Raw genomic sequence first — 50,014 nt, forward strand, 5'->3', positions numbered from 1 at the left:
CAACACAAGGAGCCTCCCATGAAAAACGCCATCACCTGGTTTGAAATCCCCAGCACCCGACTCGACAAAGCCCAGGCCTTTTACGAAGCCGTACTCGAGTGCAAGATGCGCCGCGAGCCCATGGGCCCGTCCGAAGGCGCGGTGTTTCCCTACGAGGCGGAGGAGGGCGTGGGTGGCGCGATCCTGGCCGGCCCCACAGCGCCAGCTCCGGCGTCCGGCGGCACCTTGATTTACCTCGATGCTTCGCCTTCGCTGGATGCCGCACTGGCGCGCGCCGTCAAGGCCGGCGGCAAGGTCGCCTTGCCGCGCCAGGCTCTGCCGCCCGGCCTGGGTTTTTTTGCGCACATCACCGACCTGGACGGCAACCGCGTTGGCGTGCACGCCCTGGCCTGAACCGCCATGGGCCGCAAGAACTGGATAGCCGTGGCGAGCGCCGAGCATGCGCGGCGCGGGTGCGGAACGCCGGGGGCTGGCTACATGCAGGTGTGCCATGGCAAATGTGGGCCGCTGAAAAAGGTGCTGGCGGGGGACCGCGTGGCTTATTACTCGCCCGCGCTGACCATGAGCGGCAAAGACAAATTCCAGCGCTTTGTTTCCATCGGCGTGGTGCAGGCCGGCGAGCCGTATGCCTTCGACATGGGCGGCGGCTTCGTGCCCTTCCGCCGCGACGTGACCTATGCGGCCGCGCGGGAGGTGTCCATATTGCCCTGGCTGGACGAGTTCGAGTTTGTGGAAAGCCGCCAGCACTGGGGCTACAAGTTTCGCTTCGGCCTGTTCGAGGTCAGCGACCACGACATGCGGCTGGTCGCGCGGGCCATGCGCGCGGACCTCGCGGCGCTGGACTTTGAGGCGGCTGGTGCAGCAGCTGCGCCTCTGCGCCCCATGGCACTGTTCCCGGACCTGTAGTTACCTAGTTACCAGATCAGCTCGCGATAGAACACCGTCGTGCCAACCAGGCCGCCGCGCGGCAACAGCGCGTAGCCGGGAATCACGCCCACGCGCTGCCAGCCCAGGCGTTGGTACAGGCGCTCGCCGCTATCGCCGGTCACGGTGTCCAGCACCAGCAAGGTCTTGCCACAGTCGCGCGCCATGCTTTCGGCGGTGCGCATCAAGGCCTCGCCCAGACCCTGGCGCCGGCAGCGGCGGTGCACCAGCATCTTGGCCAGGTCGGCGCGGTGCGGCTGGTTCTCGGGCTGTGCCAGGACCAGCTGCACCGTGCCGCAAATGCCTTGCGCATCCTCGGCGACCAGCAGCGCGCGCTCGCCCGCGGCAACGCCTTGCGCCACATCGCGCCAGAAGCCCGCGGCACGTTCGCGCGACAGCGGGTGCATAAAACTCACCGAGGCGTCGCTTTCAACGCAGTCGATCAGCACATCGACCAGTCCTGCAATCTGTTCGTCAGTGACGGCGGGAAGGCGCCGCAGCGACCAGGGTGTGGTGTTCATCATGGTGTTCAAGCCGCTTCGGTGGCGATCACCACCGCATAGCGCGCGGGCTTTCGCGTGGGATTGTGGAACATGGTGGGCCGGTCCAGCTGCATGGCCAGGCAGTCGCCCTCGCGCAGCGCGTGGCGCTCGTCGCCTATGGTGATGTCGATGGCACCTTCGAGCATCCACACCTGCTGGTGCACACGCGCATCGCGCACGCCAGTTTCAAACGCCACGCGCCCGCCCGGCGGGAAATGCACTTCGACGATCTGCATGGGCTGCGGCACGCCGGGCGGCGAGATGTTGCGCCGCAGGTAGCCCGAAGCCGGGTCCTGCCACTGCAGTTGCTCAGCGTGGCGCGCCACCGGGCTGGCGGGCGCCTGGGCGGCGGGCGCATCGAACAGCGAGGCCAGCATCACGCCCAGACCGGTGGCCAGCCGCTCCAGCACCACGGCGGTGGGGCTGCTTTCGCCGCGCTCTATCAGCGAAATCATGGAGCGGCTCACACCGCTTTTGGCGGCCAGCGCGTCAAGCGACAGGCTTTTGGCGGCGCGCAGCTCGCGCACGCGCTCGGCGATGCGCTGGTTCAGGCCGGAAGGGGCTTCTGTCATGGTGGAATTTATTTTCCATCATATTGGAAGTTGTGTCCAGTGCCTATGACGCTTGCCGCTCTGCGCCAGCCGCCGTTTTGCTAGCCTGCGCCGGATTTGCACGGAATGGCGAAGTCCACGTGGTAATGCTCGTCGTGGCGAACCCAGGGCTTGCCTTTCATGAAGTTCAGGTTCTGCTTCAGGTAGGGGCCGCGCGGCGTGGCGAACAGCCGGGGCAAAAACGGTGCGTCAAAGATGACCAAGGCAATGCCGACGCCACGCGCCTTCGCGGCCATGTGCAACTGGTACAGGTGCTCGGCGGTCGCGGGGAAGTCGATGACGTACTCGCCGTACCGGGCGTCGGCATTGAACTCAAGGTCATAGCCGAAGCGGTTGCCGATGCTGCTTGGTAGCGGCACGGACTTTCCCTGCGCGTCGCGGACTGGCACAAAGAAGTCCACGGACAGGCCGTTCTGATGCGTACGGTGCGGCCGGAAACGCCCGCCGGAAGGCCAGCCCGTTTCGCCATAGACATAGGTGGTCGATGGGCTGGTGGCGTGGAGCGCCGCGTAGGACGCGGTGATGACGTCCGCGACCTTGGCATGCACATGCGTGCGGCCTGCCGTGGCGGCCATCGCGCTGTACGCCGAGAAGTTGGGGCCGCTGGTCGGTAGCTTGACGCTGCCTTCGATGCGGCCCTTGCTGACCGTGCCGAAGCATTGGCTGTCGGCGGCAAGGGCTTGGACGGACATGGTCGCCAGCATTGCGGCGATCAGGCAAGCGAGCTTATGCATGGAAGATCGGTTACCAGGCCCCGCGACCATACGAAACAGCAAGCACTCCAAGAGTAAGTGAGCCGGCCACAAGGCCTCCCAGCGCCAGCCACTCAGCGGTGTTGAAATCCTTGAACGGAGGATCGAATGGGTTCAGGGCCTGCCACCACTTCTTCCCGAGCCGCCTGCGGTTCAGATAGAGCAGCAAATTTCCGCCGCCGACCCAGAGCACCGCTATTAGCGAGAGCAGGATCAGTTGACCGGGTGGCATGCTTGCCAGGACATCCTCAGCCGTCGGGATCGTGGATGGCGGTGCTGAGGCTTCCGGTATGAGCCCGGAAGCCTTGGCCAGGAGTAAGGTCAACAGCATAGGCGCCACAAAGAGCGCCATGTTCTTCCAATAGACCGACTGCGTCTGGGCTCGCACCATGCGGAACCATGCGATGGGCGCGATCATCAGGGTTGCCACGATTGCGACGCAAGCGAGAATTTGAAGAAGCAGTTGCATGGTGATCACGGGTTGCACTATAGCCGGGTGGGCGCTCCCCTATCATCTGCAAACCATGCGCCGCGCCGACCGCCTCTTCCACCTCGTCCAGCTGATTCGCGGCCGCCGCCTGAGCACCGCGGAATTCCTCGCCAAGCGGCTCGAGGTTTCCGAGCGCACGATTTACCGTGACGTGGCGGACCTGCAGCACCAGGGTGTGCCGATCGAGGGCGAGGCCGGCGTGGGTTATCGGCTGGGCGCTGGTTTTGATTTACCGCCACTGATGTTCACGCAAAAGGAAGCCAATGCGCTGGCCGCGTCGGTGCGCCTGGCGCAGGCCTGGCTGGACCCGGCCATGGCGGGTGATGCGGAGGCCGCCTGGAGCAAGATTTTTTCGGTGCTGCCGCCCGCGGCGCGCACGGCGGCCGAAGGTGTGCCGCTGTATGCGGTGGTGATCAATCCCGATGAGGCCACGCAGCGCCGCCTGCAGCTTTTGCGTGAGGCGATTCATGCGCACTGCAAGGTGGGCCTGCGCTACCTCGATGCGGCCGGGCGTGAAAGCCGGCGTGTGCTCTGGCCGCTGGGCTGTTTTTACTGGGGCAGCGTGTGGACGCTGGGCGCCTGGTGCGAAGCGCGGCAGGACTTCCGCAACTTTCGCGTGGACCGCATGGCCGCGATCGACGTGCTGGACGAGCGCATTGGCCATGAGGCCGGCCGTACGCTGGCGGATTATTTGCGCGCTGTCAAAGCCGGCCCCAAACCCCCTTGATGTGGGGCGCTGGCGGCTCAGGCCGCTAGCGCAGCCTCGATGTCCTTGGCCAGGTCTGCCGGCTTGTCGCTGGGCGCATAACGCCGTATGACTTTCCCGTCCTTGCCGACCAGGAACTTGGTGAAGTTCCATTTGATGGACCTGATGCCCAGCAGGCCGGGCGCCTCGGCCGACAGCCACTGATAAAGCGGGTGGGCGGCGGGGCCGTTGACGTCGATCTTGGACATCATGGGGAAACTCACGCCGTAGTTGACCTGGCAGAACTCGGCGATCTGGTCGTCGCTACCGGGGTCTTGCGAGAGAAACTGGTTGCTGGGAAAACCCAGGACCGCCAGGCCTTTGCCAGCATACTGTTTATACAGCTCTTCCAGTCCCGCGAACTGCGGGGTAAAACCGCATTTGCTGGCCGTGTTGACGATGAGCATGACTTTGCCTTTGAAGGCGCCCAGTGCAACATCCTTGCCCGTGATGTCTTTGGCCTGGAAGTCGTAAACCGTTTTTTCTGCGCCCATGGTGTGTCTCCTTGTGAATCGCTATCGGAAAGCGTGAGGATTGTTCCTTAGTGCGATTTTGCGCCATTCGAAGACGACGGTGCTGTCGCCGCCAGTACAGCAGCCAGCACGATCAGGCTGCCACCCAGCAGCACGCGAGGAGTCAGTTCGGCAGCGCCCATCGCAGCCGACGAGAGGCTCGCAAAGAGGATCTCGGTCAACATCACGATGGCGGTGGTGCCTGCCGCCAGCCGCGCCGCGCCGTACTGCAGGCCGGCGTTGCTGGCCATGAAGGCCAGCGCCAGCCCCAACACCACCGGGACGCCGGCCAGCGCCAGCGCCGGTGCGGGCACCAGGGCCTGCGACATACCCATCAGCGCCGCTGCTGCCGCCATCAGGCCGCTGCCGCCAAACATGGCCAGCATGCGTGACTCGCTGGGGGTGTGGTTGTATTTGCGCAGTACGGCGTTGGTCACCGCAAAACTGAAGCCGCCCATGATGGCCAGCCAGTCGGCGCCGCCTTGGGGGATGGGCCAGGGCGAGTCGGGCGACTTGAGCACGATCAACACGCCCGTCATGGCCAGCAAGAGGCGCAGCAGCGAGGCGGCCGAGGGCTTTTCACCCAGCATGACCCAGGCCACCAGCACCGACCAGGCCGGCATCAGGTAAAACAGCAGCACCACGCGCACCACGTCGCCTACCGTCACCGCCCAGTTGAAGCCGACATTGGTGAGTCCCGAAGCCGCAGCCAGGAACCACAGCTGGGGGTGCGCTACAAAACCACGCCAGGCGGTGGGGCGCAGCACCAGCAGACCGGTCACCACGACCGCGTAAACCAGCGCCGTGGTCCACAGGGGGTGCAGGCCATGACCCTGCAGTTGGCGCAGCGGCCACCAGGACACACCCCAGACAAGGGCGTTGAGGACCAGTGCGAGAACGGCTTTGGACGTGCCGCCTGGCACGGCGGCACGGTTTGCAGTGGCCGGCATCAGTGCGATTTATCGCTGCGGGCGATGCTCAGCAGGTGGTCCACCTGCTCTTTGTATTTGACGGTGTTGCGCTTGTGCCAGCGCTGGATCACCCACATGAAGCCTGCCACTACGACACCAAAGGCTGTGATGGCGCCAAAGGCCGACAGGCCCATGCCGGTGGAGAGGCTGTAGAAAGCCCCCAGGCTCAAAATGCAGGCCTGTTCGTTGAAGTTCTGCACGGCGATCGAGCGGCCCGCGCCCATCAGGTTGTGGCCGCGGTGCTGCAGCAGCGCGTTCATGGGCACTACCAGGAAGCCGCCCAGGCCACCCAGCAGGATCAGGAAAGGCGCGGCCACCCAAACATTGCCGATGAAGTTCATCAGGATGACCAGAAGGCCCATGGCAATGCCCAGCGGCATCACGCTGGTGGCCTGGTCCAGCCGCATGCGCATGGAGGCCAGCACGGCACCGACGGCGGTGCCGATGGCGACCACACCGACCAGGGAGGAGGCCTGCGTCGTGCTGTAACCCAGGGCGGCCGCGCTCCAGGCCAGCACGATATAGCGCAAATTACCCGATACGCCCCAAAACAGGGTGGTGGTTGCCAGGGAAATCTGGCCCAGCTTGTCGCGCCACAACGCCGAGTTGCAGTTCCAGAAATCGGGCAGCAGCTCGAGCTTGTTGCGCGGCATGGGCCGCATCTCCACGCCGGTGTCGGGAATGCGTGTATTGAACCAGGCCGCGATGATGTAAAGCAGGATCAGCACGGCAATTGCGGCTTCGGGGGCGGTGTCGATGCCGGTCGTGAAAACGGGAAAGTCAAACGAAAGCAATAGCGACGACACTGAATGGCCCACCAGCTGGCCGCCCAGCAAAACGCCGAGGATGATGGACGAAATCGTCAAGCCTTCGATCCAGCCGTTGGCTTTGACCAACTGCGAAGCCGGCAGGAGTTCGGTGAGGATGCCGTATTTGGCGGGGGAGTAAGCCGCCGCCCCGAGCCCGACAATGGCATAGGCCAGCAGCGGGTGGGAGCCAAACAGCATCATCAGGCAGCCGATCACCTTGATGGCGTTGCTGACGAACATGACATTGCCCTTGGGGCGCGCATCGGCAAAAGCCCCCACAAAAGGCGCTAACACCACGTAAAAGAGCGCAAACATGGGCACCAGCGCCGCCGGCTGCCATTTGGGCGCGCCGCTGGTTTTCAGCAGCTCCACGGCGGCCACAAACAGCGCGTTATCAGCCAGCGAGCTGAAAAACTGGGCCGCCATGATGGTGTAGAAACCGCGCTTCATTAAACTGTTGTGGTCACTGCATCAATGCATCAGCGGATCTGATGCGGCAAGATATGGGTGAATGTCTCCAGACGATTCCGGTTTATAGCATGGGGGGCGGTGTCAGAATGCAAAAGACCTCATCCAGAGGCCTTTCGTCCCGACGGGCCCGCCAGCCTGCCACGCTCCCGGAAAACAACTTACTGCGCCATGCCACGTCCCATTCTTGCCACCATTCATACCGCAGCGCTTGCCCACAATCTCGCGCGCGCCCGCGCTGCCGCGCCCGATGCGCGGGTCTGGGCCATCGTCAAGGCCAATGCCTATGGTCACGGCATCGAACGTGTTTTTGATGCGCTGCGCAGTGCCGACGGATTTGCGCTGCTGGACCTGGCTGAAGCGCAGCGCCTGCGCGCGCTGGACTGGCGCGGCCCCATCTTGCTGCTGGAAGGCTGCTTTGAGGCGCGGGATCTCGAGTTGTGCTCCCGCCTGGGCCTGTGGCATGCCATTCACTGCAACGAGCAGATCGACATGCTGGCTGCCCACAAGACGCAGCTGCCGCACCGTGTCTTCCTCAAGATGAATTCGGGCATGAACCGGCTGGGCTTTGCACCCGAACGCTACCGTGCGGCGTGGACGCGCCTGAATGCATTGCCCCAGGTCGAAGAGATCACGCTGATGACGCATTTTTCCGATGCAGACGGCCCGAAAGGTATCGCCGCGGCACTGAAGGCCTTCGACGCCGTCACGCACGACCTGCCGGGTGAGCGCACTCTCAGCAACAGCGCCGCCACCTTGCGGCACGGCGATGTGCTGGCCGGGCGCTCCGACTGGGTGCGGCCCGGTATCCTGATTTACGGCAGCGCGCCCGACTTCCCCGAGCACAGTGCTGCCGACTGGGATTTGCAGCCCACCATGACGCTGTCATCGAAAGTCATCGGCATCCAGGAACTCAAAGCCGGCGAGACCGTGGGTTACGGCTCCTGTTTCACGGCCGACGGCCCGCTGCGCATCGGCGTGGTGGCCTGCGGTTACGCAGACGGCTACCCGCGCCACTGCAGCACAGGCACGCCGGTGCTGGTGAACGGTGTGCGCACGCGCATGGTGGGGCGCGTCAGCATGGACATGATCACGGTGGACCTGACTCCCGTGCCCGGCGCGGGCATCGGCACCGAGGTAACGCTGTGGGGGCACGCCTCCAGTGGTGCGGTGCTGCCGATCGACGAAGTGGCGCACGCCGGCGGCACCGTCGGTTATGAGCTCATGTGTGCGGTGGCACAGCGTGTGCCGGCGGTGGTGGACTGAATCCATGTGACTGCCAACTTGTTCAGGAAAAAAGAACCATGGAAACATCAGAACTTGAATATGCCGGCTTCTGGATACGCCTCTGGGCATCGCTGATTGATACCGTGTTGTTCTGCGTGCTGATCTTCCCTCTGCTGACGGTCATCTACGGCACCGCTTACTGGAACAGTACAAAGCTGGTTCAGGGGCCGGCGGATTTCCTGATCTCATGGGTTGTCCCGGCTGTGGTGGTCGTGGGCTTCTGGATCGTGCGGCAGGCGACACCCGGGAAAATGGCGATTGCTGCACGCATCGTGGACGCCAGGACCGGCCTCAAGGCCACGGCAGGCCAGCTCGCCATCCGCTACATCGGTTATGTGCTGTCCACCATTCCCTTTTGCCTGGGCTTTTTCTGGGTGGCTTTCGACGCCCGCAAACAGGGCTGGCACGACAAGCTTGCCGGCACGGTTGTCGTGCGCAACAAGGCCGGCACTACCCAGCCTGTCGCGTTCAACGGCTGATACTCTCTCTTCTGCATCAACCCCGCCTGCTATCGTCAAAAGGTGCCCATGCCAATGGCTTCATCCATCACCGTGCGTTCCATAGCGCTGCAGGATTTCGAGGCCTGGTTGCCCCTTTGGCTGGGCTACAACCGCTTTTACGGCCGCTCCGGCCCCACGGCGCTGGCGGGCGAGGTCACCGCCATGACCTGGTCGCGCTTTTTTGATGTCTATGAACCGGTGCACGCGCTGGTCGCCGAATCGGGCGGCGAGCTTGTGGGCCTCACGCATTACCTGTTTCACCGCAGCACGACGCGTATCGTTCCCGTCTGCTACCTGCAGGATTTGTTCACGACCGAATCAGTGCGCGGCCGCGGTGTCGGCAAAGCCTTGATCGAGGCCGTCTATAAACAGGCCAGGGCCGCGGGCTGCGACCGGGTGTACTGGCAGACCCACGAAACCAATGCCACGGCCATGCGGCTGTACGACCAGGTGGCGGAGAAATCCGGTTTTGTGGTCTATGCCAAGGCGCTGTAGCCCGGCGGTTTTCGCGCCTTCGCGCCCGCCCACATGCTGTGTAGGTTTTGGCGGACGCCCGTCGTTGCCGTGACCGGCTAATTTTTAAGCAGGGCCGTTTGAAACCCACGCGCCGCCCGCTGTAATGCCATGCCGGTGAAGCCTTGCAGCCGTTCGGGATGCCGGCGTCAAGGAGTGTTCATGAGCCAGTCCGAGACCAAAAAAGAGCAGAACCTGCAGTCCATGCTCGAAACTTTTGCCAAAGCCTTTACCCACAGCGACGGCAAGACGGCCGCGACTTGCTGGGAAGTCCCCGCGCTGATCGTCGCGGACCAGGGCACCAAGGCCGTCGCCACGCTGCGGGAAGTGGAAGACTTCTACGGCGGCGCCGCCAAACAGTACAACGACATGGGCATCACCGACACGCGGCCCGAGGTCCAGTCCGTCACCTGGCTGACGGACAAGCTGGCGTCGGTGCATGTGCGCTGGCCCTACCTCGACGCCAAGGGCCAGGCGAGGCCGGAGTCGGAGGCCTCGACCTATGTCATTCGCGTCGGCGACGACGGCCGGCCGAGGATTAACGTCGTGGTGATGATGGGCTTCAAGAAGGCTTGAAGCCGCCGATCGGGTTTATTGCGGCGCGATCTTCGCCCCGGTGAGCTTTTCCTGTGCCTTCACCAGCGCCGGCACAAACTCTTTGCCGTGGCCCAGCGCGCTGGCCGTCACCAGGCTCTGGTGCACGGCTTCGCCGACCAGGGACGGCACTTTGACCATCTCGGCCAGGTGGGTGTAGTAGCGCAGGTCCTTGCGCGCGTTGTCGAGTTCGAACTTCAGGCCGGTGAAGTCGCCGCCCAGGGTCTTGGCCATGGCCTGGAACAAGCCCGAATTGACCGCGCCGGCCGACACCACGTCGACCAGCTTTTGCGGGCTTATGCCGGCCAGCGCGCCCACGGCGAAGGCTTCGGCCGTGGCCGTGCAGATGGCCTGGCCGATGAAGTTGTTGAGCAGCTTGACGACGTGGCCGGCGCTGGGGCCGCCGACATGGAAGATGTTTTCGCAATAGGCGGCCAGTACCGGGCGGATCTTGTCGAACACGGCCTGCTCTGCGCCCACCATGGTGTTGAGCTTGCCGAGCTCGGCCTCCACCGGCGTGCGCGCCAGCGGTGCGTCGACCAGCGTCGCACCGCGCTCGGCGCAGAGGGCGGCCAGGCGGCGTGTGGATTCGGGTTCGCTGGTGGAGGTGTCGATCACGATCAACCCGGCGCGCGCCTTTGACAGTACGCCATTGGCCCCGAGCAGGGTCTCCTCGACCTGCGGCGATCCCGTCACGCAAATGATCACCGCGTCGCACGCGCCCAATTCGGCGGGGTTGGCGGCCTGCTTCGCGCCGGCGGCCAGCAGGTCAGCCACGCGCTCCGTGTTGCGGTGTACGGTGAGACTCACGTCAAAGCCTTTGGCCTGCAGGTTGCGCGCAATGCCGTGTCCCATGAGGCCCGATGCGCCGATAACGCCGATGTGTTTCATGTTGTCTCCTGAAGAGTGGTTGAGAAAAATCCGGAAATCTATGGGTCAATAAAGACCCTTGACGCGCGCCTGCAACCGGGCCAGCCCGAGCAAAGCGTCGGTATAGGGTGTGGGCACCGCCGTCAGTTGCCCCAGCTCACGCACGGCCGTCACCAGCGCGTCCAGCTCGACCGGCTTGCCGGCTTCCACGTCCTGCAGCATGGATGTCTTGAAGGCGCCCAGCTTGCGCGTGATGACGTGGCGCTCTTCAGGGGTCTGGTTGATCGGGATGCCAATGCGCGCGCCGATTTCCTTGGCTTCGAGCATCACGCTATGGGTGAAGCCGGTCACCAGCTCATCGTCGAGGACGCGGTCCATGGTTGCACCGGTCAGCGCGCTGATCGGGTTGGCGGTCATGTTGCCCCAGAGCTTGAACCAGATGTCTTTCTGGATCTGCTCGGACACCGGCGCTTCAAAGCCGGCTTTCTCCAGCAAGGCCGCAAGCTGCTGCACCCGTGCGGTTTTTTCGCCGGAAGGCTCGCCGATGATGAGCTTGTTGCCGAAGTGATGGTGCACCTGGCCGGGCTCGTCGAGCGAACAGCTGGCATGCACCACGCAGCCGACGATGTGCTTTGCCGGAATGGCCTGCGCCAATTCGCCGCCGGGGTCCACTGAGGTCAACCGCGTGCCTTCAAGCGTCCCGCCGAAGCCCTGCAAGAACCACCAGGGCACGCCATTCATGGCGGTCAGGACCATCGTTTCAGGGCCAATCAGCGGCGCGATCCGGCGCACCACTTCGGGCAGCGAAGGCGCCTTGACGGCCAGCACCACCAGGTCCTGCACGCCGAGGTCGGCCGGCGCGGCGCTGGAGGCCACGGCTTGTGACGTGATCTTGCCGCCCTGGTTCAGCCGCAGCCCGTGCAGTTGCAGGGCATCGAGCGTGGCTCCGCGCGCCACCACGCTGACGTTGCAGCCGGCGTGCGCCAGTCCGTGGCCTATCCAGCCGCCAATGGCGCCAGCGCCGTAAATACAAACTTTCATCTGCCAATCGTTCTGTTCGAGGGAAATTGAGCTGTAGCCCAATGGAGATGGGCGCAAGCAGCTCCTGATTTAATAGCGCTTGGCAATGCCCCTGGGCTAGCCTTCGGGGGTAAAACCCACCGCTTTGACCAGCGGGCCCCACAACTCGGTGTCGGCCTTGAGCATGGCGGCCAGTTGTGCGGGCGAGGTCGGCGCCGCTTCCAGGTACGACACCGCCAGGCCGTCGATCACGTCCTGTGAGGCCAGCGCGGAGCGGATGCCGGCGTTCAGGCGCTGCACCACATCCTGCGGCGCTTTGGCGGGCAGGAAGAAGCCGAACCATTCGGTGAACGCCATGTCCTTGAAGCCTTGCTCCAGCAGCGTCGGCGTGTTGGGGGTAAAGCGACTACGCTTGGGGCCGCTGGTCGACAGCAGACGGCACTTGCCCGACGCGACATGCTGGGTGAACTCGCCGGTAGGGCCCGACACGGCGGCAATCTGGCCGCCCACCATGTCCAGCACGGCGGGCTGGGTGCCGCGAAAAGCCACGTGGCGCAAGTCCACGTTGCCGGCCCGGCCCAGCAGCGCGCCGATGAAGTGCGGCGACGAGCCGGCGGCCGGCGAGCCGAAGTTGGCCTGGCCCGGGTTGGCCTTGCACCAGGCAAGAAAGTCCGGCACATTTTTGACGCTGGCCGGCACCATGGGGCCGACGGCGAAGCCGTAGTCGAAGATCGCGCCGGCAGATACCGGGGTCAGGTCGGCGACCGGGTCGTACGGCAGTTTCTTGTAGGTGTGCGGGTAGATGCCCAGCATGGACATGGGCGTCAGCAGCAGCGTGGTGCCGTCGGGCGCGGCGGATTTGACGAACTGCACGGCGATTTGCCCGCCCGCGCCGGTCTTGTTCTCCACCACGGCGTTTTTGGCATAACCGGGATGCAGCTTGTCGGCGACGCGGCGCGACACGATGTCGGCGGTGCCGCCGGGCGCGAAGCCGACGATGACTTTGGTGCTTTCAAGGGCCTGGGCCCAGGCGCGCTGGCCGATGCCTGTGAGCAGTGCTGCAGCGCTGGATGACTGGATGAGCTGGCGGCGTGAAATGTTCATGGGGTGTCCTCGTGAAATCGGTGGGGCTGCTGCGGCGCCATGGCGGGCAAAAAAGCCATTGTTGAGCAAGATGCGATTTTGTGCAGGATCAGGCGGCATCCAGATGCGCGGCGAGGTTGTTGCGCTTGCCTTCATAGACGGGCGTGCCCTCTTCGATCTGCAGTGTCATGCCCACGGCGTGCTGCGCGAACACCGCATCCAGATGTGCGCTGGCGCTGGCCAGCACGGCGTCGCCGGCCCGCTTTTTCATGGCTTCGCTGCGGCCGGGGGTGATCAGGAGGTTCAGGTAGATAAAGGCGCGGTCGGGCCGTCCGTCCGCCACCGCAAAGTGCGGCGCCGGCCAGGCCATGACCCGCGTTCCGGCCACCGGGAAAAGCGGCACCACCCCGTCTTCCCCGCGCAGGGCCACCAGTGTGGCGGCCAGCGTGTGGCACAAGGCGTTCATGTCGGTGAGGCTATCCAGGTTGGCGGTGTATTGAATGTTCAGGTGAGGCATGGCGGTGGTTGCGCAAGGCGAGTGAAACCCGCATCATGACCAAAACGCAAAGGCTGGTTATTTATACAGTAATATCGCGCATGGCCAAAGACAAAACGATTTACACCTGCACCGAATGCGGCGGCGCCAGCCCCAAATGGCTGGGCAAATGCCCGCATTGCAACGCCTGGAACACGCTGATCGAATCGGCCGCCGAAAGCAATGCGCCGGCGAAGAACCGCTACAGCAGCCAGTTCCAGTCGCTGGCCAAGGCCTCTGACGTCACCGCCCTGGCCGACATCGAAGCCACCGACATGGAGCGCACGCCCACCGGGCACGAAGAGCTGGACCGCGTGCTGGGCGGTGGCATCGTGGAAGGCGGCGTGGTGCTCATTGGCGGTGACCCTGGCATCGGCAAGTCCACCTTGCTGTTGCAGGCGCTGGATTCGCTACAGCGCGCGGGGCTCAACACTCTGTACGTCACCGGTGAAGAAAGCGGGGCGCAGGTGGCGCTGCGCTCGCGCCGGCTCGGGCTGGACGGCTCGCAAGTCAAGGTGCTGGCTGAAATCCAGCTTGAAAAAATCCTCGCCACGCTGGAGGCCACGCAGCCGGCCATTGCCGTGATCGATTCCATCCAGACGGTGTATTCCGACCAGCTCACGTCGGCGCCCGGCTCGGTCGCGCAGGTGCGTGAATGCGCGGCGCACCTGACGCGCGCCGCCAAGTCCAGCGGCGTGTGTATTGTGCTGGTGGGTCATGTGACGAAAGAAGGCGCGCTCGCCGGCCCGCGTGTGCTCGAGCACATGGTGGACACCGTGCTGTACTTTGAAGGCGACACGCATTCAAGCTTTCGCTTGGTGCGCGCCATCAAGAACCGTTTCGGCGCTGTCAATGAGATCGGCGTCTTTGCCATGACGGAAAAGGGCCTCAAGGGCGTGGCCAATCCGAGCGCGATCTTTTTGAGCCAGCACAGCGAGCCCGTGCCCGGCAGCTGCGTGCTGGTCACGCTGGAGGGCACGCGCCCCATGCTGGTTGAAATCCAGGCGCTGGTCGACAACGGCGGGCCCAGCCCCCGGCGCCTTTCGGTGGGCCTGGACCGCGACCGCCTGGCCATGTTGCTGGCGGTGCTGCACCGCCACGCTGGCGTGGCCTGTATGGACCAGGACGTGTTCGTCAACGCCGTGGGCGGTGTCCGCATCAGCGAGCCGGCGGCCGACCTGGCCGTGATGCTGGCGATTACCTCGTCCTTGCGCGGCAAGCCGCTGCCCAAGGGTTTCATCGCCTTTGGCGAGGTCGGGCTGGCCGGAGAAGTGCGCCCGGCCCCGCGCGGCCAGGAGCGCCTGAAGGAAGCGGCCAAGCTGGGTTTTAGCGTAGCCGTGGTGCCCAAGGCCAACGCGCCCAAGAAACCGATTGAAGGCCTCACCATCCACGCTGTCGAGCGCGTGGAAGAGGCCATGGAAGTGGTGCGCAGCCTGAGCTGAGGCATTGCACAATCAGGGCCATGAAACTCGCCGTCATCTCCGACATTCACGGCAACCTGCTGGCGCTTGAGGCCGTGCTGGCGGACATTGCCGGGCAAAGCGTTGACCAGACCGTGAACCTGGGCGACATCCTGAGCGGCCCGCTGCAGCCCGCGGAAACCGCCGACCTGCTGATGGCCCGCAACTTCACCACCATCCGCGGCAACCATGAGCGGCAGGTGCTGGAATTGCTGGACCAGGGCCAGCATCTCGACCCACTCGGCACCGACGGCTATACCGCGGGCCAGCTGACGTCGGCGCAGGTGGCGTGGATCAGGTCGCTGCCCGCGAGCCTGGAGCTGGCGGGCGGTGACGTGCTGCTGTGCCACGGAACGCCCGGCAGCGATTTGATCTACTGGATGGAAACCACGGTGCCCGGCTTCCCTGACGCGCATCCGACGGGTATCCGGCCTGCCACGGCCGAAGAAGTTTTCCTGCGGCTTGGCGACGACAGCCCCCAGGCGCATTCGCTGGTCCTTTGCGGCCACACCCATGTGCCGCGCATGGTCCAGTGCGGCAACCTGCTTGTCGTCAATCCCGGCAGCGTCGGCCTGCAGGCTTATGACGATGACCATCCTCACCCGCATGTAGTGGAAAACGGCGCGCCGCACGCGCGTTACGCGGTCGTCGAAAAAACCGCCCAGGGCTGGCGGGTGGACCTGCGCGCCGTGCCCTACGACCACATGGCGGCATCCAAGGCGGCATTCGGCCGAGGCCGTCCTGACTGGGCGTATGCGCTGGCGACCGGTTGGGCAAGGCGCGGCGGCTGACTGGCTGCTATTAAAAACATAGCTGCCTGCGCCCGTTCCTGCTGGGCTGCAGGCCTTTTTCCTTCAAAAAAAGGTGCCAAAAGCGGCTGACAGCCGTCTCGTGGCGGCTTTTTCATGCGGCTACGCACTCCCCGCAGCGCCGGCGCCCCCGGTGGCTGCGAAAATACGGCCATGAACTTCCAGAAAATCATTGTTCCCGTGGCCGGCATCGCCGGTGTCTTGCTGGCGTACCGCTTTTACGGCTGGGCCGGTGTAGCCGCCGCTGCCAGCGCCCTCGTGATGTGGGTACTGCTGCATTTCACCCGCATGATGCAGGTCTTGAAGCGTGCAGCCAACCGGCCCATCGGTTATGTCGACAGTGCGGTCATGCTCAACGCCAAGCTGCGGCCCGGCATGACATTGCTGCATGTGGTGGCGATGACGCGGGCGCTGGGCCTGCTGCAGTCGGCCAAGGACGAACAGCCCGAAATCTTCCGCTGGACGGACGGTTCCGAGTCGCATGTCACCTGCACCTTTGTGGGCGGCAAACTGTCGCACCATGAACTCTTCCGACCGGCGCCCGCAGATTCGCCCGAGGCCGGGGGCGCAGCGCCGCCCGCGCCGTAAAATCAGACTTTCGGGTTTTGCCCGGCCTTGCACCGCATTCCGGATTGCTGCCGGCAGGCGCCGATACAGCACAACCATTCCACGACATTCACCACAGGATCAGCACCATGTCCCCAGTTATTCCTTCCATGGCAGACCGCGACGGCAAAATCTGGATGGACGGCCAGATGGTCGACTGGCGCGACGCCAAGATCCACGTGCTGAGCCACACCCTGCATTACGGCTGCGGCGCGTTTGAAGGCGTGCGGGCCTACAACGCCCAGGGCGGCACGGCGATCTTCCGGCTGCAAGAGCACACCGAGCGCCTCTTCAACAGCGCCAAGATCCTGCGCATGAAGATTCCCTTTACCCAGGACGAAGTCAACGAAGCCACGAAAGCCGTCGTGCGCGAGAACAAGCTGGAGTCCTGCTACATCCGTCCGCTGACCTGGATCGGCTCCCAAAAACTCGGCGTCAGCCCCAAGGGCAACCAGATCCACCTGATGGTCGCAGCCTGGCCCTGGGGCGCCTACCTGGGCGAGGAGGGCATGAAGCGCGGCATCCGCGTGAAGACCTCCAGCTACACGCGCCACCACGTCAACATCACCATGACGCAGGCCAAGGCGGTGAGCAATTACACCAACTCCATCCTCGCCAACATGGAAGCGCTGGACGACGGCTACGACGAAGCGCTGCTGCTCGATGCCTCAGGCTTTGTCAGCGAAGGCGCGGGCGAAAACATTTTTGTGATCAAGGGCGGCGTGGTCTACACGCCCGACCTGTCTGCCGGCGCCCTCAACGGCATCACACGCAACACCATCCTGCACATCTGCAAGGACCTGGGCCTGGAACTCGTGCAAAAGCGCATCACGCGCGACGAGGTGTACATCTCCGACGAAGCCTTCTTCACCGGCACGGCCGCTGAAGTCACGCCGATCCGCGAACTCGACCGCATTGAAATCGGCGCCGGCTCGCGCGGCCCCATCACCGAGAAAATCCAGAGCGCGTTCTTTGACATCGTCAACGGCCGCAATCCCAAGTACGCCCACTGGTTGGCCAAAGTCTGAAGCGCTTACTGAAAGTCCCACGATGAGCACCCCCACAACGACCCATGCCTCCTCCTCTGTCGAACTACTGGCTTCCGACCTGAACGCGCAAGGCGGTGTCTATTGCCCCAGCCCCAAAGCCGACATGAAAATCTGGAACAGCCACCCCAAGGTCTACCTGGACGTGGCACGCACCGGCCAGGCCAAGTGCCCGTATTGCGGCACGGTTTACGCGCTGAAAGCCGGCGAACACTTCGGCGCTGGTGGACATTAATCCCCCCCGAAGCGGCCTGCGGCCGCCTCCCCCTCAAGGGGGCGCCGCTGGCGGCCCGGCAAAGCCGGTTCCGCGGCGGCCTTGGCCTAGACACCGTTGATGTCCGCATCGCTCGTCATTGCACCTCAGTGGATTGGTGACGCCGTCATGACGGAGCCGCTGCTGCGCCGGCTGCACGCGCGCGGTGAACGCCTCACGGTAGGTGCTTTGCCCTGGGTAGCGCCGGTGTACCGCGCCATGCCGCAGGTGGCCGATGTCATTGAATTTCCTTTTGCCCACGGCGGTTTGCAGTTCCGCGAACGGCGTGCGATTGCCAAACGCATCGAAGGCCGTTTCGACAAAGCTTATGTCCTGCCCAATTCGCTGAAAAGCGCGCTGCTGCCTTTTCTGGCGAGCATCCCGGAGCGCATCGGCTACTTTGGCGAAGCGCGAGTGGGCCTGTTGACACACCGGCTCAAAAACCCCAAGAACAAGCCCCCCATGGTGGCGTTTTATTCAGCGTTGAGCGGTGGGGCGGACCTCGACAAAGACCGGCCGCAACTGCAGATGGCACCCGCTGAAATTGAGCAGGTGCTGGCTGAACTGGGCCTGCAACGTGGCGGCTATTACGTGTTTGCGCCCGGTGCCGAATACGGCCCTGCCAAGCGCTGGCCCGCCCGTCACTTTTCAGAACTCGCTGCGCGGCTGGCTTTGCCGGTGGTGTTGCTGGGCTCCGGCAAGGAAGCGGCGCTCTGCGAAGAAATCGCCGCACCCGTGAACGCGGCGCAGCCCGGCAAGTGCCTGAACTTCGCGGGCAAGACCTCGCTGGTACAGGCCCTGTGCCTGATCGCCGCAAGCCAGAGCACGGTCAGCAATGACTCGGGACTGATGCACGTGGCTGCGGCCTTCGGTGTGTCGCAAGTGGCGATCTTCGGCTCATCCAGTCCGCTGCACACGCCGCCATTAAGCGACAAGGCCACTGTGTTGTGGCTCAAAGCCGATGCAGCCTACCAGCCCCCGCTCGATTGCGCGCCCTGCTTCGAGCGCGAATGCCCGCTGGGCCATACGCGCTGCCTGAACGATGTGGGCGCCGAGCGGGTGCTGGCGGCGCTGCCACCGGTTCCCCGGGCGGAAAGTTAGGCCGGGTCAGGCGGGGAAGGCCGCCAGCGGCGAAAAACCTGGTTTGCCCTGGGTCGGCGTATGCGCCACATTCATCACCCAGCACACCATCACAAAATAGCCGGCGAGGCTGACCAGCTCGACCACACCCTGTTCGCCGAATGTTGCCACCGCCGCGGCATAGGTGGCGTCGCAGCAGCCATGCTGGCGCAGCACTTCGAACGTGAGGTCCAGCGCGACGGCCTCATCGGCGGCCGGTTCGCGCGGCTGCCTGCCGTCGGCGATTGCGTCCACAGTGGCCTGGCTCACGCCCGCGGCCACCGCCAGCGGGGCATGCATCAGCCACTCAAACTGGTTGGCGGTATGGCGGGCCGCCACGCAGGTGACGAGTTCGCGGATGCGTGCGTCCAGCGCGCTTTCAAAGCGCAGGTAAGCCCCCACGTCGCCGATGCGGCCCATGAGCTGCGGGCTGCGCAGCAGGGGAATGAAAGGGCCAAACACGGCCTTGCGCGGGCCGGCGATCAGTGCGTCCGCAGCGGCCTGCTGCGCGGGTGACATGGCCTCCCGCGGCATCAGCGGCATCCGGTCTTCGGCAAGCGGGAAGAAGCCCTGGGGGACGGCGGGAGCTGGAGGTGTGGTGGCAAGGCTCATGGGGTTCCTTTGGGTGGCTGAATCCATGAGCGTATCAAAGGGCGCCCCGCCATGTCTTCAGGCAAAAAAAAGCCACCTCGCGGTGGCTTTTGCAAACTTCTTCCGTGAGGAAGATGTCGTTGGGAATCATTGAAATGTTTCACCGACGTTTGGTTTTTAGTCCCTTTTAGTTCCCCTTTTCCCCTATCCATTGTTGTGACAGCAACGGGAAGAAATGTCGGGGATTAGGCGCAGTCTGACCATTCTCCAAATAGAGGAGACCGCACATTTTGTCTTTTTTGGGGTCGGTTCTCGTGACTTATTTCACGTTTATGAGTGGGCGACCGGCAATTCAACAACAAAAGTCGCGCCACCGCCGGGCCGGGCTTCGCAGCGAACGCTGCCGCCATGTCGCTGGCTGATCGATTTCACCAAGGCCAGGCCGAGCCCCACGCCGCCTTCGCGTTCACTGGCGCCGGGCAGTCGGTAAAAAGGTTCAAAAATGCGCTCACGCTGCTCGGCGGGTACGCCCGGACCGCGGTCATGCACCTTGATCACGGCCCGTTGTTTTGTGCCGGCCCGGGCCTGTGCCAGCTCCAGGCTGATCTCGCCGTTGCTGTAGCGCCGCGCGTTTTCCAGCAGGTTGCGGATCAGCCGGCGCAAGAGGCGTGGAGAGCCCTGTACCGTCAGGCTGTGGCTATCGGCGTCAATGCCCAGGCCGGCGCCAGGGCCGCTGGAGTCCTGGCCCAGCTCGGCGCTCAACTCCGCATTGACGCGCGAACATTCTTCCGCTGCCAGGCCGGTGAGGTCCAGGGATTCAAAAGGCTCCGCGTCGGCCTGCTTGGCGTCGAGGCGGCTGGCCAGCAGGATCTCGTCGATCAGCTGGTCGAGTTCGGAGATGCTGCGGGAAATTTCCTTGCGCTGCGGTGATGCGGCGTCGGTGCCCATGAGCTCCAGCCCCATGCGGATACGGGCCAGTGGGGAGCGCAATTCATGTGACGCGTTGGCCAGCAGCGATTTGTGCGACTCCATCAGGGTTTCGATGCGCTCGGCCGCGTGGTTGAAGCGCCTGGCCAGAAAAGCCACCTCGTCCTTGCCGTCTGCATTGACGCGGGCCGACAAATCACCGGCACCCCAACGCTCCACGCCGCGCTGCAGGGCTTCCAGCCGCAGCGTCAGCCTTCGCATCACGGGATAGGCCCCCAGCGCCACGGCCAGGCCGACCACGACCAGCATCCAGCCAAAACCAAACGGGGGTCGGTTCCACGGGCTGTTGCCGGGTGGGCGCTTGGGCCGCGGCAACACGAGGTTCAGCGTCTGGCCGTCTTTGGTCAGCACGTCAAATTCGAGGCCGTCACCGGGCTTGCGGTCGGGCTTGGTCTGCGCCGTGCCTATGACTTCGCCCTTGTCGTTGTGCACCAGCACTTCACGTATCGGCAGCTGCGGCGGGTCAGCGCTCAGGCGCCACGCCGCGCCCACCAGAAAAGTGAGGACCAGGACTGTGGCGACAACAGCCAGCCAGATTCGCACATACAGGTGCGAGGTAAAACGTCCCCACATAAGAATCTAGTCCTGCTGTTTGGCAAAAACGTAGCCGACGCCCCGCACTGTCAGGATGCGCTTGGGGTCTTTTGCGTCGGCCTCGATGGCGCTGCGGATGCGGCCCATGTGCACGTCGATGGAGCGGTCAAAGGCCTCGAGTTCGCGGCCGCGTACGGCTTCCATGATCTGGTCGCGGCTCAGCACGCGGCCGGCACGTTCGGCCAGGGCCACCAGCAGGTCGAACTGGTAAGACGTCAGCTCGCAGGGGTTACCGGACACCGATACGGTGCGTGCATCGCGGTCGATTTCCAGCGAACCGAAGCGCATGACCTTGTGGCCGCCGCTGGAGGCTGCCGCACCCGTTTCGCCGCCGCGGCGCAGCACGGCCCGGATGCGTGCCAGCAGCTCGCGCGGCTCGAAAGGTTTGGGCAGGTAGTCGTCAGCGCCGATCTCCAGGCCGACGATGCGGTCCATCGGGTCGCCCTTGGCCGTCAGCATCAGCACGGCGGTGTTGGCGTTTTCGCTGCCCTGGCCCTTGATGCGCCGGCACACTTCCAGTCCATCCATGTCGGGCAGCATCAGGTCCAGAATGACCAGGTCGGGCGTTGCGGCTTCCAGTGCTGCCAGGCCTGCCGCACCGTCGGCCGCGTGGGTAAAACCGTAGCCCGACTGGCGCAGGTATTCGCCCACCATATTGGCCAGGCGGGTATCGTCTTCAATCATCAAAAGCTGTTGGGTCATGGCTGGTCCTCGTGTGCAGGTGTTCCCCGTGGGGTGGAATCACAATGAAATTCATGGTGCGCCGCGCGCAACAATCCCGCTTGAAGCCACCGTAAAGTTACGGTAAACCGGCGCAGCGAACCTCCAGCATACTCTCTGTGCGGTGCGCTACAGATGCGTTTTTTTGCTATTAAATTAATAGCTGCTTGCGCTCATTCCTTCTGGGCTTGCGGTGCTTTTAGCCTTGAAGCGAAACCCACCAAAAGTAGCACCGGCAGGCCCAGCAGGGCCGTTGCGGTGAAGAAGTTGCTGTAACCGAAAGAGTCCACATACTTGCCCGAATAGCCGGCCAGAAACTTCGGCAGCAACAGCATCATGGAGCTGAAAAGGGCGTATTGGGTGGCCGAATAATTGATGTTGGTGAGGCTCGACAGGTAGGCGATGAAAGCGGCTGAAGCAATGCCGCTGGAGAGGTTGTCGGCCGAGATCACGAAGATCAGTGCATTGACGTCGTGGCCCCGCGTGCCCAGCCAGGCAAACAGCAGGTTGCTGGCGGCACTCAGCACGGCGCCCAGCATCAGCACGCGCATGACGCCGAAGCGCATGGCCAGCGCGCCGCCGACGAAGGCGCCGACCAGCGTCATGATGACGCCATAGATCTTGGTCACTGCAGCGACCTCGTCCTTGGTGTAGCCCATGTCGACATAAAACGGGTTGGCCATGATGCCCATGACAACGTCGCTGATGCGGTAGACCGCGATCAGCGCCAGGATCAGCAGCGCCTGCTTGCCGTAGCGGCGCAGGAAATCGGCGAACGGGTCGACCAGCGCGATTTTAAGCCACTCTGCAGCGTTGCGCGATGGCGCCAGCGGGCGCGGCGCTGGTTCAGGCGACAGCAGCACCGTCGCCATGCCCAGCAGCATGGACGCCGCCATGGCCAGGTAGGCCACTTGCCATGCGCCGTGCTGGTAAGTGACGGCGTCGCCTGCGACTTCGGCACGCGCTGCAATCCACAGCGCCCCGGCGCCGGCCCAGATCATCGCGATGCGATAACCCGTCTGGTAGGCGGCAGCCAGCGCGGCCTGGCGCTGGGTGTCGGCCGATTCGATGCGGTAGGCGTCCAGCGCGATGTCTTGTGTGGCCGACCCGAATGCCACGGCCAGCGCACACCACACGACGGGTTGCAGTGCCAGCTTGGGGTCCGTCAGTGCCATGCCGACAAGCGCTGTCACGATGACCAGCTGCGACAGCAGCAGCCAGCTGCGCCGGCGCCCAAGCAGACGCGTGAGCAGCGGAATGGGCATGCGGTCCACCAGCGGCGCCCACACCCACTTGAAGCCGTAAGCCAGCCCGACCCAGCTCAGGTAGCCGATGGTGGTGCGGTCTATGCCGGCTTCGCGCAGCCAGAAGCTCAGCGTGCCAAACACCAGCAGCAAGGGCAGGCCGGCGGAAAAGCCCAGGAACAGCATGCGCAGCGTGGCGGCCTCGGCATATACGCGCCAGACATCGCGCCAGGCGGGTTTGGGTGCGGCTTTCACAGTGGGGGCTGTGGCTGCTGTGCCGTGCATGGCGGCAGAGGCGGGTGATGGCAGTTCGGAGGAGGGGGTTTTGTCTGACATGGGCATCTTGATTTGTGACTATTATTCACCCATGTGCTTTTTATGCGAGGCCAAACACTCTGCCTGGGCTGGCCGCCGGGCGTTCCTGCTGGCTGCCGGCGGCGCCGCAGCGACGGCCGTCACCACCCCGCTGCTTGCGCAGGTTGATGTCGGGCCGTCATCGGGGCTGCGTAAGCTGATCCCTGCCGAGGAACTGGAAAACGCCGCCACGCAGGAATATGCCAAGCTGCTGGCGGAGGCGAAGTCGAAAGGGGCGCTGGCGTCGCCGGGCAATCCCCAGCTGCAGCGCATACGCGGCATCGCCACCCGGCTGGTGCCGCAGGCCGCGCAGTGGAACGACCGTGCCAACCAGTGGCGCTGGGAGGTCAACCTGCTCGGCAGCAAACAGATCAACGCCTTCTGCATGCCCGGCGGCAAGATTGCGTTCTACACCGGCATCATCGATCAGCTCAAGCTCACCGACGACGAAATTGGAATGATCATGGGTCACGAAATGGCCCATGCGTTGCGCGAGCATGCGCGCTCCCGCATCGCCAAAAGCGCGGGAACCGGGCAGCTGCTCTCGCTGGGTGCGCAACTGCTGGGCCTGGGCCAGCTCGGCGACGTCGCCGCCAACATCGGTACCCAGTTGCTGACGCTGCGCTTCAGCCGCGAAGACGAAACGGACGCCGACCTCGTCGGACTGGAGCTGGCCGCGCGCGGCGGCTATAACCCGCAGGCATCTGTCAGCCTCTGGGAAAAAATGGCGCAGGCCGGTGGCGGCGCCGGCGGCCCCAGTTTTCTGTCCACCCACCCCTCGGGGCCTGAACGCATCCAGCAGCTGCAGGCCAACGTGCCCAAGGTGCAGGGTCTTTATCAACGCGCCCGCGGCTGATCTGGCTGGCCCCTGGTGACTGGGTTGACGCAGCGCGCCGCATTTTTCACGCGCGCCTGGTGGCGAGGCTTCCGGCCGGGACGCACCCGCATCAACTCACGCGAGCGGCTGCGCATTGTCATCGGTTCGCTGCTGGGCATTTTCGTGACAGGGCTGCTGTGTCACCTGGCTGACCGGATGATGCCGGGACTGCCCTGGCTGGTGGCGCCGCTCGGCGCCAGCGCCGTGCTGGTGTATGCCGTGCCGGCCAGCCCGATGGCGCAGCCCTGGAATGTGGTGGGCGGCAATACCCTGTCGGCGCTTGCCGGCATTGCGGGCGTGCATGGCATGCATCTGCTGGGCTCGCCGGCCCTCGCGGCCGCAGTGGGCGTGGCCACGGCCATCGCGCTCATGCTGGCGTTGCGCTGCCTGCACCCGCCGGGCGGCGCCACTGCCTTGATGGTGGTGCTGGGCGGCGTCTCCGACCCGCTGTTTGCCTTCTATCCCGTGATGCTCAACTCCGTGCTGCTGGTGGCCGTCGGCGTCGCCTACAACAACGCCACGCGCAGGGCCTATCCCCACACGCAGCTGGCCCCGCCGGGCCCCGCGCCGTCCGTAGAAGACCAGTTGCTTGATGCGGACCTGGACGCCGTGCTGGCACGCTACAACCAGGTGCTGGACGTCAGCCGCGACGACCTCAAGACATTGCTGGCAGAAACCCGGTTGCGCGCTTACGACCGCAAACTGGCGGAAGTGCGCTGTGCCGACGTCATGTCGCGCGATCTCGTCACGGTGGAATTCGGCACCCCGCTGGAAGAGGCCTGGGCCCTGCTGAGGGAGCGCCGCATCAAGGCCTTGCCGGTGGTGGACCGCAGCTTCCGTATCGCGGGCATCATCACGCAGGCCGACTTCATGCGGGCCGCAGAACTCGATTTGTACGAAGGCTTTGACGCCAAGTTGAGGCAGCTGGTGCGCACCACGCGCAGCGTTTACTCCGACAAGCCCGAAGTCGTGGGCCAGATCATGACCCGCAATGTGCGGGTGGCGGGCATGCACCGTCGGCTGGTGGAACTGGTGCCGCTGTTCGGCAGCACTGGTCACCACCACATTCCCATCATCGGGGAGGGGGGGCGGCTGGTAGGAATTATTACCCAGTCTGATGTGATCGCCGCGCTGGGGCGGGCTGCCGATCCATCGGCTTGATGCGCGCGGCGCCCCCAATGATTGAATACTAATGTATTTAGTTACCGCATAGACCCAGAGTTTTTTTCGATAAAGCAGCCTATAAGAATTAATTATCCGTTGGTACAGATGATCAGCTAGTGACATCTCGCCGTAAGCGGTGCACCCCAAGGCGAAACCTCGTACTTGTCCTACGCTGCGTTTTGGCACCTGCGCCGTAAGATAAGCCGCATGTGCTTTCTTTTCCATCAAGTGCAACATGCGTGCCCGCGCTGTTTGCATGCCGAGGCGTTTTTGGGGCTGGTCACCAGCTTCTCCCGCGGCACCGCATCAAATAGCGCATGGCTGGCGCCAGCTTTCCGGATGCCATGACGCAACCCAACCCGGCCCTGCTCGCATTTCTGGAGGAGCAGCGCGTCGATTACACCCGCTCGTTGCCCCGTCGTCTTGAGCAGGTGGCGGCCTTATGGCAACAAATCCTCAGCGGCGACGATCTGGCGCAGGCTCTGCCAACCCTGGAACGCCATGCGCACAGCCTGGCCGGATCTGCGGCAACCTTCGGATGGGCCGACCTCGGTCTTGCGGCCCAGGCGCTGGAACTGGCCATAGAACCTCATGTTGGTGCCGGCCGGCCGCTTTCGCCGCAGGTGCAGGCCGAAGTCGGACGGGCAGTTAAGGCACTGCAGCAGCGCTTTCCCGGTACTGCGTGAACGCTCACGATCAGATCGCACAAGATGTCCATGTTTTCCTCCAACGCTTTTCTGGTCAAGATCAAAATCGCATTGGCTGCCGGCCTTGTGCTGATGATGGTGGTGGGTGCGGCCTCGTACATCGGCATCGACCGCCTGATTGAAACGGCGCAATCCCGGGTGCGCACGGAAGACACGCTGGTGATGCTCGAGCGTGCGGACTCCGGCCTTCGCACGGCCGAGTCCACATTGCGGCAGTATCTTCTGAGCGGCAGCCCCCAGGAGCTGGAGGAGTTCCAGCGGGCTCGGGTCGAGTTGCGCGCGATCAGGGCACGCATGCGCAGCGCCAACGTGCTGCAGGAGGCCGTAGAGTTTGACGAACTGATCAACCAGCGCGCCCAGATCGCGAACCAGTCCATCGCGGCGCGCAAGGCGTCCGGCCCCGAAGCCGCCGCGGCCGTTCTTGGCAGCGATGCCAGCCGGCAATTGAGGCTGCGCACCGACGGGTTGCTGGAAAACGCGCGCAATCGCGAGGTCCACAAGTGGCGTGACGCGCAGGCCGCGGCGGAGCATAGCGCCCAGTGGGCTCAGGGTTTCATCATCGCGGGAAACCTGTTGTTTGCCTGCATGCTGGCCTGGATGGTCTATGTGGTCAAGCACTATGAGCACGTGCGAAAACGCGGCGAGGAGCAATTGCGCGACACAGAAGTGATGAGCCGCAGCATTACCGAGGGAATGGTCGAAACGGTGATCACCACCACGTCCGACGACATCGTTCTGGAGGCCAACGCGGCGGCTTTACAGCTCTTTGGGTATGAGAAAAGCGATCTGATCGGCCGTGACGTGTCGGAATTGGTGCCGCCGCGGTTTCGCCAGCAATACAAGGATTTCACTTCCATGATGCGGGAGCAACCGGAAACATTCCGGATATCCGGGCAGGAAGTGCGCGCCATGCGCAAGGATGGCAGCGAGTTCATGGTCAGTGTGTCTTTTAGTGATGTGCAAGTCGGCGGCCGCCGCCTTTTTACCGCGTTGATGCATGACATTACCGAGAGCAAGCGCATCAGCAAGGCCTTGCGGGCGAGCGAGTCCCAGTTGCGCCAGGTCACCGATACGGTGCCCGCCCTGATTGCCTACCTCGATACGGAGCAGCGCTTTCGCTTTCACAACCGCGCTTACGAAGCTGCTTTCGGCCTGAGCTTCGAGCAGATCGACGGGCACCCCCTGGCTGAAGTCCTGGGTCCGGAGATTTACGAAACCGTCCGGGAGAAAGTGGAAGAAGTGCTGAGCGGCAAGCCGGTCCGCTACGAACGCACCCAGGTGACGCCGCAAGGCGAGCGCAGGCACTTCGCGATGCAGTATTTCCCCCGCTACGGCGAAGGCGCCGCCAAAGACAAGGTCATCGGGTTCTTCTCAATGGGCACGGACATCACCGAGCTCAGGCGTATCGACCGCATGAAGACCGAATTCGTATCCACCGTCAGCCACGAGCTGCGCACGCCGCTGACGTCCATACGCGGCTCTCTGGGGCTGATTTCCGGCGGCGTGGCCGGTGAGCTCCCTGCGGCGGTGAAGAACCTGGTGGGCATTGCCCAAAGCAACTGTGAACGCCTGATCCGGCTGATCAACGACATTCTGGACAGTGAAAAAATCGAGTCCGGCAAATTGCGCCTGGACCTGCAGGTGGTGGACCTGCGGCAGCTGGTGCAGCAGGCGCTGGTCGCCAACGAGGGCTTTGCCAGCCAGCACCGGGTGGACCTCGTGTTGCGGGCGCCTGACGTCGCCCTGCAGGTGCGGATCGACGCCGACCGCATGACCCAGGTTTTGACCAACCTTCTGTCCAACGCGGTCAAGTTTTCGCCGCCGGGCAGCCCGGTGGAGGTCAGGCTGTCAAGGTCGGCGCAGCGCGTTCGCGTCGAAGTGGTTGATGTCGGCCCCGGCATTCCCGAGGAGTTCCACGGTCGCATTTTCCAGAAATTCTCGCAAGCCGATTCTTCCGACACCCGGCAAAAAGGCGGAACCGGCCTCGGCCTGAATATTTCCCGCGCGCTGGTGGAAAAGATGGACGGCACGATCGGCTTCAGCAGCGCGGAAGGCGTGGGAACCACCTTCTTTTTCGAGGTGCCGGAATGGACCAACCCGGTGCCATTGCTGCAACCCATACGGATACAGCCGGCTGTTTCAACCCGGCCCCGCATCCTGATCTGCGAAGGCGATCCCGACGTGGCCAGGCTGATCAGCATGATGCTGAGCAAGGCCGGGTTCGACTCCGACATGACACACAGTGCGGAGCAGGCGCTGGCTTGCCTGGCAGCCAACAGCTACGACGCGGTGACAGTGGACCTGAAACTGCCGGGGCAAAACGGCGTGGCCTTTATCGGCCAGCTGCGGGAGGATGAAAGAACCCGCCACCTGCCCGTTGTGGTGATCTCGGCCATGGCCGAGCAGGGGCAGTTGCAGTTCAACCGCAAGCCGCACACGGTGTCGGACTGGCTGAAGAAACCCATTGACGAGCGGTTGCTTATTCACAGCTTGCGCCGGGCCGTTGTCAGCGTGGACGAAGGAAAACCACGCGTTTTGCACGTCGAAGACGACCAGGATATCCAGCAAATCACGGCCGCGATTGCACAGGATTTTGCGACCTTTGAATTTGCCACTACGCTGGACGAAGCTCGCGCGCTTCTGCGCCAGCATCCTTTTGACCTGATCCTGCTGGACCTGTCGCTCGGCAGCCATTCGGGCTGGGACCTGTTCGAGGATATCGACGCCCTGGATCCGCGCCCGCCGGTGATCGTGTTCTCGGCCGGCGACGTAAACCCGGCAGATGGCAAGCAGGCCGATGCGGTGCTGGTCAAGGCTCATACTTCCAATACCGAACTGCTCAATACAATCCAGCGTGTGCTCCAGATTCCCGCCGACTACCGCCCCACCCAATCCCAACCCCTGATCTGATCATGACCAAACCACTGACCCGTATCCTGTATGTCGAAGACGAACCCGACATTCGTATGGTTGCGCAGATGGCGCTGGAAGCCGTAGGCGGCTTCACCGTTATCGCCTGCGCTTCGGGCCAGGAGGCGCTGGATGCCGCACCGGGCGCCGGCGCCGACCTGCTGCTGCTGGACGTGATGATGCCCGGCATGGACGGGCCCAGCACACTCAAAGGTCTTCGGGCATTGCCCGCCACGGCCGACACGCCGGTGATTTTCATGACCGCGAAGGTGCAGGCTGCAGAGGTCGCGGTGTACAAGGGCCTGGGCGCCATGGAGGTGATCCCCAAGCCGTTTGACCCGATGGAGTTGTCTACCCAGATCCAGCGCATCTGGGCAGCACAGTAGAGCCCCCACGGTGGAGTAGAGCCCCCACAGTCGTTCACTGCGTGTAACTCCTTGCCCCCCGAGGGGGCCGCCCGCCTGCGGTCTGGCAAAGCCAGTCCCGCGGCTTATGCTGGGTTTAAGAGTTCAGTGGCGTAACCAGTGGGGGTATTTCACCAGTGGGCGGCCGCGGAACCGGCTTTGCCGGGCCGCAGGCGCCGCCCCCTCGAGGGGGGAACAGGCTACACGCAGTGAGCCTGGACAGGGGTGGTTGTTATAGCCCAAACTCATAGTCCACGCTCATCGGCGCGTGGTCTGAAAACCGCTGTTCCTTGTAGATATGTTCGCTGCGGGCCAGTGCGGCGAACGCCGGGGTGGCGAGGTGATAGTCCAGCCGCCATCCCACGTTTTTGGCATAGGCCTGACCTCGGTTGCTCCACCAGGTGTAGGCCGCGTCAGTGGCTGTGGGCTGCAGCTTGCGGTATACGTCGACCATGCCGCCGCCCTGGAGCGAGGGGCCTGTACGCTCTGTCAGCTCCTGTGCGGCTTCGTTGGCCAGTTCGGCATCGCGCAGCAGCTCGGTCATCCAGGCGCGTTCTTCGGGCAGGAAGCCGCTGTTCTTTTTGTTGCCCTTGAAGTTTTTCAGGTCGATTTCCTGATGCGCGATATTGATGTCGCCGCACAGCACGAAGTCGCGCGTTTCCTTCAGGGCCAGCAGGCGCGGATAAAACTCGGCCAGGAAGCGGAATTTGGCGGCCTGGCGTTCTTCGCCCGAAGATCCGCTCGGGAAATAGCAGCTGATGATGGACAGCTTGGGGCTTTGCTTGCGCCCGGGTCTGTCAAAGCGCAGCTCCACATAACGTCCTTCGGCGTCAAATTCGATGGAGCCGTAGCCCACGATGACATCACTGGGTTCATGCCGCGTGTACACACCGACGCCGGAGTAGCCCTTTTTCTCGGCGAAATGAAAATGGCCTTTCATGCCGGCGATTTCCTCGAATCGGCCGCTCATGTCGGCAGCCTGGGCCTTGAGCTCCTGCACACAAATACAATCCGGCATGGATTGTGCAACCCAGTCCAGCAACCCCTTGCTGGCTGCGGAGCGGATACCGTTGAGGTTGAGGCTGGTTAATTTAAACATGGGACTTTCAAATGAGCACGGCTGGCGAAAAGGGCGATCAGGACAACAAGGACGGTGCGCTGGCACAGGAATTCGTGCAGTTTGCCGTTGAGTCGGGCGTACTGCGCTTCGGGCAATTCAAGACGAAGGCCGGGCGCATGAGCCCCTATTTTTTCAATGCCGGCCTGTTCGACGACGGGGCCAAGCTGGGCCGGCTGGCGCAATTCTATGCGCGCCACCTGCTGGCCGAAGAAAAGCGCAGTGGCCTTGAATTCGACATGATTTTCGGGCCCGCCTACAAGGGAATTCCACTGGCTGCCGCGGTGGCCGTCGAGCTGGCGCGGCTGGGGCGCAATTTTCCGTTTGCCTACAACCGCAAGGAGGCCAAGGACCACGGCGAAGGAGGCACGCTGGTCGGCGCCCCGGTCAAGGGCCGCGTACTGATCATTGACGACGTCATGTCCGCCGGCACCGCCGCCCGCGAATCCATTGCCATCATCCGGGCAGCCGGGGCCATTCCCCACGCCGTGGCCCTGGCGCTGGACCGACAGGAGAAGGCCACCGAAAACGGTGTGGATGTGAACCACAGTGCTGTGCAATATGTTACGAATCAGTTGGGGTTGCAGGTTTGTGCGATTGCGCGCCTGACCGACTTGCTGCAGTATCTCTCCAGGCAGGGCGGCACGTCGGCTACAAGCGCTCCTGAAACGTTATCTCTGCAAGCGCACTACCAGTCGGTGCTGGCCTATCGGGAACGATACGGCGTCAATTAAGGATTCGAATTGCTCCTGCGAACCCCGTTCACGGTCACCTGTATTTCACTCATGTGCCTGGCCGGCCCTGTTGCAGCGCAGAACATCTACACCTGTGTAGATGGCAAGGGCCGCAAGATCACGGCAGACCGCCCGATCATTGAATGCATAGACCGCACGCAACAGGAACTGGGCCCCAGCGGCCTGGTCAAGCGCCAGGTGGGCCCGTCGCTGACCGCGCAGGAGCGCACCGCCCTTGAGGAAAAAGAGAAGGCCGCCGCCGAAGTGCGCGCACGCGAAGCCGAGGAAAAACGGCGTGACCGCGCCCTGTTGCTGCGCTATCCGCGCCGGGAAGTGCACGACCAGGAACGCATCACCGCGCTAGCCCAGATCGACGAGGTCATCAAGGCTGCGAGCAAAAGAACGGTGGAACTGGCCGAGCAGCGCAAGAGCATCAACAGCGAGCTCGAGTTCTACGCGAAAGACCCCGCCAAGGCACCTCCTGCGCTGAAACGCAGGATCGAGGAAAACGACAACAGCGCCCTGGTGCAGAAGAAGTTCATCCAGGACCAGGAGCAGGAAAAAAAACGCGTCAACCAGCGGTTTGACGAAGAACTGGCCAAGCTCAAGCAGCTGTGGACCGTTGCCGGCGCGCCTGCCATTGCGGCCAGTGGTGTTGCTGGCGCCGCAAAAAATTAGCGGCTCGCCCCTGGGCCGCTGTTAACGCTGTCAGAACGGTCAGCCCAGCTTCTTTTTGAGCAACTCGTTCACCTGGGCCGGATTGGCCTTGCCTTTGGTGGCTTTCATGGCCTGGCCGACCAGGGCGTTGAAGGCCTTGGTATTGCCCGATCGAACTTCCTCGACGTTTTTGGCGTTGACTGCCAGAACCTCATCGATGATTTTTTCGAGTTCGCCGGTGTCGCTCATCTGCTTGAGGCCTTTGGCTTCGATGACCATGTCGACGTCCTGGCTCTCACCCGTCCACAGTGCATCAAACACCTGCCTGGCGGCATTGTTGGAAATCGTGCCGTCGGCAATCCGGCCAATCAGGCTGGCAAGTTGCGCTGCGCTGACGGTGGACGTTTCAATTGATTTCTCTTCACTGTTCAGCCGCCGCGACAACTCGCCCATGACCCAGTTGCTGGCCAGCTTGGGCTGTTTGCTGAGTGTTGCCACCGCTTCGAAATAAGCCGCTGTTGCCTTGCTTTGCGTGAGCTGGCCGGCGTCGTATTCGGGCAGGGCGTAATCAGCCACAAAACGCGCGGCCATCACACGCGGCAGCTCTGACATCTCAGAGCGGGTCTTCTCCACCCAGTCACGGCCGATCACCAGCGGCGGCAGGTCCGGGTCAGGGAAGTAGCGGTAGTCGGCGGCATCTTCCTTGGTCCGCATCGAACGCGTCTCGCCCGTGTCTGGGTCAAACAGTACCGTGGCCTGCTGGATCGCGCGGCCGTCTTCAATCTGTTCGATCTGCCAGCGCACTTCATAGTCAATGGCCTGCTGCATGAACTTGAAGCTGTTCAGGTTCTTGATCTCGCGGCGCGTGCCCAACTCGGCGCCGGGCTTGCGCACCGACACGTTGGCATCGCAGCGGAAGCTGCCTTCCTGCATGTTGCCGTCGCAAATGCCGATCCAGGTGACGATCTTGTGCAGCTCTTTGGCATACGCCACCGCTTCGGCGGACGAACGCATGTCGGGCTCGGTCACGATTTCGAGCAGTGGCGTGCCGGCGCGGTTCAAATCGATACCGCTCATGCCGATGAAGTCTTCGTGCAGCGACTTGCCGGCGTCTTCCTCAAGGTGGGCGCGCACCAGGCGCACCGAGCGTTTTTCGCCGTCCAGGAAAAACTCGACGCTGCCGCCTTGCACCACCGGAATCTCGAACTGGCTGATCTGGTAGCCCTTGGGCAGGTCGGGGTAGAAGTAATTCTTGCGCGCGAACACGCTCTGCTCGGCGATATGCGCATTGACGGCCAGGCCGAACTCGATGGCGCGCTGCACGGCGCCCTTGTTCATCACCGGCAGAGCGCCGGGCAGAGCGAAGTCCACCGCGGAGGCCTGCGTGTTCGGCTCGGCGCCGAAGGCGGTGGAGGCACGGCTGAAAATTTTCGATTGCGTCGTGAGCTGCGTGTGGGTTTCAAAGCCGATGATGACTTCGTAGCCTTGCACCAGCGGCCCGGTGGGGCGACCGGCCTGCATTTCGGCGAAGGGGTTGACGGTGGGTTGGGTCTGGCTCATGTCAAATCACCTGGAGGCTTGGGGGCTGGCGCAGGTGCCAGTCGGTAGCCAACTGAAACTGGTGCGCGGCGCCCAGCAGTTGCGCTTCCTTGAAGTAGTTGCCGATCAACTGCAGGCCCACAGGCATGCCGCCCGCGCCGAAGCCCGCCGGCACGCTCATGCCGGGCAGGCCGGCGAGGCTCGATGAGAGCGTGTAGATGTCGGCGAGGTAGCTGGCCACCGGGTCGTCCGACTTTTCACCGATCTTCCAGGCCACGGTGGGCGAAACGGGGCCCGCAATGATGTCGCACTGTGTGAAGGCGGTCTGGAAATCTTGCGCGATCAGGCGGCGGATTTTCTGCGCCTTGAGGTAGTAGGCGTCGTAATAACCGTGCGACAGCACATAGGTGCCGATCATGATGCGGCGCGTGGCTTCGTCGCCAAAACCTTCCGAACGCGACTTCTTGTACATGTCGTTGAGGTCGGTGTAGTTGGCGGCGCGATGGCCGTAACGCACGCCGTCAAAGCGGCTCAGGTTGCTGCTGGCTTCGGCCGGTGCGATCACGTAATACACGGGGATGGAGAGTTCGGTCAGCGGCAGGCTCACGTCCACCAATGTGGCGCCCAGCTTTTCGTATTCGGCCAGCGCGGCGCGCACGGCGGCCAGCACGTCAGGTGCGCAACCCGCACCGAAGAATTGCGTGGGCAGCCCGATTCTCAAGCCTTTTAGCGGTTTTGCGCCCGCAGATTGGGCGCCGGCAGCTATCAAATCAGTAGCATAGTCAGTGACGGGCAGGTCCAGCGAGGTGGAGTCGCGGTCGGGGTCGGGACCGGCCATGGCCGAGAGCAGCAAGGCGCAGTCGAGCGCGCTGCGCGCCATCGGGCCGGCCTGGTCCAGGCTGGAGGCAAAGGCCACCATGCCATAGCGTGAACAGCGGCCGTAGGTGGGCTTGATGCCGGTGATGCCGGTGAGCGACGCAGGCTGGCGGATCGAGCCGCCGGTGTCGGTGCCGGTGGCGGCGGGCACCAGGCGGGCCGCAACCGCGGCCGCCGAGCCGCCCGAGGAGCCGCCCGGAATGCGTTCCAGGTCCCAGGGGTTTTTGACGGGCTTGTAGGCGCTGTTGTCGTTGCCCGAGCCCATGGCGAATTCGTCGCAGTTGAGCTTGCCCAGCGTGACCATGCCGGCTGCGCCGAGCTTGCCCACCACGGTCGCATCAAAGGGGCTGCGGTAGTTTTCCAGGATTTTTGAGCCGGCCGTCGTGGGGAAGTCGCGTGTAACGAAGACGTCCTTGTGCGCCAGCGGCACGCCCAGCAGGGGCGTGCGCTCACCGGCGGCGAGGCGCGCGTCGGCGGCTTTGGCCTGCGCCAGCGACACGTCGGGGCTGGTGGCCAGGAAGGCGCCCAGGTTTTCCTGCTGGATGCGGGCCAGGAAATGCTGCGTGACTTCAACACTGGAGACTTCGCGGGCGGCCAGTCTGGCGGCCAGCTGGGCAACACCCAGGTCGTGGAGGTCAGAAGAAGCGGAAGAAGATGTCATGGCGCTGCTCATTCGATCACCTTGGGCACGAGGAAAAGGCCGCGCTCCACGGCGGGCGCACTCACCTGGCTGGCCTCGCGCTGGTTGGGTTCGCTGGCGATGTCCTCGCGCAGGCGCAAGGCCACTTCGCCGATCACCGCGGCTGGGTGGGCCAGTGGCTCCACGCCTTCGGTATTGACGGCTTCCATCTGCTCGACCAGGGCGAAAAAGCCGTTGAGTTGGGCCAGGGTGTGCTCGGTTTCGTCGGGGCGCAATTCCAGCCGCGCCAGGTTGGCGACGCGGGCGATGTCTTGGGGTGTCAATGCCATGGGGTAGGGATGAAGGAAATACGGGAAAAATAAACCAGAAAACAGGGGCTGAAACGAGGTGTAAAGCTGAAAAAACAGGCAGGCTAAAGCTATTGATCTATAGGGGATGCGTTATTATCCCGCCTTTGGTGTGAAATCAGGGTTGGATGCGGGCTTTAGGCGTTTTTTAGGTGCCGGAAGCAGATTTCAGAGCGCCTCTGGCTCAACTTCCCCATAATTGCTTGATCAATAAAAAGGCGATGGAGCAACGAAGTTTGCTCATGCTCAACCGGACTCCTGCATATGTTTGAATCATTCCGTCGGTACTTCTCCACCGACCTGGCCATTGACCTTGGCACCGCCAACACCCTGATTTTTGTACGCGACCGCGGTATTGTGCTGGATGAGCCCTCTGTGGTCGCCATCCGCCACGAAGGCGGCCCCCAGGGCAAAAAAACCATCCAGGCCGTCGGCCACGAAGCCAAGGCCATGCTGGGCAAGGTCCCCGGCAACATCGAGGCCATCCGGCCGATGAAAGACGGCGTGATCGCCGACTTCACCGTGACCGAGCAGATGCTCAAGCAGTTCATCAAGATGGTGCACCCGCGCAGCCTGTTCAAGCCCAGCCCGCGCATCATCATCTGTGTGCCTTGCGGCTCCACCCAGGTCGAGCGCCGCGCCATCCGCGAAAGCGCGCTCGGCGCCGGTGCCAGCGATGTGTACCTGATTGAAGAACCGATGGCTGCCGCGATTGGCGCAGGCCTGCCCGTGTCGGAAGCCAGCGGCTCCATGGTGGTCGATATCGGCGGCGGCACGACCGAAGTCGGCGTGATCTCGCTGGGCGGCATGGTCTACAAGGGCAGTGTGCGTGTCGGCGGTGACCGTTTTGACGAAGCCATCATCAACTACATCCGCCGCAACTACGGCATGCTGATCGGCGAGCCCACCGCCGAGGCCATCAAGAAGAGCATCGGCTCGGCCTTCCCCGGCTCCGAAGTCAAGGAAATGGAAGTCAAGGGCCGCAACCTGTCCGAAGGCGTGCCTCGCAGCTTCACGATTTCGAGCAACGAAATCCTCGAAGCCCTGACCGACCCGCTCAACAATATCGTCAGCGCCGTGAAGAACGCGCTGGAGCAAACGCCGCCCGAGCTGGGCGCCGACATCGCCGAGCGCGGCATGATGCTGACCGGCGGCGGCGCCTTGCTGCGCGACCTGGACCGCCTGCTGGCCGAAGAAACCGGCCTGCCGGTGCTGGTGGCCGAAGACCCGCTCACCTGCGTGGTGCGCGGCTGTGGCATTGCGCTGGAGCGCATGGACCGCCTGGGTTCCATCTTCACCTCGGAATAAGCGTCTTCATGCCGTACTTCATGCTGCACGCCGGGCATGAAGCGGGGCCAGCCTGACAGCGAACCATGCCTTTAGGAACCCTCGACAGATCCCCGCCGCCCTTTTTCAAACAGGGGCCTTCGGCGCTGTCCAAGCTGGTGTTTTTCAGCGCGCTGTCGCTGTTCCTGATGGTGGCCGATACACGTTTTCGCATTACCCAGCCGGTGCGCGCCGCGCTGGCTACTGCGCTTTATCCGGTGCAATGGCTGGCGCTGCAACCGGTGCGCGCTGTCAAAAGCAGCGGTGAATATTTCACCACCCTGAACCAAGCCAAGACCAGCAGCGAAGAAGCCGGTCGCAAGCTCGCGCTTCAGTCGCTGCGCGCCGGCCAGGTCGAGCAGCTCACGCAGGAGAACAACCGCCTGCGCAAGCTCATGGGCCTGCGTGAACAGCTCGGCACGCCGGTGATGGCTGCCGAGGTGCTGTACGACGCTGCGGACCCTTACACCCGCAAGGTGATCATCGACAAAGGCATGGCGCAGGGCGTTGACCTGGGCTCGCCGGTGCTGGACGAGTCTGGCGTGCTGGGCCAGGTCACCCGCGTGCATCCGCTGGTCAGCGAAGTGACCTTGCTGGTCGACCGCGACCTGGCGATTCCGGTGCTCAATGTGCGCACCGGCGCGCGCAGCGTGGCCTATGGCGACCCGACCGTTTCGGGCAGCGGCCTGGAGCTGCGCTTCATGGGCAGCAACTCGGATGTGCAGCAGGGCGACCTGCTGACCACCAGCGGCGTCGACGGCGTCTACCCGGCCGGCCTGCCGGTGGCCAAAATCAGCCGCATCGAGCGGCGCGCGGAATCGGCGTTCGCAAAAATTTTCTGCACACCGCAGGCGCTCGTGACGGGTGCGCGGCACGTCATCGTGGTCAAGCCCGGCACCGGCCAGATCCCGCCGCGACCCGACGACACACCCGAACCCGCGCCCAAGAAGAAGGGGGCTTCGAAATGATCATGCAGGGAGTGACAACATGATCATGCGATCAGGCCAGCAGCTGCTGCTGCCGGCTAACCCCGTCTTCATCTGGTGCAGCCTGATCGCGGCGCTGCTGCTGGACATGCTGCCCCTGGGCCGCGTGCCGTGGATGCCCGATTTCCTGGCCCTGGTGCTGGTGTTCTGGAACGTGCACCAGCCGCTGCGTGTCGGCATCGGCGTGGCTTTCATGTTCGGTCTGGGCATGGACGTGCACCAGTCTTCGCTGCTCGGTCAGCATGCGCTGTCGTATACGGCGTTGAGCTTTTTTGCCACGATGATCCACCGTCGCCTGCTCTGGTTCACGGTGCCGTCGCAGGCTGTGCAGGTGCTGCCGTTGTTTGCGGTGGCGCATGGCGTGGAGCTGGTGATTCGCATGATCGGCGGCGGCATTTTCCCGGGCTGGATCATGCTGCTGGCGCCGCTGGTGGAGGCCGTTCTGTGGCCGGTGGTGAGCGTACTGCTGCTGGTGCCGCAGCGCCGTGCGCCCGACCCTGACCAGAACAGACCACTCTAGATATGGCCCCCACGGTCACTCACTTCGTGTGTTCCCGAGGCCTTGCAGGCCGCGGCTCGCGAGACGCTTCGCCTCTATCGCCCGTCCAAGCCTGCGCAGGCAGGCTTGGAGCCGCGGGCTCCAGCCCCTCGGGGGCCGCCCCGCCTGCGGCCCGGCAAAGCCGGTTCCGCGGCTCGGACTGGCCTTTGGACGGCTCGCTTCGCATCGCCTCTTTGTTGTGGGCACTTTCTGGCGGTTGCAGGGTCAGAGTGTCATGACTGAACTTCGCAACGTTGAAGCGGATTTGTCGCGCTTTCGCGCGCGGGTGCTGGTGGCCAGTTTTGCGGTGCTGTGTGCTTTTTCTCTGCTGGCGGCGCGGCTGGTGTACTTGCAGGTGTACCGCCATGCCGACCTGAACGAGCAGGCCGAAAGCAACCGGACGGCCATCGTGCCGATCGTGCCCAACCGGGGTTTGATCCTGGACCGCAATGGTGTTGTGCTGGCCACCAACTATTCGGCCTACACGCTGGAAATCACGCCTTCCAAGGTCGACAACCTGGAAGAAACCATTGCCGCGCTGGAAAAGGTGGTCGACATCCAGGTGCGCGACAAGCGGCGTTTCAAGCGTTTGCGCGAAGAATCCAAAAGTTTTGAATCGCTGCCCATACGCACGCGCCTGACCGACGAAGAAGTCGCCCGGTTTGCGGCGCAGCGTTTCCGTTTTCCGGGTGTTGACATCAAGGCCAGGCTGTTTCGCAGCTACCCCTATGGCGAGCTGGGCAGCCACGTGGTGGGCTACATCGGCCGTATCAACCAGGCGGAAAAAGAAATCATTGAAGGCAGCGAAGACGAAGGCAACTACCGCGGTACCGACTACATCGGCAAGCTCGGCGTCGAGCAGAGCTTTGAGCAGCAGCTGCACGGCACCACCGGTGTCGAGCAGGTGGAGACCTCGGCGGGTGGCCGCGCCATGCGCAAACTCGCCAGCAACCCGGCCACGCCCGGCAACACCGTTATGCTCTCACTGGACATCCGCCTGCAAAAGCTGGTGGAAGACATGTTCGGCGACCGGCGCGGCGCGCTGGTGGCGATGGACCCGAAGACCGGCGACGTGCTGGCGTTTGTCAGCAAGCCGACGTTCGATCCCAACCTGTTTGTCGACGGCATCGACACGGAGAGCTGGCAGTACCTGCGGGACTCGCTGGACAAGCCGCTGCTCAACCGCGCGCTGCGCGGCACCTATCCGCCGGGCTCCACCTACAAGCCCTTCATGGCCATGGCGGCGCTGGAAACCGGAAAGCGTTCGGCCAGCTTCATCGTCAACGACAACGCCTCCTGGAGCTTCGGCGGGCACGTCTTCCGCAGCCACGGCGACATTGCGCTGGGCGCGGTCGACATGTACCGGTCTATCGTGAAGTCCAGCAATGTGTACTACTACTCGCTGGCCAACGAGCTCGGCGTGGACGCCATGCACGACTTCATGAAGCCGCTCGGCTTTGGGCAGATCACCGGCATCGATATCAGCGGCGAAGTCACGGGCGTGCTGCCCAGCCAGGCCTGGAAACGCAAAGCCTACAAAAAGCCGGAGCACCAGAAGTGGTACCCCGGTGAAACCATTTCGCTGGGTATCGGGCAGGGCTACAACACCTTCACCATGCTGCAGCTGGCGCAGGCCACGGCCGTACTGGCCAACAACGGCGTCAAACACAGGCCGCGGCTGGTGATCGGCACGCAGGACCCGGTGACACGCGTCATGCACCCGCTGCCCGCCGACGCGCCGGAAAACCTGGGCTACAAGGCTGAAAACATCGCGATCGTGCGCAAGGCCCTGGTCGGCGTCACCCAGGAAGGAACCTCGGCACGCGTGTTTGCCGGCGCGGGCTACCTGAGCGGCGGTAAGACCGGCACAGCCCAGGCGGTCACCATCGGCCAGAAAGACAAGTACAACAGCAGCAAGATGGAAGAGTACCAGCGCGACCACGCTGTTTACATGGCGTTTGCGCCGGCCGAAGACCCCAAGATCGCGCTGGCGGTGATCGTGGAAAACGCCGGCTGGGGTGCCGGGGTGGCGGCGCCGATTGCACGGCGTGTTTTTGACTATGTGCTGCTGGGCCAGTACCCGAGCGAGGAAGACATGGTGGCGGTGCAGAAGGGGCTGGCGGCAGCGCCCATCGGCAAGCCGCGCCAGGCCGCCGACGTGGCCAGCCAGCTGTCGGCCGGCGCAGCAGGCGCTTCTCCCGGCCCCACGAACGCCGCCGCCGCCGCTGCCGCCAAAGCCAGGACGGCGGCGATTGCGGAGGCGCTCAGCAAGCTCCCGCCACCCATGGCGGCGGCGGGCATCAACCCCGATTGAGCTGACTATTGCTATCTATTTGATAGCGACTTGTGCCCGTCCTTATTGGGCTGAACGCCAATTTTGTATTAAACGGTGATGGCAGGATTTCAAGCGAAATTCGCCGAAAACCCATACAGGACGTGCGCAGGCAGCTATTAAATCAATAGCAAACTGCCTGCGCACGGTCAGCGCGCAAATGCGTCAAAAGCGGTTTTCAGGATCAGCGCACTGACCACGGCGATAAACACCCCGCGCACAAAACCGGCCCCATGTTTGAGGGCCAGGCGGGTGCCCAGCAGGCTGCCCGCCACGTTGGCCACCGCCATCGTGAGGGCGAAATGCCACCAGACATGGCCCTTCCAGGCAAAGAGCGCCAGCGCCGCAAGGTTGGTGGCGGTGTTGAGCAGCTTGGCCGAAGCCGACGCGTTCAAAAAGTCATAACCCAGCCAGCGCACAAATAAAAATACAAAGAAGCTGCCGGTGCCCGGGCCGAAGAAGCCGTCGTAAAACCCCAGCACCAGCCCGATGCAGCAGGCCGCCGCGGTTTCGGCATGCCCGGTAAAGCGGGGCGTGTGGTGGCGGCCCAGCTCCTTCCTGGCCAGCGTATAGAGCAACACCGCCAGCAGCACAAAGGGCAGGGTCTTGCGCAAAAAGCCCGGCGAGAGGACGGTGACCAGCCAGGCGCCCGCCAGCGAGCCGGTGAACCCGGCGGCGGCCGCCGGCAGCAGTGCCGCCCAGCGAAGCTCCACGCGGCGGGCATATTGGGCCGTGGCAACCGCGGTGCCCCAGACAGAAGCTCCCTTGTTGACCCCAAACAGGGTCGCCGGATGCGTGGTGGGGAAAACCGCAAACAGGGCCGGCACCAGAATCAGCCCGCCGCCTCCGACGATAGAGTCCACAAAACCGGCGAGCAGGGAGGCCAACGAGACGATGAGTAATTCCATGGCCCGGATTGTCTCATCGCACAGAACCGGTTCATGCTATCAAATAGATAGCTGCTTGCGCTCGTCAGCCAAGGCCGACGAGGTTTTTTGGGGATGACTTCATCAGGGCGAAGACATAAAAAAAGCGCTGGGGTTGCCAGCGCTTTTTGCAAATCTGCATCTCTTGTGGAATGCCGCTTTGCTTGTGTACTTCTTAATGACTCTCTCGTGTCTCCTCGGCTCCTCGCGTTGCGAGCAGCAAGGCTCGTCAGCAAGTAATCCAATATAGCGGGCGCACTGTCCCAGTGCATTGGGGGTTTCCCGGCCCCGGGCTTTGGGCGGCCGCTGGTTCTGTGGATGTTTTTGGGGCACCACGCCAATCGTTTGCGCACTTTTGCAGTACATATTTTCCGTTGCAGTCCCATCACACGAGCTACTGCGGTATTGGCACGACTTATGCCTGTTGTTACCAATTGTTGGTTGATTGAACAGGCGGGCACCGTATGCATATGAACAGATTTCTGGCCTTGGGTATGTCTTTATGCTTGGGCCTGGCATGCCAGCAAGCCCTGGCACAGACCACGGCTCCCCCGGCGGTGGCGCCGCCAGCAGTCACTGCCAGCGCTCCGGAAGTCGCACCGTCCCCCGCACCGGCCGCTGTTCCTGCGCCTCCTGCCGCACCGGTGGCTGCGGCCTCTGCGCCGCTTCCTGCAGCGGCCGCCCCGGCGCCGCTGACCCAACCGGGACTGGTCGGCGTGGAGACCCTCAATGGTGCCGACACTGCCTGGATGATGACCTCCACCGCACTGGTATTGCTCATGACCCTGCCGGGCATCGCCCTTTTCTACGGCGGCATGGTGCGCAAGAAAAGCGTGCTCAACGTCATGGCCTGCGTCATCGCCATCTGTGCTGTCGTCAGCCTGCTCTGGTTTGCGGTGGGGTACTCCATCGCCTTCACGCCCGGCAAAGGTGCGCTTGGGCACTATCTGGGGGGTCCCGAGCGGCTCTGGTTCACCGGGCTGGACTACGTGAAGGACGCGCAGAAGGTGGCCGTGAGCCATATCGCGCCCAACATTCCCGAGTCGGTCTACGCCATGTTCCAGCTGACCTTCGCCATCATCACGGCCGCGCTGGTGGTCGGATCGTTTGTGGAACGCATGCGGTTTTCCGCGATGCTGGTGTTCATGTCGCTGTGGACCGTCGTCGTTTACGCACCCATTGCCCACTGGGTCTGGGAGCCCAATGGCTGGCTGGCGCGCATGGGCGCGCTGGACTTTGCCGGCGGCTCGGTCGTGCACATCAATGCCGGCATTGCCGGGCTGGTCTGTGCCTACGCGCTCGGGCCGCGCCACGGCTACGGCCGTGAACCATTCACGCCTTTCAACCTGGGCCTGACCATGGCCGGTGCCGGCATGCTGTGGGTCGGCTGGTTTGGCTTTAACGCCGGCTCCGCCGTGGCCTCCGACGGCCGGGCCGGCCTCGCGATGGCCGTCACGCACATCGCGGCGGCCGCGGGCGCTCTCTCGTGGATGGCGGCCGAATGGATTGTTCGCGGGCGTCCTTCCCTGCTGGGACTGTGCTCGGGCCTGGTCGCCGGGCTGGTCGCCATCACGCCGGCGGCGGGTTTTGTCTCGCCGCGCGCGGCCCTGGTGTTTGGCCTGGTGGCGGGCGTGGCCTGCTATTGGGGTGCCACGGGCCTCAAGCGCCTGCTCAACGCCGACGATTCGCTGGACGTGTTCGGCGTGCACGGCGTGGGCGGCATTGTGGGTTCGCTGTTGACCGGCATTTTTGCCAGCAAGGCCATCTCCGGTGTCGAGGGCAGCCTGATGACCCAGGCGATCGGCGCCGGCGCCGTCATGCTCTACAGCCTGTTCATGACGGCACTGGCCTTGTGGGTCACCTCGCTGATCGTCAGCCTGCGTGTCAGCGAAGCCGCCGAGAGCGACGGCCTGGACATCACCCAGCACGCCGAGCGGTTGGGCACGTAACTGACAAACAACGGACTCCACTTTCAAGGATTGCGCACCATGCCCTCCAGTGAAAAAATTGCCGTTGCGGCCCACCTGCATGTGCTGTTGCGCCGTAAAACAGGCCGCGTGACCGACACCGAGTGGATGGCCGGTAACCAGGAATACGCCGCCGAAATAGCGCGTTTTGCGCGGGAAAAAGCCGCCGAGGATGGCCACGTGGACCTGGCGGTGTGGGCCGATCGGCTGGAAGAAATCATGGCGACCCCCGAGCCCAAGGCACGCGTGCCGCTGGTGCAGTTGGTGTCCGAGGTGGTGAAGGAGCGCAGCCAGCCGGTGCTTGTCCCGGCGCCAGTGCCCGACCGCCAGAGCGCACGGTCCATTGATACCGAGGAAGAGGTTTATCCTGAATCAGGCTTTATCGAGTCGACATTCGGTGCCATCTTCGGCGAGGGCGAGTCGCCGCGGGAGCGCCGCCAGCGCGACCCGAACGCGCCGCGCTATGTGAAGGGCCTGCGATAACTTGTAGCCCCCTGTCTCGGCTCACTGCGTGTAGCCGGAACCCCCCTCAGGGTGGCGACACCTGCAGCCCGGCAAAGCCGGTTCTGCGGTGTTCTTGCCCCGAACGCGCCGCGCTTCGTGAAGAGCTTGCGATAGGCCGGCGCAGGGCCGGCGGCCGGTTTATTTCGCCGGTTGTGGTTGCGCTTCCCGCGCACGGTTCAGGCTGTGCGCCAGCATGTTGCGGGTGCGAATGCGGATGTTGGCGCTGGCCTCTTCAGCAAACGCAGCCACATAAGGGTGGCCTGCGTTGTCCGCCAGGATGCTGCGCCGCACCTGCTCCAGGCCGGCATCGCAGGCCGCCAGTGCGGCATCGGCGAGTACAAACACGGACTGCTCCGGGTTGTCTTTCAGCGGCTGCAAGGCGCTCTGGGCACAACGCTGGTAGTCGTTGATGGCCGCGGCCACCGGCGCGCGGGCAATCGACAGCGGGTCCTGGCTGGCGCGTGGCGCCGAGCCGCAGGCAGACAGCACGCCCAGCAGGAGGGCGATCGAAAGGGTGGTCAGGTGTTTCATGATGTCAATGCGACACCGGCAGTTTCCGGCGTGGTCCGCATTGTGTCATCGGTGTGCGAACGCAGGCTGCTCCCCCGGGGCATAAAGACTGCCGGAAAACGGACCGGGGGTAAATTGCGCTAGCCAGCGCCGGACGCACGCAGTAGCATGCGGGAGCTTTATATATAAGGAGGGACTTATGCGGTGGAATTGCATGTCAGGGGCCTTGGTGTTGGGGTTCGGCGCGTTTTGTATGGGCACTGCCAATGCCCAGGCGCAGGCGCAGGCCCAGCAACTGATACTGGGCATCAGCGAAGGCACTTCGGGCGGGCTGGACCACGCCCAGGTGATTGCCAAATACCAGGGGCTGGCCGAGGTGATCGGCAAGGCCATGAAGGCCAAGGTCAGCGTGGTGTTTGCGCGCGAGTTCAAGCAGCTGGAAGAAGGCATGCAGACCGGCCGCTTCGACCTGGTGATGGCGCGCCCGAGCGACTACCCGGCGCGCGGCATGCGCGACTACGGCTACAGCTATATCGCCAGCACCAAGCCCGACGGGCAGTGCTTCATCATTGCGCCCAAGGGCTCGGCCCTCAAGACCATCGGCGACGTCAAGGGCAAGCGGATTGCCTTGCCCGAGCAAATCGCCTATATGTCCCGCTTCTGTGCCGCAGAGCTCAGGGACAAAGGCATCCTGGTGGACAAGGAAAACGTGCAGTTCGTGCGCGAACAGGCGGCTGTCGGCTTCTACCTCGACAACAAATTCGCCGATGTGGGTGGTGTCGCCTCTTACTCAGGCATTGCCAAGAAATGGGAAAAAGAGGGCGGCCGTATTTTGCACAAGAGCGTGGCGCAGCCCTACTTCCCGCTGGTGGCCCATAAACGCGTCAAGCCCGAACAGCTCAAGGCGATCCAGGAGGAATTGCTGGCGCTGCCCGCCAGCGATGCCGGCAAGGACGTGCTCAAGCGTATCGGCATCGAGCAGTTCGACACCACGTCGGAAGCCCGCATGCGCGAGCTGCTGAAGTGGCTCAATATTTGAACCAGGCCTTTACGGCTTGCGCCTTGAGCGCCTGACGGCGCATGGCGTGCGAAACGGGATGGTTGCGCCGGCCTGACGGCAGACTTTCTGAAGACTGCGGTAGCAACACCGCAACTGACTGGCCTTGCCGTACCCGGCACTTCCTGATCGCCCTCTTGGGTATGCTGGATGCCGTGAACCAGGCGGCCAACTTCGACTCGTCACTGGAAGCACAACGTACTCAAGACCTGGTTCTGCTTAGAGACGGAAAAAGGACCGGCTCATTTTCAAAAAAACTCTGACGATCTGGATTTTCCGTAGCCCCCATGCTCAGTGTCGGGTGCGCCAAAACGACAACGCCTCCTCTATTTGAAGGGGGCGCTAATTATTTCAAACGCGCACATGCCGGTTAACCCCTTCGGTGCACATGTCTAGTCATTCGTACATCGGCATCGGTTCCAAATGAGAATGTTTGGGTTACTCGTGCCGCTCGAAGTTGTCAAACCTTGCTTGGATTAAACGAGCAGCGCGATTGATTGAGCAATGCGCCTTACGAAACGCGATTGACAGGGTTCACACCACCCGCTGACACTGGCTCTCAAATTGCATAAGAGGGAGTGAGGAGTGGTCAATCAATATTTTCGGCCAATGAGTCGATGCGCAGCCGAGGCCAAACTGCTGCTGCGCCGTCTATTGTTTGTCACGCTGGTTTTTGCCTCTGGCTCGAGCTGGGCAATTTGCACAGAGTATCAGTGGGATAGCTATCCCATAGGTGCAGGTGGGTGGTTCAATACCAAAGCTGCAGCGTGTACGGCTTACATTGGTGTCTATAACACTTATTACGCTGGCACGTGGTCATTTGCACCTGTGAGCGGTGGAGTCGATGGTTGCTCCGTCAAAAAAACCCTGGTTGGTCATCCGGAGCTTAACTATGATCCGGAGGACCAAGGCCCGGCATCTACGCAAGTAAATCCGGCTTGCGAGTGTCCCGACGGCACAACCTGGGATATTGGTTCCAACGCATGCATACCGTTCCTATCCCCGCTGGCGGTCCCGATTCCCCCGGAACCAGAGCCAAAGATCTGTAAAAGACCAACGGAAGAATCACCACCCTCGCAGGACGGAGAGCAAACGTCTAAGCCGATCATTCCGGCGACCGGCGAGAAGATCCTGGCACAAACCGACTACACAGGGCAAGGCGCAGATGCCCTGAGCCTGGTGCGGCACTTCCGAAGCAGCTGGGCCGGCACCACCGACAGAGGCCTGGCGGTCGATCCCGGATTGACCCGCGCCTGGTCGCACAACCATGCCGTGTCCATCAAGCAAGACGGCACGGCCGGCACCGCAGGGAACATCGCCCGTGTCATCTTTGGCGACGGCAGCGTACGCGCATTCAGTTGGAATGTCACCACCAGCAGCTGGGATGCCGGCAACAGCGCCGACAGCCTGACAGCCAACGCCACAGGCCTTCTGTATAAACGCCTGGACGACGACAGCCTGTGGCAGTTCGATACAGCCGGCAAGCTGCTCACCGTGACCCAGCGCAACGGCTGGATCAACAGCTACACCTACAGCACCACCAGTACTCCCGCCAGCATCGCCCCCGTGCCCGGTTTGCTTCTCACCGTCAGCAACCAGTTCGGCCGCACTCTCAGCTTTGTGTACAACGCCAGCAGCCAGCTGGCGAGTGTGACTGCCAGCGACGGCCAGGTTACCCGCTACACCTACGACGGCACCACCGCCACCTCGCATCTGACCAGCGTCAGCTACCCGGGTTTGACCGGCGGCACCGTCACCCGCAGCTACCACTATGAGAACGCCGCCTACTTCCAGCTGGTTACCGGCATCACCGACGAGCGGGGAATCCGGCTGTCCAACATCACCTACGACAGCCTGGGCCGGGCCATCGGCAGCGGCTATACAGGCGGAGCTGATCTGTACACGGTGAGTTACGCCACTGGAGCGGCCACAGTCACCGACCCACTGGGCACCCAGCGCACCTACAACTACAGCACCAACAAAGGCAAGCTTGCCGTCACCGGTGCCGACAAGCCCAGCGGTACAGGCAACAGCTCAGCGGCCAGCCGGGTACAGGATGCCAACGGCTTCATCGCCCAGGAGACCGACTTCCTGGGTGTGAACACCATGTACACCTGGGACATCAACCGGCGCCTGCCCTTGAGCACCACCAGAGCAGCAGGCTTGCCCGAAGTGCAGACCACCACTACCCAGTGGCATACCAGTTTCAGGCTGCCGGTGCTGGTGACGGAAGCAGGCCGAACCACTGCCTACACGTATGACACACAGGGCAACCGACTGAGCCGGACCGTCACGGATACCGCCACCAATGTGGCCCGCACCGCCAGTTGGACCTACAACCCTCAGGGTCTGGTCGCCACCCAGAGTACCAACAACATCGTCCGCCAAACTTACGTTTACTACAGCAACACCAGCTTCTCAGGCACGGCGCCTAACGAGGTCGGCCACACGGCAGGCGATCTGCAGAGCATCACCAATGCAGCAGGTCACGTAACCCAGATCACGCTGTACGACAAGGCCGGGCGGATCAAGCAAATGGTCGATCCAAATGGAATCGTGACCGACACCGGCTACACAGCACGAGGCTGGGTTAGCAGCATGACGGTGACGCCGCCGGGCGGCACGGCCCGGACCACAACGTACACCTATGACAACGCAGGCCAGCTGACAGGCGTCACTTTGCCCGACAGCAGCACCATGAACTACAGCTACGACGCCGCACAGCGCCTGACCGGCGTGACCGATGCCAAAGGCAACACAGTCACGTACACCCTGGACGGTATGGGCAACAAGGTTGGCGAGCAGGTCAAAGACCCGCAGGGAAACCTGCAAAGAAACATTACCCGGGTGTACGACAACCTGAACCGGGTCCAGCAAGTCACGGGAGCAGTCAATTGATGAAGCACTTCAGCGAGTCTGTAGCCGACAAGGAACGGAAATGATCGCATTCCAAGCATATATTTCGGCCATTTGTCGGCTGAAGGCCCGCGTTATTTTTTTGTTCTTTCTCGGAATACTTTGTATCTCCAAGGCTTACGCCTTTCCGATGCCGCCCGCCCCCACGGAATATCAGTATCTATCCTCTGGCGCCGATATCGGACCGTGGCGTACGCCAGCGTTAGCAGCATGTGCTGCATGGACGGATGTTTTCAACTCGCATCACTCCGCCCAGGTCACTGTGTCGCCCATCGGAATTTCATCGAACGACCACTGCCTCTATTCATACGTCTACACGTCTGGAAGCAGTGGCAGTGATGGGGATCTCGCACCAGCCACGCGTGCGGGCCAGGCGATATGCCCTGTCGATTCGTCGGCCGGGGGTGATGGTTGTGTTTGTGCGCTTCCTCAAGTCGAGAACGCGACGCACACCGGATGCGAGGCGCCGCCGCAATGCCCCCTAGGTACGACCTGGATAGCCTCAGCCAACGCGTGCGTGCCATTGATCAACAGCGGCACCTCGACCTGGCAGTACGGCTACGACGCCATGGGCAGGCCCACCACCGTGCTCGACCCCAACGGTCTTGCCAGCTACACCTACTATGACAGTCTGGGCCGCCCCATCCAGACCCAGCAGCCTGCCAACACCGGAAGTTCCACCCCCACCACCACCGGCTTCGCCTACAACGCCAATGACAACCTGACCCAGGTCACCGACCCCCGCAACCTGGCGACGACCTACAGCCCCAACGGCCTGGGCGATGTCACAGCGCAGACCAGCCCGGATACCGAAGCAAGCCAGTACACCTACGACCTCAACGGCTACGTCCTCACCAAGACCGATGCCCGAGGCAAGCTCACCCAGTACGCCTACGACAACCTCAACCGCCTGACCAGCATCAGCTATCCCACCGGCACGGCCAGCGTGCTCGAGTACGACGGCGGCAGCACGCTGGTTCCAGGGGCTATCGGTCAGCTCACCAGGATCACCGACGCCTCCGGCCAGACCGTCTACAGCTACGACAGCCTGGGCCGCAAGACATCCAAGACCCAGACCATCGGCGGCAAGACCTTCATCGTCGGCTACAGCTGGGGCAACGCGGGAAGCGCCATGGACAAGCTGACCGCCATCACCTACCCCAGCGGAACAAAAGTCAACTACAGCTACGACGCCCAGGGCGCGGTCAATGCCGTCACGGTGAATCCACCGAACGCCAACGGCGTGGGTACCAATACCGGATCCACCCTGCCGCTGATAGCAGGCATCACCACCAATGCCGAGAGCAAGCTCACCGGCTGGACCTGGGCCAGCACCAAGACCCAGGCGATTGCCTATGACGCCAACGGCCAGATTAGTGCTTACAACCTGGGTGACCCGACAACAACTGGGATTCGCCGAACCATTCTTCGTGACACAGCGGGACGCATCACCGGCTACACCCACACCAGCAATGGAACGCCCGTCCCCGCGCTGGACCAGAGCTTTGGTTATGACAACCTGAACCGTCTCATCAGTGCCACCCTGGGCAGCAGTGCGATCCAGTACAGCTACGACGCCACCGGCAACCGCACGGCCAAAGTAGTGAGCGGCACCAGCTACCCGAACACCATCGCCACCACCAGCAACCGGTTGAACCAGACCCAGGACTCCACTGGCGTCGCCACCGTGGTGCACGATGCGGCCGGCAACATCACAGGCGACGGGGTCAATACCTATGGCTACAGCGACCGCGGCAGGCTGGCCACGGTGACCAACGCCGGCGGCACGGTGAGTTACAGCTATAGCGCGCTGGAGTTGAGGATGAGCAAGGCGGGGCCGACGGCGCTGGTGCCTACCGGTGCGGCTTACTACGTCTATGACGAAGAAGGAAAACTGCTCGGTGAGTACGATGCCAATGGCGTGCCCCAATACGAAACCATCTATATGGGAAGCCCGGTCGGGGTGATCAA

Annotated in this window: 49 protein-coding genes and 1 pseudogene; 29 read left to right on the forward strand and 21 right to left on the reverse strand. The window is 63.3% G+C overall.

The genetic code is table 11. The features are described 5' to 3' along the window. Window positions 1-18 precede the first annotated feature (18 nt). Window positions 19-393 carry a VOC family protein gene (locus tag AC1D1J_RS17000; RefSeq protein WP_477687725.1) on the forward strand — a complete coding sequence of 125 codons (375 nt, stop codon included), beginning with the start codon at window positions 19-21 and terminating at the stop codon, window positions 391-393. Window positions 394-399: 6 nt separating this feature from the next. Continuing rightward, entirely contained in the window at window positions 400-906 is a 507-nt protein-coding gene (locus AC1D1J_RS17005) for an EVE domain-containing protein (RefSeq protein ID WP_477695344.1), read from the forward strand. Between the two features lie 8 nt (window positions 907-914). Here the strand turns inward: AC1D1J_RS17005 and AC1D1J_RS17010 are convergent, their stop codons facing one another. The 4 genes from AC1D1J_RS17010 to AC1D1J_RS17025 form a co-directional block, all read right to left on the reverse strand. After that, on the reverse strand, window positions 915-1,448 hold the full coding sequence (locus tag AC1D1J_RS17010) for an N-acetyltransferase family protein (RefSeq protein WP_477687727.1): 534 nt from the start codon (window positions 1,446-1,448) through the stop codon (window positions 915-917). Window positions 1,449-1,453: 5 nt separating this feature from the next. Then, entirely contained in the window at window positions 1,454-2,038 is a 585-nt protein-coding gene (locus tag AC1D1J_RS17015; protein WP_477687728.1) for a helix-turn-helix domain-containing protein, read from the reverse strand. 80 nt (window positions 2,039-2,118) lie between these two features. Continuing rightward, the gene (locus AC1D1J_RS17020; protein ID WP_477687729.1) at window positions 2,119-2,811 is read right to left on the reverse strand and encodes a penicillin-insensitive murein endopeptidase; all 693 of its coding nucleotides are present in this window, start codon (window positions 2,809-2,811) and stop codon (window positions 2,119-2,121) included. A gap of 10 nt (window positions 2,812-2,821) precedes the next feature. Continuing rightward, entirely contained in the window at window positions 2,822-3,298 is a 477-nt protein-coding gene (locus tag AC1D1J_RS17025) for a hypothetical protein (protein WP_477687730.1), read from the reverse strand. A 55-nt stretch (window positions 3,299-3,353) separates the two neighbouring features. Between AC1D1J_RS17025 and AC1D1J_RS17030 the strand changes: the two genes are divergently transcribed. Then, window positions 3,354-4,046: a helix-turn-helix transcriptional regulator gene (locus AC1D1J_RS17030; RefSeq protein WP_477687731.1), complete on the forward strand. Its 693-nt coding sequence runs from the start codon at window positions 3,354-3,356 to the stop codon at window positions 4,044-4,046. Window positions 4,047-4,063: 17 nt separating this feature from the next. Here AC1D1J_RS17030 and AC1D1J_RS17035 read toward each other — a convergent pair whose 3' ends face one another. Genes AC1D1J_RS17035 through lplT form a run of 3 tightly spaced genes read right to left on the reverse strand, consistent with a single transcriptional unit; the run spans window position 4,064 to window position 6,806 of the window. Next, window positions 4,064-4,558: a glutathione peroxidase gene (locus AC1D1J_RS17035; protein WP_477687732.1), complete on the reverse strand. Its 495-nt coding sequence runs from the start codon at window positions 4,556-4,558 to the stop codon at window positions 4,064-4,066. Between the two features lie 47 nt (window positions 4,559-4,605). Next, window positions 4,606-5,526, reverse strand: coding sequence for a DMT family transporter (locus tag AC1D1J_RS17040; protein ID WP_477687733.1), 921 nt, complete (start codon window positions 5,524-5,526; stop codon window positions 4,606-4,608). Then, window positions 5,526-6,806, reverse strand: a complete 1,281-nt coding sequence (gene lplT, locus AC1D1J_RS17045; RefSeq protein WP_477687734.1) for a lysophospholipid transporter LplT — start codon at window positions 6,804-6,806, stop codon at window positions 5,526-5,528. Before lplT ends, AC1D1J_RS17040 begins: the two co-directional genes overlap by 1 nt. Before the next feature lie 189 nt (window positions 6,807-6,995). Here lplT and alr point away from each other — a divergent pair, with 189 nt between their 5' ends. From alr to AC1D1J_RS17065, 4 genes are all read left to right on the forward strand, one after another. After that, a complete protein-coding gene (gene alr, locus AC1D1J_RS17050; protein ID WP_477695345.1) occupies window positions 6,996-8,090 on the forward strand; it encodes an alanine racemase in 1,095 nt (364 codons plus the stop codon). Between the two features lie 38 nt (window positions 8,091-8,128). Beyond that, window positions 8,129-8,590: an RDD family protein gene (locus tag AC1D1J_RS17055; protein WP_477695346.1), complete on the forward strand. Its 462-nt coding sequence runs from the start codon at window positions 8,129-8,131 to the stop codon at window positions 8,588-8,590. Window positions 8,591-8,644: 54 nt separating this feature from the next. Next, window positions 8,645-9,106, forward strand: coding sequence for an N-acetyltransferase family protein (locus tag AC1D1J_RS17060; protein WP_477695370.1), 462 nt, complete (start codon window positions 8,645-8,647; stop codon window positions 9,104-9,106). A 180-nt stretch (window positions 9,107-9,286) separates the two neighbouring features. Then, window positions 9,287-9,700: a hypothetical protein gene (locus AC1D1J_RS17065; RefSeq protein ID WP_477695347.1), complete on the forward strand. Its 414-nt coding sequence runs from the start codon at window positions 9,287-9,289 to the stop codon at window positions 9,698-9,700. 15 nt (window positions 9,701-9,715) lie between these two features. Here AC1D1J_RS17065 and AC1D1J_RS17070 read toward each other — a convergent pair whose 3' ends face one another. The 4 genes from AC1D1J_RS17070 to AC1D1J_RS17085 all read right to left on the reverse strand — a co-directional run bounded on the left by AC1D1J_RS17070 (window position 9,716) and on the right by AC1D1J_RS17085 (window position 13,208). Then, window positions 9,716-10,609 (reverse strand): NAD(P)-dependent oxidoreductase, encoded by an 894-nt coding sequence (locus tag AC1D1J_RS17070; RefSeq protein WP_477695348.1) that lies wholly within the window; start codon window positions 10,607-10,609, stop codon window positions 9,716-9,718. Window positions 10,610-10,654: 45 nt separating this feature from the next. Next, window positions 10,655-11,629 (reverse strand): 2-dehydropantoate 2-reductase, encoded by a 975-nt coding sequence (locus AC1D1J_RS17075; protein WP_477695349.1) that lies wholly within the window; start codon window positions 11,627-11,629, stop codon window positions 10,655-10,657. A 96-nt stretch (window positions 11,630-11,725) separates the two neighbouring features. Beyond that, window positions 11,726-12,712 (reverse strand): Bug family tripartite tricarboxylate transporter substrate binding protein, encoded by a 987-nt coding sequence (locus tag AC1D1J_RS17080; RefSeq protein WP_477687740.1) that lies wholly within the window; start codon window positions 12,710-12,712, stop codon window positions 11,726-11,728. An 88-nt stretch (window positions 12,713-12,800) separates the two neighbouring features. Continuing rightward, entirely contained in the window at window positions 12,801-13,208 is a 408-nt protein-coding gene (locus AC1D1J_RS17085) for a 5-carboxymethyl-2-hydroxymuconate isomerase (RefSeq protein WP_477687741.1), read from the reverse strand. Window positions 13,209-13,288: 80 nt separating this feature from the next. Between AC1D1J_RS17085 and radA the strand changes: the two genes are divergently transcribed. From radA to waaF, 6 genes are all read left to right on the forward strand, one after another. Beyond that, window positions 13,289-14,668: a DNA repair protein RadA gene (radA, locus tag AC1D1J_RS17090; protein WP_477687742.1), complete on the forward strand. Its 1,380-nt coding sequence runs from the start codon at window positions 13,289-13,291 to the stop codon at window positions 14,666-14,668. Window positions 14,669-14,688: 20 nt separating this feature from the next. Further along, window positions 14,689-15,477, forward strand: coding sequence for a metallophosphoesterase family protein (locus tag AC1D1J_RS17095; protein WP_477695350.1), 789 nt, complete (start codon window positions 14,689-14,691; stop codon window positions 15,475-15,477). Window positions 15,478-15,648: 171 nt separating this feature from the next. Further along, entirely contained in the window at window positions 15,649-16,083 is a 435-nt protein-coding gene (locus AC1D1J_RS17100) for a glycerate kinase (RefSeq protein WP_477695351.1), read from the forward strand. Window positions 16,084-16,190: 107 nt separating this feature from the next. Further along, complete coding sequence (locus tag AC1D1J_RS17105) at window positions 16,191-17,129, forward strand: branched-chain amino acid transaminase (protein WP_477695352.1); 939 nt, start codon at window positions 16,191-16,193, stop codon at window positions 17,127-17,129. 22 nt (window positions 17,130-17,151) lie between these two features. Beyond that, window positions 17,152-17,382: a zinc-finger domain-containing protein gene (locus AC1D1J_RS17110; protein ID WP_477695353.1), complete on the forward strand. Its 231-nt coding sequence runs from the start codon at window positions 17,152-17,154 to the stop codon at window positions 17,380-17,382. Between the two features lie 99 nt (window positions 17,383-17,481). Beyond that, window positions 17,482-18,501, forward strand: a complete 1,020-nt coding sequence (gene waaF / locus AC1D1J_RS17115; RefSeq protein ID WP_477695354.1) for a lipopolysaccharide heptosyltransferase II — start codon at window positions 17,482-17,484, stop codon at window positions 18,499-18,501. Window positions 18,502-18,507: 6 nt separating this feature from the next. On the opposite strand, the gene AC1D1J_RS17120 is transcribed toward waaF, so the two are convergent. From AC1D1J_RS17120 to AC1D1J_RS17135, 4 genes are all read right to left on the reverse strand, one after another. Further along, window positions 18,508-19,131 (reverse strand): carboxymuconolactone decarboxylase family protein, encoded by a 624-nt coding sequence (locus tag AC1D1J_RS17120; RefSeq protein ID WP_477695355.1) that lies wholly within the window; start codon window positions 19,129-19,131, stop codon window positions 18,508-18,510. A 309-nt stretch (window positions 19,132-19,440) separates the two neighbouring features. Then, window positions 19,441-20,670, reverse strand: coding sequence for an ATP-binding protein (locus AC1D1J_RS17125; RefSeq protein WP_477695356.1), 1,230 nt, complete (start codon window positions 20,668-20,670; stop codon window positions 19,441-19,443). A 6-nt stretch (window positions 20,671-20,676) separates the two neighbouring features. After that, window positions 20,677-21,393, reverse strand: a complete 717-nt coding sequence (locus AC1D1J_RS17130; protein WP_457281718.1) for a response regulator — start codon at window positions 21,391-21,393, stop codon at window positions 20,677-20,679. Between the two features lie 191 nt (window positions 21,394-21,584). Then, entirely contained in the window at window positions 21,585-22,940 is a 1,356-nt protein-coding gene (locus AC1D1J_RS17135; RefSeq protein WP_477695371.1) for an AmpG family muropeptide MFS transporter, read from the reverse strand. Window positions 22,941-23,022: 82 nt separating this feature from the next. Between AC1D1J_RS17135 and AC1D1J_RS17140 the strand changes: the two genes are divergently transcribed. The 5 genes from AC1D1J_RS17140 (at window position 23,023) to AC1D1J_RS17160 (ending at window position 29,053) form a co-directional block, all read left to right on the forward strand. Further along, entirely contained in the window at window positions 23,023-23,865 is an 843-nt protein-coding gene (locus AC1D1J_RS17140; RefSeq protein ID WP_457281716.1) for a M48 family metallopeptidase, read from the forward strand. A 24-nt stretch (window positions 23,866-23,889) separates the two neighbouring features. Further along, the gene (locus AC1D1J_RS17145; RefSeq protein ID WP_477670738.1) at window positions 23,890-25,047 is read left to right on the forward strand and encodes an HPP family protein; all 1,158 of its coding nucleotides are present in this window, start codon (window positions 23,890-23,892) and stop codon (window positions 25,045-25,047) included. 320 nt (window positions 25,048-25,367) lie between these two features. Next, window positions 25,368-25,736: an Hpt domain-containing protein gene (locus AC1D1J_RS17150; protein WP_477687750.1), complete on the forward strand. Its 369-nt coding sequence runs from the start codon at window positions 25,368-25,370 to the stop codon at window positions 25,734-25,736. A gap of 30 nt (window positions 25,737-25,766) precedes the next feature. Beyond that, window positions 25,767-28,667, forward strand: coding sequence for a PAS domain S-box protein (locus tag AC1D1J_RS17155; protein WP_477687751.1), 2,901 nt, complete (start codon window positions 25,767-25,769; stop codon window positions 28,665-28,667). A gap of 2 nt (window positions 28,668-28,669) precedes the next feature. After that, complete coding sequence (locus AC1D1J_RS17160) at window positions 28,670-29,053, forward strand: response regulator (protein ID WP_477647940.1); 384 nt, start codon at window positions 28,670-28,672, stop codon at window positions 29,051-29,053. A gap of 250 nt (window positions 29,054-29,303) precedes the next feature. On the opposite strand, the gene AC1D1J_RS17165 is transcribed toward AC1D1J_RS17160, so the two are convergent. Continuing rightward, entirely contained in the window at window positions 29,304-30,170 is an 867-nt protein-coding gene (locus AC1D1J_RS17165; protein ID WP_477695357.1) for an exodeoxyribonuclease III, read from the reverse strand. An 11-nt stretch (window positions 30,171-30,181) separates the two neighbouring features. Here AC1D1J_RS17165 and pyrE point away from each other — a divergent pair, with 11 nt between their 5' ends. Both pyrE and AC1D1J_RS17175 read left to right on the forward strand, forming a co-directional pair. Further along, on the forward strand, window positions 30,182-30,922 hold the full coding sequence (gene pyrE, locus AC1D1J_RS17170) for an orotate phosphoribosyltransferase (protein ID WP_477687753.1): 741 nt from the start codon (window positions 30,182-30,184) through the stop codon (window positions 30,920-30,922). A gap of 51 nt (window positions 30,923-30,973) precedes the next feature. Then, window positions 30,974-31,600 carry a DUF4124 domain-containing protein gene (locus AC1D1J_RS17175; protein WP_477687798.1) on the forward strand — a complete coding sequence of 209 codons (627 nt, stop codon included), beginning with the start codon at window positions 30,974-30,976 and terminating at the stop codon, window positions 31,598-31,600. A 39-nt stretch (window positions 31,601-31,639) separates the two neighbouring features. Here AC1D1J_RS17175 and gatB read toward each other — a convergent pair whose 3' ends face one another. The 3 genes from gatB to gatC are packed head-to-tail and all read right to left on the reverse strand — an operon-like array spanning window position 31,640 to window position 34,963. Next, the gene (gene gatB / locus AC1D1J_RS17180) at window positions 31,640-33,139 is read right to left on the reverse strand and encodes an Asp-tRNA(Asn)/Glu-tRNA(Gln) amidotransferase subunit GatB (RefSeq protein WP_477687754.1); all 1,500 of its coding nucleotides are present in this window, start codon (window positions 33,137-33,139) and stop codon (window positions 31,640-31,642) included. A 1-nt stretch (window position 33,140) separates the two neighbouring features. Continuing rightward, window positions 33,141-34,655 carry an Asp-tRNA(Asn)/Glu-tRNA(Gln) amidotransferase subunit GatA gene (gatA, locus tag AC1D1J_RS17185; RefSeq protein ID WP_477695358.1) on the reverse strand — a complete coding sequence of 505 codons (1,515 nt, stop codon included), beginning with the start codon at window positions 34,653-34,655 and terminating at the stop codon, window positions 33,141-33,143. A gap of 8 nt (window positions 34,656-34,663) precedes the next feature. After that, complete coding sequence (gene gatC, locus AC1D1J_RS17190) at window positions 34,664-34,963, reverse strand: Asp-tRNA(Asn)/Glu-tRNA(Gln) amidotransferase subunit GatC (RefSeq protein WP_477647946.1); 300 nt, start codon at window positions 34,961-34,963, stop codon at window positions 34,664-34,666. Window positions 34,964-35,245: 282 nt separating this feature from the next. On the opposite strand from gatC, the gene AC1D1J_RS17195 reads away from it, so the two are divergent. From AC1D1J_RS17195 to mrdA, 4 genes are all read left to right on the forward strand, one after another. Continuing rightward, on the forward strand, window positions 35,246-36,289 hold the full coding sequence (locus AC1D1J_RS17195) for a rod shape-determining protein (RefSeq protein WP_457281706.1): 1,044 nt from the start codon (window positions 35,246-35,248) through the stop codon (window positions 36,287-36,289). Between the two features lie 65 nt (window positions 36,290-36,354). Next, window positions 36,355-37,275, forward strand: coding sequence for a rod shape-determining protein MreC (gene mreC / locus AC1D1J_RS17200; protein ID WP_457281705.1), 921 nt, complete (start codon window positions 36,355-36,357; stop codon window positions 37,273-37,275). Between the two features lie 19 nt (window positions 37,276-37,294). Further along, window positions 37,295-37,813, forward strand: a complete 519-nt coding sequence (gene mreD / locus AC1D1J_RS17205; RefSeq protein ID WP_477687756.1) for a rod shape-determining protein MreD — start codon at window positions 37,295-37,297, stop codon at window positions 37,811-37,813. A gap of 253 nt (window positions 37,814-38,066) precedes the next feature. Then, complete coding sequence (gene mrdA, locus AC1D1J_RS17210) at window positions 38,067-40,145, forward strand: penicillin-binding protein 2 (protein WP_477687757.1); 2,079 nt, start codon at window positions 38,067-38,069, stop codon at window positions 40,143-40,145. Window positions 40,146-40,312: 167 nt separating this feature from the next. On the opposite strand, the gene AC1D1J_RS17215 is transcribed toward mrdA, so the two are convergent. Beyond that, window positions 40,313-41,071 (reverse strand): sulfite exporter TauE/SafE family protein, encoded by a 759-nt coding sequence (locus tag AC1D1J_RS17215; RefSeq protein ID WP_477695359.1) that lies wholly within the window; start codon window positions 41,069-41,071, stop codon window positions 40,313-40,315. A 512-nt stretch (window positions 41,072-41,583) separates the two neighbouring features. Between AC1D1J_RS17215 and AC1D1J_RS17220 the strand changes: the two genes are divergently transcribed. Both AC1D1J_RS17220 and AC1D1J_RS17225 read left to right on the forward strand, forming a co-directional pair. Continuing rightward, a complete protein-coding gene (locus AC1D1J_RS17220) occupies window positions 41,584-43,038 on the forward strand; it encodes an ammonium transporter (protein WP_477695360.1) in 1,455 nt (484 codons plus the stop codon). Window positions 43,039-43,077: 39 nt separating this feature from the next. Next, window positions 43,078-43,539, forward strand: coding sequence for a hypothetical protein (locus tag AC1D1J_RS17225; RefSeq protein WP_477687760.1), 462 nt, complete (start codon window positions 43,078-43,080; stop codon window positions 43,537-43,539). Between the two features lie 159 nt (window positions 43,540-43,698). Here AC1D1J_RS17225 and AC1D1J_RS17230 read toward each other — a convergent pair whose 3' ends face one another. Beyond that, complete coding sequence (locus tag AC1D1J_RS17230; protein WP_477687761.1) at window positions 43,699-44,091, reverse strand: hypothetical protein; 393 nt, start codon at window positions 44,089-44,091, stop codon at window positions 43,699-43,701. A 232-nt stretch (window positions 44,092-44,323) separates the two neighbouring features. Here AC1D1J_RS17230 and AC1D1J_RS17235 point away from each other — a divergent pair, with 232 nt between their 5' ends. The 3 genes and pseudogenes from AC1D1J_RS17235 to AC1D1J_RS17245 all read left to right on the forward strand — a co-directional run. After that, window positions 44,324-45,109: a phosphate/phosphite/phosphonate ABC transporter substrate-binding protein gene (locus tag AC1D1J_RS17235; RefSeq protein WP_477687762.1), complete on the forward strand. Its 786-nt coding sequence runs from the start codon at window positions 44,324-44,326 to the stop codon at window positions 45,107-45,109. A 627-nt stretch (window positions 45,110-45,736) separates the two neighbouring features. Further along, window positions 45,737-48,025 carry an RHS repeat domain-containing protein gene (locus AC1D1J_RS17240; protein WP_477687763.1) on the forward strand — a complete coding sequence of 763 codons (2,289 nt, stop codon included), beginning with the start codon at window positions 45,737-45,739 and terminating at the stop codon, window positions 48,023-48,025. Between the two features lie 535 nt (window positions 48,026-48,560). After that, window positions 48,561-50,014, forward strand: a pseudogene (locus tag AC1D1J_RS17245) (type IV secretion protein Rhs); the annotation flags it as partial.

It is taken from the genome of Polaromonas sp. P1_F8, from assembly GCF_056405635.1.

What these genes read in the sequence shown, in the direction of transcription:
- gatC (WP_477647946.1), bottom strand. Translation starts at nt 34,963, where the DNA reads ATGGCATTGACACCCCAAGACATCGCCCGCGTCGCCAACCTGGCGCGG.
- AC1D1J_RS17105 (WP_477695352.1), top strand. Translation starts at nt 16,191, where the DNA reads ATGTCCCCAGTTATTCCTTCCATGGCAGACCGCGACGGCAAAATCTGG.
- mreD (WP_477687756.1), top strand. Translation starts at nt 37,295, where the DNA reads ATGATCATGCGATCAGGCCAGCAGCTGCTGCTGCCGGCTAACCCCGTC.
- AC1D1J_RS17235 (WP_477687762.1), top strand. Translation starts at nt 44,324, where the DNA reads ATGGGCACTGCCAATGCCCAGGCGCAGGCGCAGGCCCAGCAACTGATA.
- AC1D1J_RS17195 (WP_457281706.1), top strand. Translation starts at nt 35,246, where the DNA reads ATGTTTGAATCATTCCGTCGGTACTTCTCCACCGACCTGGCCATTGAC.
- AC1D1J_RS17230 (WP_477687761.1), bottom strand. Translation starts at nt 44,091, where the DNA reads ATGAAACACCTGACCACCCTTTCGATCGCCCTCCTGCTGGGCGTGCTG.
- mreC (WP_457281705.1), top strand. Translation starts at nt 36,355, where the DNA reads ATGCCTTTAGGAACCCTCGACAGATCCCCGCCGCCCTTTTTCAAACAG.
- AC1D1J_RS17010 (WP_477687727.1), bottom strand. Translation starts at nt 1,448, where the DNA reads ATGATGAACACCACACCCTGGTCGCTGCGGCGCCTTCCCGCCGTCACT.
- AC1D1J_RS17005 (WP_477695344.1), top strand. Translation starts at nt 400, where the DNA reads ATGGGCCGCAAGAACTGGATAGCCGTGGCGAGCGCCGAGCATGCGCGG.
- AC1D1J_RS17000 (WP_477687725.1), top strand. Translation starts at nt 19, where the DNA reads ATGAAAAACGCCATCACCTGGTTTGAAATCCCCAGCACCCGACTCGAC.
- gatA (WP_477695358.1), bottom strand. Translation starts at nt 34,655, where the DNA reads ATGACATCTTCTTCCGCTTCTTCTGACCTCCACGACCTGGGTGTTGCC.
- waaF (WP_477695354.1), top strand. Translation starts at nt 17,482, where the DNA reads ATGTCCGCATCGCTCGTCATTGCACCTCAGTGGATTGGTGACGCCGTC.
- AC1D1J_RS17075 (WP_477695349.1), bottom strand. Translation starts at nt 11,629, where the DNA reads ATGAAAGTTTGTATTTACGGCGCTGGCGCCATTGGCGGCTGGATAGGC.
- AC1D1J_RS17175 (WP_477687798.1), top strand. Translation starts at nt 30,974, where the DNA reads ATGTGCCTGGCCGGCCCTGTTGCAGCGCAGAACATCTACACCTGTGTA.
- AC1D1J_RS17240 (WP_477687763.1), top strand. Translation starts at nt 45,737, where the DNA reads ATGAGTCGATGCGCAGCCGAGGCCAAACTGCTGCTGCGCCGTCTATTG.
- AC1D1J_RS17060 (WP_477695370.1), top strand. Translation starts at nt 8,645, where the DNA reads ATGGCTTCATCCATCACCGTGCGTTCCATAGCGCTGCAGGATTTCGAG.
- AC1D1J_RS17110 (WP_477695353.1), top strand. Translation starts at nt 17,152, where the DNA reads ATGAGCACCCCCACAACGACCCATGCCTCCTCCTCTGTCGAACTACTG.
- AC1D1J_RS17020 (WP_477687729.1), bottom strand. Translation starts at nt 2,811, where the DNA reads ATGCATAAGCTCGCTTGCCTGATCGCCGCAATGCTGGCGACCATGTCC.
- AC1D1J_RS17055 (WP_477695346.1), top strand. Translation starts at nt 8,129, where the DNA reads ATGGAAACATCAGAACTTGAATATGCCGGCTTCTGGATACGCCTCTGG.
- AC1D1J_RS17135 (WP_477695371.1), bottom strand. Translation starts at nt 22,940, where the DNA reads ATGCACGGCACAGCAGCCACAGCCCCCACTGTGAAAGCCGCACCCAAA.
- AC1D1J_RS17025 (WP_477687730.1), bottom strand. Translation starts at nt 3,298, where the DNA reads ATGCAACTGCTTCTTCAAATTCTCGCTTGCGTCGCAATCGTGGCAACC.
- pyrE (WP_477687753.1), top strand. Translation starts at nt 30,182, where the DNA reads ATGAGCACGGCTGGCGAAAAGGGCGATCAGGACAACAAGGACGGTGCG.
- AC1D1J_RS17080 (WP_477687740.1), bottom strand. Translation starts at nt 12,712, where the DNA reads ATGAACATTTCACGCCGCCAGCTCATCCAGTCATCCAGCGCTGCAGCA.
- AC1D1J_RS17160 (WP_477647940.1), top strand. Translation starts at nt 28,670, where the DNA reads ATGACCAAACCACTGACCCGTATCCTGTATGTCGAAGACGAACCCGAC.
- AC1D1J_RS17065 (WP_477695347.1), top strand. Translation starts at nt 9,287, where the DNA reads ATGAGCCAGTCCGAGACCAAAAAAGAGCAGAACCTGCAGTCCATGCTC.
- AC1D1J_RS17125 (WP_477695356.1), bottom strand. Translation starts at nt 20,670, where the DNA reads ATGTGGGGACGTTTTACCTCGCACCTGTATGTGCGAATCTGGCTGGCT.
- AC1D1J_RS17215 (WP_477695359.1), bottom strand. Translation starts at nt 41,071, where the DNA reads ATGGAATTACTCATCGTCTCGTTGGCCTCCCTGCTCGCCGGTTTTGTG.
- AC1D1J_RS17120 (WP_477695355.1), bottom strand. Translation starts at nt 19,131, where the DNA reads ATGAGCCTTGCCACCACACCTCCAGCTCCCGCCGTCCCCCAGGGCTTC.
- AC1D1J_RS17095 (WP_477695350.1), top strand. Translation starts at nt 14,689, where the DNA reads ATGAAACTCGCCGTCATCTCCGACATTCACGGCAACCTGCTGGCGCTT.
- AC1D1J_RS17150 (WP_477687750.1), top strand. Translation starts at nt 25,368, where the DNA reads ATGGCTGGCGCCAGCTTTCCGGATGCCATGACGCAACCCAACCCGGCC.
- AC1D1J_RS17130 (WP_457281718.1), bottom strand. Translation starts at nt 21,393, where the DNA reads ATGACCCAACAGCTTTTGATGATTGAAGACGATACCCGCCTGGCCAAT.
- alr (WP_477695345.1), top strand. Translation starts at nt 6,996, where the DNA reads ATGCCACGTCCCATTCTTGCCACCATTCATACCGCAGCGCTTGCCCAC.
- AC1D1J_RS17015 (WP_477687728.1), bottom strand. Translation starts at nt 2,038, where the DNA reads ATGACAGAAGCCCCTTCCGGCCTGAACCAGCGCATCGCCGAGCGCGTG.
- AC1D1J_RS17030 (WP_477687731.1), top strand. Translation starts at nt 3,354, where the DNA reads ATGCGCCGCGCCGACCGCCTCTTCCACCTCGTCCAGCTGATTCGCGGC.
- AC1D1J_RS17035 (WP_477687732.1), bottom strand. Translation starts at nt 4,558, where the DNA reads ATGGGCGCAGAAAAAACGGTTTACGACTTCCAGGCCAAAGACATCACG.
- AC1D1J_RS17040 (WP_477687733.1), bottom strand. Translation starts at nt 5,526, where the DNA reads ATGCCGGCCACTGCAAACCGTGCCGCCGTGCCAGGCGGCACGTCCAAA.
- AC1D1J_RS17165 (WP_477695357.1), bottom strand. Translation starts at nt 30,170, where the DNA reads ATGTTTAAATTAACCAGCCTCAACCTCAACGGTATCCGCTCCGCAGCC.
- mrdA (WP_477687757.1), top strand. Translation starts at nt 38,067, where the DNA reads ATGACTGAACTTCGCAACGTTGAAGCGGATTTGTCGCGCTTTCGCGCG.
- AC1D1J_RS17225 (WP_477687760.1), top strand. Translation starts at nt 43,078, where the DNA reads ATGCCCTCCAGTGAAAAAATTGCCGTTGCGGCCCACCTGCATGTGCTG.
- AC1D1J_RS17155 (WP_477687751.1), top strand. Translation starts at nt 25,767, where the DNA reads ATGTTTTCCTCCAACGCTTTTCTGGTCAAGATCAAAATCGCATTGGCT.
- AC1D1J_RS17085 (WP_477687741.1), bottom strand. Translation starts at nt 13,208, where the DNA reads ATGCCTCACCTGAACATTCAATACACCGCCAACCTGGATAGCCTCACC.
- AC1D1J_RS17140 (WP_457281716.1), top strand. Translation starts at nt 23,023, where the DNA reads ATGTGCTTTTTATGCGAGGCCAAACACTCTGCCTGGGCTGGCCGCCGG.
- AC1D1J_RS17070 (WP_477695348.1), bottom strand. Translation starts at nt 10,609, where the DNA reads ATGAAACACATCGGCGTTATCGGCGCATCGGGCCTCATGGGACACGGC.
- lplT (WP_477687734.1), bottom strand. Translation starts at nt 6,806, where the DNA reads ATGAAGCGCGGTTTCTACACCATCATGGCGGCCCAGTTTTTCAGCTCG.
- AC1D1J_RS17100 (WP_477695351.1), top strand. Translation starts at nt 15,649, where the DNA reads ATGAACTTCCAGAAAATCATTGTTCCCGTGGCCGGCATCGCCGGTGTC.
- radA (WP_477687742.1), top strand. Translation starts at nt 13,289, where the DNA reads ATGGCCAAAGACAAAACGATTTACACCTGCACCGAATGCGGCGGCGCC.
- AC1D1J_RS17220 (WP_477695360.1), top strand. Translation starts at nt 41,584, where the DNA reads ATGTCTTTATGCTTGGGCCTGGCATGCCAGCAAGCCCTGGCACAGACC.
- gatB (WP_477687754.1), bottom strand. Translation starts at nt 33,139, where the DNA reads ATGAGCCAGACCCAACCCACCGTCAACCCCTTCGCCGAAATGCAGGCC.